The sequence below is a fragment of the Staphylococcus argenteus genome (assembly GCF_000236925.1).
GTDB classification, from domain to species: Bacteria; Bacillota; Bacilli; order Staphylococcales; family Staphylococcaceae; genus Staphylococcus; species Staphylococcus argenteus.
The window spans coordinates 1,730,144-1,787,814 of record NC_016941.1 but is presented as its reverse complement, the minus strand read 5'-3'; the positions used below and the strand labels follow the sequence as shown (position 1 = coordinate 1,787,814).

Here is a 57,671-nt window from a genome sequence, read left to right as displayed (position 1 = left end):
GGTGGACATCCAGTTTACCGTAAACCTATGAAACAGTGGGTGCTAAAAATTACAGAATATGCTGATCAATTGTTAGTAGATTTAGATGACTTGGATTGGCCAGAGTCTCTAAAAGATATGCAACGTAACTGGATTGGTCGTTCTGAAGGTGCTAAAGTATCTTTTGGTGTAAAAGATACTGATGAGAAAGTAGAGGTATTTACGACTAGACCAGACACAATCTATGGTGCTTCTTTCTTAGTTTTAAGTCCTGAACATGCGTTAGTTGATTTAATAACAACTGATGAATATAAAGAAGAAGTAAAAGCATATCAAACAGAAGCGTCTAAAAAGTCAGATTTAGAACGTACAGATTTAGCCAAAGATAAAACAGGCGTGTTTACTGGCGCTTATGCAATCAATCCGTTATCTGGTGAGAAATTGCCGATTTGGATTGCTGATTATGTGTTATCAACATACGGTACGGGTGCAATTATGGCAGTTCCAGCACATGATGAGAGAGATTATGAATTTGCTAAAAAGTATGAATTACCTATTATAGAAGTTATCGAGGGTGGAAACGTTGAAGAAGCGGCTTACACTGGTGAAGGTAAACATATTAACTCAGGTGAACTTAATGGTCTTGAAAATGAAGAAGCAATTTCAAGAGCCATCCAATTGTTAGAGCAAAAAGGTGCAGGAGAAAAGAAAGTGAACTATAAATTAAGAGATTGGTTATTTAGCCGTCAAAGATATTGGGGCGAACCAATTCCAGTCATTCATTGGGAAGATGGTACAATGACTACAGTTCCTGAAGAAGAGTTGCCGTTATTATTACCTGAAACAGATGAAATTAAACCATCTGGTACTGGTGAATCTCCATTAGCTAATATTGATTCATTTGTTAATGTCGTTGATGAAAAAACAGGTATGAAAGGTCGTCGTGAAACTAATACGATGCCACAATGGGCAGGTAGTTGTTGGTATTATTTACGTTATATTGACCCTAAAAATGAAAATATGCTTGCAGATCCTGAAAAATTAAAACACTGGTTACCAGTTGATTTATATATCGGTGGTGTTGAACATGCGGTTCTTCACTTATTATATGCAAGATTCTGGCATAAAGTACTTTATGATTTAGGCGTTGTACCTACTAAAGAACCATTCCAAAAATTATTTAACCAAGGTATGATTTTAGGCGAAGGTAATGAAAAAATGAGTAAATCTAAAGGTAATGTAATCAATCCTGATGATATCGTTCAATCTCATGGTGCAGATACATTACGCTTATATGAAATGTTTATGGGACCTTTAGATGCGGCAATTGCTTGGAGTGAAAATGGATTAGATGGTTCACGTCGTTTCTTAGATCGTGTATGGCGTTTAATGGTTAATGAAGACGGATCATTAAGTTCTAAAATAGTAACAACAAATAACAAATCTTTAGACAAAGTTTATAATCAAACGGTTAAAAAAGTTACAGAAGACTTTGAAACATTAGGATTTAATACTGCTATTAGTCAATTAATGGTATTTATTAACGAATGTTATAAAGTTGATGAGGTTTATAAACCTTATATTGAAGGCTTTGTTAAAATGTTAGCACCAATCGCACCACATATTGGTGAAGAGTTATGGTCAAAATTAGGACATGAAGAATCAATCACATATCAACCATGGCCAACTTATGATGAATCTTTACTCGTAGACGATGAAGTTGAAATAGTTGTTCAAGTTAATGGTAAATTAAGAGCTAAAATTAAAATTGCTAAAGATACATCGAAAGAAGAAATGCAAGAAATTGCATTATCAAATGATAATGTCAAAGCAAGTATAGAAGGTAAAGACATCATGAAAGTCATCGCTGTTCCTCAAAAATTAGTCAATATCGTTGCTAAATAATGATTTAAGGAGGACTTTATAATGAAGTCAATTACAACTGATGAATTAAAAAAGAAACTTTTACAATCTAATCCTGTTCAAATAGTTGATGTGCGAACAGATGAAGAAACTGCAATGGGATATATTCCCAACGCAAAGTTAATACCTATGGATACCATTCCTGAAAATTTAAATTCATTTAACGACAAAGAAACATACTATATTGTATGTGCTGGTGGCGTAAGAAGTGCCAAAGTTGTTGAATATTTAGAAGCAAATGGTATTGAAGCAGTAAATGTTGAAGGTGGCATGCATGCGTGGGGCGATGAAGGATTAGAAAATAGTAATATATAATTAGTTTTACACGAGTTAAATTACAATATTAAATCATTTCAATAAACATCAAGTAACAGTATAGTTGCTTGGTGTTTTTTCTTTGGAGCATTTTTCTCTAATTTAAAATACGGACCATATCTCTGATATAATTTTTTAAGTTATTAATTACAAAACGGAAACTAAATTGTAATAAAATAAAACTTTATTTTATAAAATTATGATGATAAAATTGAGTGAACTTAAAATGTTGTACAAAATAATATGACTATAAACACAATTGGGAGAATTTTACTTTTTAGCATAATTCTAAACAACACAGCAGAGAATAGACAAACAGGAGGAAATTGAAATGAATTTGTTAAAGAAAAATAAATATAGTATTAGAAAGTATAAAGTGGGCATTTTCTCTACATTAATAGGAACGGTATTATTACTATCAAATCCAAATGCTGCTCAAGCTTTAACTACTGATGCAAATGCACAAAATTTATCAAATCAAAATACACCTACAAATAATCAAAATCCGAATATAAATCAAGGTGTTTCAACGAGTGCGCAGAATACAACTAATAATACACAGAATACAACTAGTCAACCTGTCAATACAAATACGTCAACAAATCAAACATTGTCTAATCACAATAACGTTGGTGCTGCAAATCAAGTTGCGCCAACGCCAACGCAACCTAACACGATATCAGCAGGAAATAGTAATAATTCAAACGCTACTTCAACAGCTGATAGAGCAAATAATGTTGACGCGAGCAATGTAGCACCGAATACTAGTACTTTAAATGTATCAAATAATACAACTGAAAATGGTTCAGATCATCATCTAACTTTGAAAGAAATTCAAGATGATGTCCGTCATTCTTCGGATAAACCAGAGCTAGTTGCAGTTACAGAACAACCTTCTAATAGACCAAAAAAGAGAAGCAGACGTGCAGCACCAGCAGATCCAAATGCGGCGCCAGCAGATCCAGCAACTGCTGCGGCTGGAAATGGTACAGCACCAGCAGGAAACACTGCTACATATACACCAACAACTGATCCGAATGCTAATAATGCAGGTCAAAATGCACCTAATGAAGTGTTATCATTTGATGACAATGGTATTACTCCAAGTACTAACCGTTCAGTACCTACAGTAACTGTTGTTGATAATTTACCAGGTTTTACACTAGTTAATGGTGGTAAAGTTGGTGTCCTTAGTCATGCGATGGTGAGAACGAGTATGTTTGATTCTGCAGATGCAAAGAACTATCAAGCGCAAGGAAATGTAATTGCATTAGGGCGAATTAGAGGTAATGATATAAATGACCATGGTGATTTTAATGGTATTGAAAAGACTTTAACAGTAAATCCGAATTCTGAATTGATTTTCGAATTTAATACTATGACTACTAAAAATGCTCAAGGTGCAACAAATGTCATTATTAAAAATGCAGATGATGATTCAGTTTTAGCTGAAAAAATTATTGCAGGAGGACCACTTTGGCGTTTGTTTAAAGTTCCTGATAATGTGAGACATTTAAAAATTCAATTTGCACCTAAAAATGAAGCAATAACTGATGCGCGTGGTATTTATCAATTACGAGATGGTTATAGATATTATGACTTTGTAGATTCAATTGGTCTTCGTTCAGGTTCACATATCTATGTGGAAAGACATACAATGGATCCAACAGCAACAAACAATAAAGAATTCACAGTAACAACATCATTAAAGAATAATGGTAACTTCGGTGCTTCAATGAATACAGATGACTTTGTATATAAAATTCAATTACCTGAAGGTGTTGAATATGTGAATAATTCGTTGACTAAAGATTTTCCAAGTAGTAATTCAGGTGTGGATTTAAATAACTTTAATGTTAATTATGATGCAGCAAATCGCGTTATTACAATCAAAAGTACAGGTGCTTCAGGGAATACGCCTGCACGACTAATGCCAGATAAAATATTGGATTTAAGATATAAGCTAAGAGTAAATAATGTACCGACACCAAGAACAGTTACATTTAACGATACATTAACTTATAAAACATATTCACAAGATTTCATTAATACACCACCTGAAAGTTACACTGTGAGTACTGATCCATATACAATTGATATCATAATGAATAAAGATGCATTACAGGCTGAAGTTGATAGACGAATTCAACAAGCAGATTATACATTTGCCTCATTAGATATTTTTAATAATCTTAAAAGACGTGCCCAATCGATTTTAGATGAAAATCGTAACAATGTTCCTCTAAATCAAAGGGTATCACAAGCAGATATTGACTCATTAACGAATCAAATGCAACATACATTAATTCGAAGTGCTGATGCTGAAAATGCAGTAAATAGAAAAGTTGATCAAATGGAAGATTTAGTTAACCAAAATGATGAACTGACAGATGAAGAAAAACAAGCAGCGATTCAAGTCATCGAGGAACATAAAAATGAAATTATTGGTGACATTGGTGATCAAAAAACAGACGATGGGGTAACTAGAATTAAAGATCAAGGTATTGAAACTTTGAGTAGAGACACGGCAACACCTGTTGTAAAACCAAATGCCAAACAAGCAATTCGTGATAAAGCTACACAACAACGAGCGATTATTAATGCAACACCAGATGCTACTGAAGATGAAATTCAAGATGCATTAAATCAATTAACAACTGATGAAACTGATGCTGTTGATAATGTTACAAATGCTACAACAAATCAAGATGTTGAATCGGCTAAAAATAACGGTGTCAATACAATTGGTGCAGTAGTACCTCAAGTGACCCATAAACAAGCAGCTAGAGATGCCATTAATCAAGCGACAGCAACGAAGCGACAACAAATAAATGAGAATAGAGAAGCAACGCAGGAAGAGAAAAATGCAGCGTTAAATGAATTAACACAAGCAACGAATCATGCTTTAGAGCAAATTAATCAAGCAACTACAAATGCAGATGTCGATAATGCCAAAGCAGATGGTCTTAATGCAATTAACCCTGTTGCACCAGTAACAGTTGTTAAGCAAGCGGCAAGAGATGCAGTTTTTCATGATGCGCAACAAAGAATTGCAGAAATAAACGCCAATCCTGATGCTACGCAAGAAGAAAGACAAGCGGCAATTGATAAAGTGAATCAAGCTGTTGCTGCTGCGAACACACAAATTTTAAATGCCAATACAAATAGCGACGTTGAGCAAGTTAAAAATGCTGCGATTCAAGGTATTCAAGCAATTGAACCATCAACTCAAATTAAAACAGATGCTAAAAATGCAATTGATCAAAGTGCTGAAGCGCAACATAATATAATTTTCAATAATAATGATGCAACATACGAAGAACAACAAGCAGCACAACAATTACTCGACGAAGCTGTTAAAACTGGAAAACAAAATGTTAATGCAGCAGACACGAATCAAGAAGTTAAACAAGCAAAAGATCAAGCTGTACGAGATATTACAGTCATTCAACCAGCAACACAAGTCAAAACGGATGCTCGCAACGCTGTAAATGAAAAAGCAAGAGAAGCAATTACAAATATTAATGCAACACCTGGTGCAACAAGAGAAGAAAAACAAGAAGCAGTTGACCGTGTGAACACAATTTTAAATAGAGCATTAGCTGATATAGGTATTACATCTACAACTGCAATGGTAAATGGTATAAGAGATGATGCTATAAATCAAATTGGTGCAGTTCAACCACATGTTACTAAGAAACAAGAAGCAACTGGAATATTAAATGATTTAGCAACTGCAAAGAAACAACAAATTAATCAAAACACTAATGCGACAACTGAAGAAAAGCAAGTTGCGTTAAACCAAGTAGATCAAGAGTTAGCTAATGCAATTAATAATATTAATCAAGCGGATACGAATGCAGAAGTAGCGCAGGCACAGCAATCAGGATCACAAGCGCTTAATGCAATTCAGCCAAATATCGTTAAAAAACCAGAAGCAATTGCACAAATTAATCAACATTATAATGCAAAATTAGCACAAATAAATCAGACACCAGACGCAACTGATGATGAGAAAAATGAAGCGATTAGTACTCTAAATCAAGAAAAGCAACAAGCATTAGAAAATATTAAACAAGCTAATACACATGCTGAAGTGGATCAAGCAGCTGCGATGGCAGAAAATAACATTGATGCCGTTCAAGTAAATGTAGTTAAAAAACAAGAAGCACGAGATAAAATTAATGCAGAAGCGACTAAACGAATCGAAGTTGTTAACCAAACACCTAATGCAACAGATGAAGAAAAGCAAGCTGCAATGAATAAAATAAATCAACTTAAAGATCAAGCGTTAAATCAAATTAATCAAGATCGCACAAATGATCAAGTGGATGCTACTACAAATCAAATGACAACTTCAATAGATAATGTTCAAGCAGATGTTGTTGCCAAACCAAAAGCAATTGCAGATATTGAAAAAGCTTTTAAAGAAAAACAACAGCAAATTGATAGTAGTGTTGATTCTACAGATAATGAAAAAGAAGTTGCTGCACAAGCACTTGCAAGGGAAAAAGAGAAAGCACTCGCTGCAATTGATCAAGCACAAACGAATAATCAAGTAAATCAAGCAGCAACAAATGGATTATCATCGATTAAAACTATTCAACCTGAAACAAGAGTAAAACCAGCGGCACGTGAACAAATTAATCAAAAAGCCAATGAACTACGTGCGCAAATAAATCAAGATAAAGAAGCTACAGAAGAAGAACGACAATCTGCACTTAACAAAATCAATGAGCTAGTTAACCAAGCTATGTCTGACATTAGCAATGACAGAACAGATCAACAAGTGAATGACACAACTACACAAGCACTTGATAACATAATGCAAGTAAATCCTGAACATATTGTACGAGCTGCAGCTAGAGAAGCGGTTAAACAACAATATGAAGCTAAAAAGCAAGAAATTGAGCAGGCAGAACACGCGACAGATGAAGAAAAACAAGCAGCGTTAAATCAATTGGCCAAAAATGAACAACAAGCATTACGTAATATAGATCAAGCAGTGAATAATAATAATGTAAAAAGTGGCGAATCCAAAGGTATAGCTACATTAAAAGGTGTAGAACCACATATTGTGATTAAACCGGAAGCTAAACAAGCAATTGAAACAAGTGCAGAAAAACAAATTGAATCTATTAAAGACACACCTAACGCAACAGCAGATGAAATAAATGAAGCGAATCAACTTATAAATGATACACTTCTACAAGGTCAACAGCAGATTGATAATACAAATCAAGATGGTGCTGTTACAGATGTTAGAAATCAAACGATTAAAGCGATTGAAGAAATCAAGCCTAAAGTTAGACGTAAGCGTGCAGCACTCGATAATATTGATCAAAATGTAAATAAACAAACTGAGACAATTCAAAACACACTGGACACTACGCAAGATGAGCGTAATGAAGCTATTGATGCATTAAATAAAGTTGCAAATACAATTAAAAATGATATTGCGCAAAATAATACAAATGCAGAAGTAGATCAAACTGAGACTGAAGGACAAGAAAACATTAAAGTGATTTTACCAAAAGTTCAGGTTAAACCAGAAGCACGACAAGCGATTAGTGCGAAAGCAGAAGCACAAAATAAACTTATCGATCAAAGTGATTTATCTACAGAAGAAGAACGTCTTGAGGCAAAGCATTTAGTAGAACAAGCACTTAATCAAGCTATCGATCAAATCAATCATGCTGATCAAACTGTTCAAGTTAATCAACATAATTTAAATGCTCAAAATATAATTTCACAAATTAAACCGGCAACAACAGTTAAAACAAAAGCATTACAACAAATTCAAGATATCGCGACAAATAAGATTAATTTAATCAAATCGAATAACGAAGCGACAGATGAAGAACAAAACGCAGCAATTGCCGAAGTTGAACAGGCGTTAAATAAAGCTAAACAACAGATTGCTAGTGCAGTGACTAATGCTGATGTTGCATATTTGTTGCATGATGGTAAGAATGAGATTCGTGAAATTGAACCTGTTATCAATAGAAAAGCAACTGCTCGCGAACAATTAACGACATTGCTAAACGATAAGAAACAGGCAATCGAATCAAATGTTCAAGCAACAGTGGAAGAAAGAAATAGCGTTTTAGCAGAGTTACAAAAAATTTATGATGCAGCAATATTGCAAATTGACCATGATCGCAGCAATGCCCAAGTTGATAAGTCAACATCTTTAAATCTTCAAACAATCCAAGATATAGATGTTCATCCTGCTAAAAAACCGAATGCTGAAATAACAATCAATCAAGAAGTTGCTCGTGTAACATCATTAGTACAAAATTATCGTAATGTTAGTGATCGTAATAAATCTGATGCTTTAAAAGCAATAGATTCGCTAAAACTACAAATGGAAGAAGCATTAAAATCAGCAAAAACTAATGCTGATGTCGATGCAGTATTAAAACAATTTAATATAAGTTTAGGCAATATTGAAGCTGTTATTACTGAAAAAGAAAATGGCTTAAATAACATTGAAAAGGTTGCACAACAAACTTATGAAAAATTCAAAGCAATCGCTACACCTGATCAACTGGCTAAAGTTAAAATGTTGATTGAGCAATATGTTGCAGATGGTACTCGTATGATTGACGTAGATGCAACATTGAATGATATCAAACAACATACACAATTTATTATTAACGAAATTTTAGCGATTAAATTACCAGCTGAAGCGACAGTGGTATCGTCGAAAGTAAGCAAGTCAGTTCCAAAAGTTAGTGAACTAGGTAAAAAAGAATGTAAACGTGAAGCGCGAAAAGATAAAAAAGAACTTCCAAATACTGGTTCTAATGGAACGGATTTACCAATTAAAGAAATAGCGCTTATTGGTGGCGCTGCATTATTGGCACGAAGACGCAACAAACAAGAAAAACAATCATAATTATAAAAATGACCTTAATATAACGACACAGACTTGTGACTTTGTTATATCAAGGTCATTTTTTGTTTTATTGTGGATAGTTAACACGCATAAATATTAATGTAAATAATGTTATGCCATTTTAACTAAAATAGGTTCGTGACGATTCAGTTTTTATTAGAAGATTGTTTGTATTGTCCTGCATATAATCCAGCGACATGACCAGTTACCAAAGCACTCGTAATATTATAACCACCTGTATAGCCATGAATATCAAGTACTTCTCCACATAAAAATAGCCCAGGGACTATTTTGGACATCATCGTTTTAGGTTGTATTTCTTTTAAAGAGACGCCACCACCTGTGACAAAAGCTTTGTCGATTGGCAAGGTACCATTTACTTTAAATTCAAATCCTTTAAACATGTTTACTAAATCATTTAGTTGCTGATTAGATAAATGATGTGCTGTAGTATTTTCGTTAATACCAGATTTTTCCAAAATAAAAAGTAAATAACGCTCTTCGATTAAACCATGCAAACTATTTTTTATGATTTTATCAGGTGCATCAGCTAATAAATTGCTTATATGTTGCTTTAATTGTTCATGGTTTGATTCAGGAAAAGCATCAATAGCCATAGTAATTTGTTGTGATTTTTGATTTTTTTGTTCTTTATAGACAAATTGACTACATCTTAATGCGGCTGGTCCGCTGATTCCAAAGTGAGTGAACAACATATCCATTTGATGGCTAATACGTTTTTTGCCATTTTTCTTGAGTACTGACAATTCTACATCTTTTAAGCTTAGACCTTTTAAACGATTAGATTTTATAAATGATTCAGTCGATGTAATAGGCACTTCGGTTGGAAATAGTTCAGTAATAGTATGACCAAAATGACGTGCAAAATGATAACCATCTCCTGTTGAACCTGTTTGTGGCACGCTTGTACCACCTGTAGCAATGACAAGTGAACGACATTCATAACTGTTATTATGGGTATGTACAGTGAAAATAGCATCATCACTGATTTCGATTCTACTAACTGCCTCTTCCTCTTTAATTGTCACATGCTGGTTTTTGATAGTTGATATTAAGGTATCTACGACGTCTTGGGCTTTATTGGATACTGGGAACATACGACCGTGATCTTCTTCTTTTAATTTGACACCACGTGATTCAAAAAAATCAATAATGGACTCATTATCAAAAATTGAAAATGGACTATATAAAAATTTTCCATTCCCTGGTATGTTTTTAATTATTTCGGCATAAGGTAGTCGGTTTGTCACATTACATCTACCACCACCAGATATTTTTAGTTTGCGCCCTAATCCTTTCTTTTTTTCTATAAGCAAGACATTTTCATTTTGTTCGCTTGCAGCTACTGCAGCCATTAAGCCACTAGGGCCGCCACCGATAATGATTGTTTGATACATACATGTTTCCTCCAAGTTTTAGTACTGCTACATTCACTTGTTATTTTATAGTACTTTTCTAAAGTTTGCTATCACTGTTGTGTTATGAGATGACAATGAAGTTAATAATATCTATAATATGTGTTTCATAAAAAGTTGAAAATGTATTGTACCGATTAACAATGATTTTCAACAGCTTTACGTAAATCATTGAAATTAGTAGTATAATGTTTATATGAAATTTAGTTATATTAAATTCAATTTTGATTATTCAATGACAATTAGTTGGTAATTTTGTTATGATATTTCATTGAATATACGACTATGAAATAAAGTTTTGTGATATATTCATAATAATGTAAATGATTTTAGACAGAAACAGCCTTTTATTTACAAAACTTTAATAAATATGAGATAGGGAGATACGTAATGAGTGAAAGTAAAGAAATGGTGCGTGGAACCTTTTTAATTACAATAAGTATATTAATTACAAAAGTGTTAGGCGTACTTTTTATCATTCCATTCAACTATTTAATTGGTGGACAAGAAAATATGGCGCCGTTCACATATGCTTACGCACCATATAATATTGCAATTGCAGTTGCTACAGCAGGTGTACCACTTGCAGCTTCCAAATATGTTGCGAAATATAATGCGATTGGTGCATATAAAGTCAGTCAGAAATTTTATAAATCTAGTTTTATTGTAATGAGTATTACCGGTGTCTTAGGGTTTTTAGTACTTTATTTCCTTGCACCATATATTTCTGAATTAACACTTGCTAGAAATGTACATGATAAAAATGGTTGGTCAGTAGATGACATAACTTGGATTATTAGAATTATCAGTATGGTTGTAATCTTTATTCCAGTTTTAGCAACTTGGAGAGGTATATTCCAAGGGTATAAGTCAATGGGACCAACAGCAGTTTCTGAAGTAACTGAGCAAATTGCGCGTGTTATTTTCATATTAATTGGTAGTTATTTAGTACTAAATGTTTTCGATGGATCAATTTTATTAGCGAATGGTATTGCAACATTTGCTGCAGCCGTTGGAGCAATTATAGGTATTTTCACATTATGGTATTACTGGAGAAAACGTAAACATAATATCGATCGAATGGTCGAATCAGATTATACTGACATAGATGTGTCATATGGAAAAATGTATAAAGAAATTATTGCGTACAGTATTCCATTTGTCATTGTAAGTTTAAATTATCCATTATTTAATTTGGTAGACCAATTTACGCATAATGGTGCTTTATCATTAGTAGGTGTACCTTCACAATTACAAGATATTTTCTTTAATATGTTGAATATGTCTACAAACAAAATTGTAATGATTCCAACATCTTTAAGTGCTGGTTTTGCAGTAAGTTTAATCCCTTATATTACAAAAACATTTGCAGAAGGGCGATTACATGAAATGCACCATCAAATTAGAACATCAATTGGTGTATTAATGTTTATAACTGTTCCAGCAAGTATTGGAATTATGGCATTGGCACAACCATTATTTACTGTTTTCTATGGTTATGACCCAATTGTATTAGGCCATGATCCTAACCATGATGGTAGTCGATTACTATTCTATTATGCACCTGTAGCGATTTTAATTTCTTTATTAAGTGTAACGGCATCTATGTTACAAGGAATTGATAAACAAAAATTAACAGTATACGTTATTTTAGCTTCAGTTGTGATTAAACTAGTATTGAACTATCCATTAATTATGATGTTCCATACACCTGGTGCTGTGTTAAGTACAAGCATTGCATTACTATTTGCAATTGGTTGTAATTTCTATATTCTTAAAAAATATGCAAAATTCAAATTCAGTTATAGTTGGATTCATCTTGCAAAAATATTTTTATATTCATTCATCATGATGATTGGTGTAGAAGTGGTATTCTTCCTTGCAAATCTAATCCTTGAACCAACGAAACTAGGTTATTTAATCATTATAATTTTAGGTGTAACAGTTGGTGTGTTAATCTATGGAACGTTAACTATCAAAACGCGACTTGCAGATGAATTTTTAGGTGAAATTCCTGGAAAATTAAGACGTAGAGTTAGGTTTTTACGATGAGAATAGATAAGTTTTTGGCAAACATGGGTGTAGGTACACGAAATGAAGTTAAGCAGTTACTAAAAAAAGGCTTTGTTACGGTGAATGATCAAATCATCAAATCTCCAAAAGTGCATATTGAACCAAATGAAGATAGCATATTAGTTCATGGAGAGATAATTGAATATATTGAGCACGCTTATATCATGCTAAATAAGCCTAAAGGATATGTTTCGGCAACCGAAGATCAACAATCGCAAACAGTTATTGATTTAATTCCTGAATATCAACATTTAAATATTTTTCCGGTCGGTAGATTGGATAAAGATACTGAAGGTTTATTATTGATAACAAATGATGGCAATTTTAATCATGAACTAATGAGTCCTAATAAACATGTTTCCAAAAAATATGAAGTTATCTCAGAACATCCCATCACTGAAGATGATATCAAAGCTTTTAAAGAAGGTATCACACTATCAGATGGCAAGGTTAAGCCCGCAATATTGACTTATATTGATGATCAAACGTCACACGTTACAATTTATGAAGGGAAATATCATCAAGTTAAACGAATGTTTCACAGTATTCAAAATGAGGTAATACATTTAAAACGTATAAAAATTGCTGACTTAGAACTAGATAGCAATTTAGAGTCAGGTAATTATCGTTTATTAACAGAAAATGATTTTCACAAATTAAATTTAAAATAAAGGGAGACGATTGATATGGCAAAAGGAAATTTATTTAAAGCAATTTTAGGTATTGGTGGGGCAGTTGCAGCAGTACTTGTTACACGTAAAGATAGTCGTAATAAATTAAAAGCTGAATATAATAAATATAAGCAAGACCCACAAACATATAAAAATAATGCAAAAGATAAAGCAACACAATTAGGCAACATTGCCAATGAAACAATCCAAGAAGTTAAAAATAACCCTAAAGATTATGCTGCTAGATTGAAAAATGATCCAAAAGCATTTTTTGAAGAAGAAAAATCTAAATTTACAGATTTGGATAATAAAACTGCAGACAGTATTGAAGAAGGTAAATTTGATGATGAAGGCGGCGCAGCACCAAACAATAATTTGCGTGTAGTTACAGAAGAAGATTTAAAAAAGAATAAAAATGCGTTGTCTGATAAAAAATAAAGAGTTAACTTTTTATTAGATTTATGAAAATATTAGATAAAATTTAATAATAATATAGAGGAATGAAGCGGTTATCGTTGATTTTATGTCAAATCAATAACATCGTTTTATTCCTTTTTATTATTTTCTGACATCTTATTGTAGTTTTTACATCATTTCATGTAAAATAGGATTTAACTTATAGAAAAAAGGAAGTCGATTTCGAATGTGGAAAGAAAAAGTTCAACAATACGAAGATCAAATTATAAATGACTTAAAAGGTTTATTAGCTATTGAAAGTGTGAGAGATGACGCGCAAGCATCAGAAGACACACCAGTCGGACCAGGTCCTCGTAAGGCATTAGACTACATGTATGAAATTGCACATAGAGATGGATTTACAACACATGATGTTGACCATATTGCAGGAAGAATTGAGGCTGGTAAAGGCGATGATGTATTAGGTATCTTATGTCATGTTGATGTTGTTCCAGCTGGTGAAGGTTGGGATAGTGATCCATTTGACCCAGTTGTAACGGAAGATGCAATTATAGCAAGAGGAACATTAGATGATAAAGGACCAACGATTGCTGCATATTATGCAATTAAAATACTTGAAGAAATGAATGTAGATTGGAAAAAACGTATTCATATGATTATCGGTACTGATGAAGAATCAGATTGGAAATGTACGGATCGTTATTTTAAAACGGAAGAAATGCCTACTTTAGGATTTGCACCTGATGCTGAGTTCCCATGTATTCATGGTGAAAAAGGTATTACTACATTTGATTTAATTCAAAGTAAACAATCTGAAGACCAGGATGAACCGGATTATGAGTTGATTTCATTTAATTCAGGTGAACGATACAATATGGTACCTGATCATGCAGAAGCTAGAGTACTTGTCAAAGAAAACATGACAGACGTCATTCAAGATTTCGAGTACTTTTTAGAACAAAATCATTTGCAAGGTGACAGCACAGTCGATAGTGGAATCTTAGTTTTAACTGTTGAAGGTAAAGCAGTTCATGGTATGGACCCATCTATTGGCGTAAATGCAGGTCTATACTTATTGAAGTTCTTATCATCATTAAATCTTGACAATAATGCACAGGCGTTTGTAGCTTTTAGTAATCGTTATTTATTTAATTCGGATTTCGGTGAAAAAATGGGTATGAAATTCCATACAGATGTTATGGGAGATGTAACAACAAATATTGGTGTAATTACATATGATAATGAAAATGTCGGTCGTTTTGGTATCAATTTAAGATATCCAGAAGGATTTGACTTTGATAAAGCGATAAACCGTTTTACAAGTGAGATTGAACAATATGGATTCGAAGTGAAACTGGGTAAAGTTCAGCCACCTCACTATGTTGATAAAAATGATCCATTTGTACAAAAATTAGTGACTGCATATAGAAATCAAACAAATGATATGACGGAACCTTATACTATAGGGGGCGGCACATATGCGAGAAACTTAGACAAAGGTGTAGCATTTGGCGCAATGTTTAGTGATTCTGAAGACTTAATGCATCAGAAAAATGAATATATCACTAAGAAACAGTTATTTAACGCAACTAGTATTTATTTAGAAGCAATTTATTCATTATGCGTGGAGGAATAATATATGGAAAAAGTTTTTTTAAATGGTGAGTTTGTAGTTCCAAGTGAAGCAAAGGTTTCATATAATGACAGAGGATATGTATTTGGCGATGGTATTTATGAATACATTCGTGTTTATAATGGAAAGCTATTTACAGTAACTGAACACTATGAAAGATTTTTACGTAGTGCAAACGAAATAGGATTAGATTTAAATTATTCAATTGAAGATTTAATCGAATTATCTCGTAAGTTAGTTGATATGAATCAAATTGAAACTGGCGCAATTTATATTCAAGCAACTCGTGGTGTAGCTGAAAGAAATCATAGTTTTCCAACACCAGAAGTAGAACCAGCAATTGTAGCTTATACGAAAAGTTATGATCGACCATTTGATCATCTAGAAAATGGTGTGAATGGTGTTACTGTAGAAGATATTCGTTGGTTACGCTGTGATATTAAGAGCTTGAATCTATTAGGAAATGTTTTGGCAAAAGAATATGCTGTAAAATATAATGCAGTTGAAGCAATTCAACATCGTGGTGAAACTGTAACTGAAGGTTCATCAAGTAATGCATATGCAATTAAAGATGGGGTAATATATACACATCCAATTAATAATTATATTTTAAACGGTATAACACGTAGAGTGATTAAAAACATTGCAGAAGACTACAATATTCCATTTAAAGAAGAAACTTTTACTGTAGATTTCTTAAAAAATGCAGATGAAGTTATTGTTTCAAGTACATCTGCTGAGGTTACTCCGGTTATTAAATTAGATGGCGAACCAGTTAATGAAGGTAAAGTTGGACCGATTACACGTCAATTACAAGAAGGTTTCGATAAGTATATCGAGACACATAGCATTTAAAATTGTTCATCATATTTTTCAATTAAATTACTTAAATTTATCAACTTTCGTAGGTGAATTATGTTATAATTTAAAACGAAGCTTAAAAGTGTTGTTTAAAAAACACTTATTAGTAAAAAGTGACATTTTGTTTCTCATTTTCAGTTGAAATATAATGATAAAAATTATAAAATTTTCTATGAGTTACAAATATGATGTGCATCATATTTTACTCCGAACGGAATTGTTAGGATTTATAATTATTGTTATCTAAGAGTTAGTAGGGAGAAAATCTTTTTGGAAAATAGATTTTAATTTCTACTTAATCAATAAAACTATATAGTTAAAACACATTAATGTGATAGTTCTTTTTGTTAGCAAATAAAATTAATTGTGTTTATGAATATGACAATATATTTACATTGTTAAATCATAGATAGTTACTAATGGTTACAATAAATATCTGGAATACAAATTTTGTACCAGAATCGTGTTATAAATTAGAATATATGGCTCTTGAAAAACCTATTTCTAGAGCCATTTTCTAATTGAAAGTGAGGTGGACGAGTTGGAGCAGTTTTATCAATTAGGGTGGACACTTGATTCTGCAGGTGGTGCATCTGGTGAAGCATATATGGCTGAACAAGATGGACAAAAGTTATTTTTAAAACGAAATTCAAATCCATTTATTGCGGCATTATCAGCAGAGGGGATTGTGCCGAAATTAGTATGGACAAAACGCATTGAAACAGGCGAAGTGGTTACTGCACAACATTGGAAAAATGGCCGTGAATTAACTTCAAATGAAATGAAGCAAACAAGAGTTGCCCATTTATTAAAGAAGATTCATAGTTCAAGACCGTTATTAAGTATGTTGAAACGTATGGAAATGGAACCTATTACACCTGAAATTATGCTTAATAAAATTAATGCCTCTTTATCAAGAGAAGTATTAACACATCATATTGTACGAAAATCATTAACTTATTTAGAAGAGCATATACCGAGTTTAGATTCACGTTTCTTCACAGTTGTACATGGCGACGTTAATCATAACAATTGGTTATTATCTGATCGTGATGAATTATTTTTAGTTGATTGGGAAGGTGCAATGATTGCAGACCCAGCAATTGATATAGGTATGCTGCTATACAACTATGTTCCACAACATCAATGGTCTCAATGGTTAGAAACATATGGCGTTCAAGAAAGTTTGAATTTAAATAAACGTATGAAATGGTATACGGTTATTCAATCTATTGGACTTGTTCAATGGTATGAAGAACAAAAGAGATATAAAGATATGAACACTTGGTTGAAGTTTTTAAACGAAGTGATGAACAGCAACATGTTTATTTAAGAGGAGAATAAAAATATGAGAGTTCGATACAAACCATGGGCTGAAGACTATTTAAAAGAGCACCCTAACTTGGTTGATATGGATGGTCAGCATGCGGGGAAAATGACAGAATGGTTTGATAAAACGCAACCGATACATATTGAAATTGGTTCGGGAATGGGGCAGTTTATTACTACTTTGGCTGCTCAAAATCCTCATATTAACTATATTTCAATGGAACGTGAAAAAAGTATCGTTTATAAAGTATTAGATAAAGTAAAAGATATGGGTTTAACAAATTTAAAAATAATTTGTAATGACGCTATAGAACTTAATGAATATTTTAAAGACGGTGAAGTGTCACGTATATATTTGAACTTTTCAGATCCTTGGCCAAAAAATCGTCATGCTAAACGTCGTTTAACATATCGTACATTTTTAGCACTGTACCAACAAATCTTGGATGATGAGGGAGATTTACATTTTAAAACTGACAACAGGGGCTTATTTGCTTACAGTTTAGAAAGTATGTCTCAATTTGGAATGTATTTTACAAAAATTAATTTGAATTTACATCAAGAGGACGATGGTAGTAATATATTGACGGAATATGAAAAGAAATTTTCAGATAAAGGATCTCGAATATATCGAATGGAAGCGAAATTTCATACAAAAAAATAATTGAAAGCACGTGTGATAATATGTCGTCATATTATCATGCGTGTTTTTTCGGGTTCTATAATAAATCGGACTGATGGAAAAGTTTTTTTAATTGTCATCTATCCGATTTTTTGATTTTTAATATGAAAAAAGCGCAATTGCCTCTATAATTTAAAGTGACCAAACCTAAACTAAAAGAGATAATGCGCCTATCAATAATGATATAGTAAAATACTTTAAATTTAAAACATAAAGCACAAAAATAAATAAAATTAGCTGTTTGAATTATTGGGATTATTCTGTTTACAAAAATAATGTATTTTTATCCTGTGAAATAAGAGGCTTGAAATGACATTGAACAGAACAAAGAAGTATCTAACTGTCATTACATTGACTTTGTTTAGTGAAATGAATAGTGATACGATATTGTTAAATAATAAATTTTAAGCTTATGAATATAATAAGAATAGGTGATTTTATGAAAATCGGGGATATCTCAATTCAATATTTAAATGGTGGAAATACGAAAATGGATGGAGGTGCAATGTTTGGTGTTGTACCTAAACCGTTATGGTCAAAAAAATATGATGTAAACGAACGAAATCAAATCAATTTACCTACACATCCTATATTAATACAAACGCCACAACATAATTTGATAATTGATGCTGGTATAGGTAATGGCAAACTAAATGAAAAACAATTGCGTAATTTTGGTGTTGATGAAGAAAGTAAAATTATTGAAGATTTAGCAATGTACAATTTGTCACCTAAAGATATTGACTATGTGCTAATGACACATATGCATTTTGATCATGCAGCTGGTCTAACTGATAAAGAGGGACATGCAATTTTTGAAAATGCCACTCACATCATTCAACAAGATGAATGGCATGAATTTATTTCTCCAAATATTCGTAGTAAGTCAACTTATTGGACTAAAAACAATGGTGAATATAGTAATAAATTACTTTTATTCGACAAAACTATTGAGCCTGTTCCAGGGGTTAAAATGCATCATAGTGGTGGACATAGTTTTGGGCATACGATAATTACGATTGAAAGTCAGGGCGACAAGGCAGTACATATGGGAGATATATTTCCAACAACTGCACACAAAAATCCATTATGGGTAACAGCATACGATGATTACCCTATGCAATCAATACGTGAAAAAGAACGGATGATACCTTATTTTATTCATCATCAATATTGGTTCTTGTTTTATCACGATGTAAAATATTTTGCAGTAAAATATCAGCATGATGGAGATATGATTGATTCATTTGTTTTGCGTTAAAATTAAATGTCGTGATGAATAGAATGAAGATACATGAAGCATTCTTATAGGACAAAATATGAGATTGATCTAAGTGCAAATGATTAAAATATAAATAAAAGCCACACCCTAGTGATGTGAATCCTAATAAGTTTAGTTTTCGTTAAACTTTTAGAACACTACTCATAATTTCTAGGGATGTGGCTTTTTCGGGATATATGCCCAAATCAGGTATCAATACGTTTGTCGTTAACATTCTACTATGTTTATGACCTCACCAGTGTATGCATCTGCATAAAAATCATAATGGATATCTTTACCATTTTTTACAGTTGTGATGCCACCTTGATAAACTAAACGATATTTATCAGTTTCAGGATGTACAAATGGCTCATAAACAATATACGAACCTTTAACATCCATAAAATATGATTTCACTTCATTAAGAACTTTAACAGGATTATAACGTTTACGATTTATAAATTGAATAATTGAAATGGTTGATATAATTACAATGGTTACCGCAATTATTGTTGGAATTATATATTTCAGTTTAGTCATCATTTATGCTCCCTTGATTTCAAATTCATATCATTAGTTTACCATATTGAAGATGATATAATAACATATAAGGAGTGAGAACTTTTATGAACATAAATAAAAACGTAACATTACAACGAATTCAAACTTTAACTGAGCTTCATGGTGCACCTGGCTTTGAACAAGAAGTAAAAGATTATATGACTGAACAAATGGAACCATATGTAGATGAGTTTATTGAAAATCGAATGGGTGGTTTTTTCGGCGTCAAAAAATCTAAAAATCCAAACGCAAAACGTGTGATGATAGCAGCACATATGGATGAAATAGGTTTTATGATAACGAATATAACAGATAACGGTATGATACAATTCACAAATTTAGGTGGCGTAGCAAATGATATTTGGCAAGGGCAACGTTTGGCTATCAAAAATAGAAATGGTGACAAAATTATAGGCGTAGTGTCAAATATCCCAAAACATTTTCGTACAGGAAATGAAGGCGCACCAGAAATCAAAGATTTAACTTTAGATATTGGTGCCGAAAATGCAAATGAAGTTCGTTTACGTGGTATAGAGATAGGAGATACAATTGTACCTCACACTTCATTTACACAATTATCTGAACACCGTTATAGTGCTAAAGCTTGGGACAATCGTTATGGATGTGTTCTAGCGATTGAAATTCTTGAGTTATTTAAAGATAAAGAGTTAGATGTCGAACTATATGTAGGAGCAAATGTTCAAGAAGAAGTTGGTTTGAGAGGTGCTAAAGCATCAGTTGAAATGATTGATCCAGATGTTGCATTCGTAGTAGATTGTTCACCGGCAAATGATGTTAAAGGTAAACAGTCACTATCAGGTGAACTTGGAAAAGGAACTTTAATACGAATTAAAGATGGTACAATGATTTTAAAACCTACTTTCAGAGACTATTTATTAAAATTAGTGGACACACATGGGATTGCTCATCAATATTATATGTCTCCAGGTGGAACAGATGGTGGTGAAATACATAAAGCGAATATTGGTGTTCCAACTGCTGTTATAGGTGTATGTGCACGTTATATTCATAGTACAGACTCGGTATTCGATATTAGAGATTATTTTGCTGCTAGACATTTATTGTTTGAGGCAATTAGTAATTTAGATGACAACCAAATAGACACATTACAATATAAATAAGCCATATTGATCATATTGGAACTTAATAATGCTCACTAAAATTTTATGACTTAAGGAGAATTTAAAAATGAAACAACTTGAATCAGAACAACAATTTGAAACTTTAAAACAAGGTGCAACCGTATTTGAATTTACAGCAGGATGGTGTCCAGACTGTAGAATTATCGAACCAGATTTACCACAATTAGAAGAAAAATATCCAATGTTTGAATTTGTATCTATTGATCGTGACCAATTTATGGATATTTGTATTGAAAATGGTATTATGGGTATTCCAAGTTTTTTAGTTTATAAAAATGGGGAATTGCTCGGAAGCTATATTGGAAAAGAACGTAAATCAATTGAACAAATAGATGCATTTTTAGCTCAATACGTGTAATTTAGACTAGAGAAAAACGGGGTAAAACTCGTTTTTCTCTGTTACTACGTGTTGATTTATTGTAAACTGTTATAAGGTGCGAAATTAGGAGTGTTATACATGAATACCTTTCAAATGAGAGATAAATTAAAGGAACGTTTAAGTCATTTAGACGTCGATTTTAAATTTAATCGTGAAGAAGAAACTTTGCGTATTTATCGAACAGATAATAACAAAGGTATCACGATTAAACTTAACGCTATAGTCGCAAAATATGAAGATAAAAAAGAAAAAATTGTTGATGAAATTGTTTACTATGTTAATGAAGCTATTGCACAAATGGCAGATAAAACTTTACAGGATATAACACCTAGTCAAATTATGCCTGTAATAAGAGCGACAAGTTTCGATAAGAAAACAAAAAAAGGTATACCTTTTATATATGAAAAACATACTGCAGAAACAGCTGTTTATTATGCAGTAGATTTAGGAAAATCATATCGTCTTATTGATGAAAGTATGTTAGACGAATTGAATTTAACTGAACAACAAATAAAGGAAATGTCATTGTTTAATGTTAGGAAATTGTCAAATTCTTATACCACAGATGAAGTAAAAGGTAATATATTTTATTTTATAAATACAAATGACGGGTATGATGCAAGTAGAGTTTTAAATACGGCTTTTTTAAATGACATAGAAGCGCAATGTCAGGGTGAGATGTTGGTAGCAGTGCCACATCAGGATGTATTGATTATTGCAGATATTCGTAATAAAACAGGTTATGATGTTATGGCTCATTTAACAATGGAATTTTTCACAAAAGGATTAGTTCCGATTACATCATTATCATTTGGTTATAAACAAGGACATCTTGAACCCATTTTTATTTTGGGTAAAAATAATAAACAAAAAAGAGATCCAAACGTCATTCAACGTTTAGAAGCAAATCGACGTAAATTTAACAAAGATAAATAGAAATAAGTGGATAAGGAGTTTTGTCATAATGAATTTATTTTACAATCCTAAATATGTAGGGGATGTCGCATTCTTACAAATAGAACCTGTTGAAGGTGAATTAAATTATAATAAGAAAGCTGACGTTGTCGAAATTACAAATGAAGGAAAAGTTGTAGGCTTTAATATTTTTGGTATTTCAAATGATATATCAATTGAGGAAACAGGGCATATTAAATTAACTGATGAACTTGTAATTGCTTTCCAACAACGTATCAATGAAGCTGGTTTTGATTATAAATTAGATGTCGATTTGTCACCTAAATTTGTAGTTGGCTATGTTGAAACGAAAGATAAGCATCCTGACGCTGATAAATTAAGCGTATTAAATGTAAATATCGGAAATGATACATTACAAATCGTTTGTGGTGCGCCAAATGTTGAAGCAGGGCAAAAGGTTGTAGTTGCAAAAGTAGGCGCAGTAATGCCAAGCGGTATGGTTATTAAAGATGCTGAATTACGTGGTGTTGCATCAAGTGGAATGATTTGTTCGATGAAAGAATTGAATTTACCGAATGCACCAGAAGAAAAAGGTATTATGGTGTTAAATGACAGCTACGAAATTGGACAAGCATTTTTTGAATAATTAAGGAAGGTAGTGAAAATATGAGCTGGTTTGATAAATTATTCGGCGAAGATAATGATTCAAATGATAACCTGATTCATAGAAAGAAAAAAAGACGTCAAGAATCACAAAATATAGAAAACGATCATGACTCATTACTGCCTCAAAATAATGATATTTATAGTCGTCCGAGGGGGAAATTCCGTTTTCCTATGAATGTAACTTTTGAGGGTGAAGAAGCATCACAATCAAAAGATTTTGTTTCAGAAGAAAATGAACATTACCGTCGAGACTATCGTAAACAAGACTACGATTCACGTTCACAAAAAAGACATCGCCGTAGACGTAACCAAACAACTGAAGAACAAAATCAAGGTGGACATCGTGGTAATCAAAATGATTCACAACAAAGTATAAAATATAAAAACCACACACAATATCGTACAAGTAAACCTGGTACATATGTTTCTGCAATAAATGGCATTGAGCATGAAAATAAAAAGCCCAAGTCGCATACGTCATTTTCTAATACAGCGACAGAACACATTAAAGAAACTAAACCTGATTACCATAAGGAAAGTTTCAAGACTTCAGAAGTACCATCAGCCATTTTTGGAACAATGAAGCCAAAAAAATTAGAAAACGGACGTATTCCAGTTAGTAAAACATCAGAAAAAGTAGAAACTAACAAGCAAAACGTTGAGAAGGAGATATCTTCAACACAATCAATGCAAACGCAAGGTGTGCAAGAAGATAAGCAAAATAATTCTGATACTCAACAGAAAAAAATATCACAATCTACTGAACAAAGTAAGCCAAATACTAAGAAATCAACTCCAAATTTCTCAAAAGTAGATAACACAATTAAAATTGAGAATATATACGCTTCACAAATTGTTGAAGAAATTAGGCGTGAAAGAGAGCGCAAAGTACTTCAGAAACGTCGATTTAAAAAAGCGCTACAGCAAAAACGAGAAGAGCATAAAAATGAAAATCAAGATACGATACAACGTGCTATTGATGAAATGTATGCAAAGCAAGCAGAACGGTATATAGGTGAGAGCTCATTAAATGATGAAAATCATGATGAAAATATCAATGATGAGACAAATTATAATGACAAACAGAATTTAAAAAATAATTCTAGTAATACAGACATTGATAACTATGAGACAGATAATCATGATGAAATTAGTAGTCAAGAAAGTCCTTATAATTATGAAGAAGTAAATTTAAATCAAGTTTCAACTACAAAACAACTTTCTGATGATGATGTAACAGTTACAGATGTGACAACACAACAAACACAAGAATCCATTCATGATGATACTGATGGTAATCAAGAAAAATTGGTATCACATGTAGATGTAAACGACTCATTAAATAATAAACAAGAAGAAACACAGGTTACTGATGCTAATTTTTATGAAGTAAATAACGCAGATGCTCGTCAAATTGATGAAACAGAAATCGAGGAAATGAGCACTGAAGAATCAGAAGCTCATACAAATTCAAATGAGATTCAAGAAACTGGAAAAACAGAAATACCAGTTAATAATATCGATAAAACAGTTGATAATGAAATTGAGATTGCACCACGTCATAAAAAGGTGAGTGACAATGCTCATGATATTAACAATAATAAACTTGTCGATGATTCTCATAACAGTTCTCATATTAATAATAATGATGATGCTGAGACAGATGAAAAGGATTCAAACCGCAATATTGAATCTTCTGTATCATCTAATCAGAGTCATTCAAATATGGAGCAACAGCATTCAGAACAAGAAGTTCAAGCTAATAAAAAGACAGAAAATAATTCGTCATTTAGTAAACGACCTTTTAATGTAGTTATGACACCTTCTGATAAAAAGCGTATGATGGATCGTAAAAAGCAATCAAAAGTTAGTGTACCTGAATTAAAACCTGTGACAAATAAGCAAAATCAGAATAAACCAACATCAGAAAATGTTCGTACAACTACATTGCGTCAAGAAACACAAGAAGTGAAAACAAATGATTGTAATATTATAGATAAAGAATCGACAAATAATGTTGAGCACAATCAACAAATAACTCAAAAAGATTTCTCTAACATGAATGTGACAAGTGATTCTGAAAATGATAATGCAAATATAAATTCAACTAAGACAGAAGAACATTTGAAACAAGCTGATACATCACATGAAGAATCTGATATCATTGATGACGCGAACCAAAGATTAGAAGTTTCTTCACCATCAAGTAACAGTAACATAACTGAAGAAAACGACAATAGTCATTTAAATGATTCGCAGGAAGATATATATAAACAAGATGCGGATATAGAACCGTCAACAGATAACGATATACAACTTGAAAATCAAAAAGAGGTATCACAATCTATTGATATAAACGAACAAGAAGTTCAACCACAACAAAATAATGACACAAATAAAGCGGACCAAAACGCAAACAACAGCGCGTCTGATTCAAATCAACAACAAGAATCATCAAATGAATCTGCTCAAGTTGTGAAGCCTATGATTCGCAAAGGTCCGAATATCAAACTACCTAGTGTTTCATTATTAGAGCAACCACAAGTAATTGAGCCAAATGAAGATTGGATTGCAGATAAAAAGCAAGAACTTAACGATGCATTATATTACTTTAATGTACCTGCTGAAGTTCAAGATGTAACTGAAGGACCAAGTGTTACTAGATTTGAATTGTCAGTTGAAAAAGGCGTTAAAGTTTCAAGAATTACTGCATTACAAGATGACATTAAAATGGCATTGGCCGCTAAAGATATTCGTATAGAAGCGCCAATTCCGGGAACAAGTCGTGTTGGTATTGAAGTTCCAAATCAAAATCCAACTACTGTGAATTTACGTTCAATTATTGAATCGTCTAGCTTTAAAAACGCCGAATCAAAATTAACGGTTGCTATGGGTTATCGTATTAATAATGAGCCATTACTTATGGATATTGCTAAAACGCCACATGCTTTAATTGCAGGTGCAACAGGTTCAGGTAAATCAGTTTGTATCAATAGTATATTGATGTCTTTACTATATAAAAATCATCCTGAAGAATTGCGTTTATTACTAATAGATCCAAAAATGGTTGAATTGGCACCATATAATGGATTACCACATTTAGTAGCACCAGTAATTACAGATGTAAAAGCAGCAACGCAAAGTTTAAAATGGGCTGTAGAAGAAATGGAAAGACGTTATAAATTATTTGCTCATTACCATGTTCGAAATATTACAGCATTTAATAAAAAGGCACCTTATGATGAAAGAATGCCTAAAATTGTTATTGTCATTGATGAGTTAGCAGATTTAATGATGATGGCACCTCAAGAAGTCGAACAGTCTATTGCTCGAATTGCTCAAAAAGCTAGAGCATGTGGTATTCATATGCTTGTTGCGACGCAAAGACCATCTGTGAATGTTATAACTGGTTTAATTAAAGCCAATATACCAACAAGAATCGCATTTATGGTATCATCAAGTGTAGATTCAAGAACGATTTTAGACAGTGGTGGAGCAGAACGCTTGTTAGGATATGGCGATATGTTATATCTTGGTAGCGGTATGAATAAACCTATCAGGGTACAAGGTACATTTGTTTCTGATGACGAAATCGATGATGTTGTAGAGTTTATTAAACAGCAGAGAGAACCTGATTATCTATTTGAAGAAAAAGAATTGTTGAAAAAAACACAAACACAATCGCAAGATGATTTGTTTGATGATGTCTGTGAATTTATGATTAGAGAAGGACATATTTCAACATCATTAATCCAACGACATTTCCAAATTGGATACAACAGAGCAGCACGAATTATCGATCAATTGGAACAACTCGGTTATGTTTCGAGCGCTAATGGATCAAAACCTAGGGATGTTTATGTTACAGAAGCAGATTTAAATAAAGAATAATTATGAGTAAGGAGTTTTATATAATGACACACTATCATTTTGTCGGAATTAAAGGTTCTGGCATGAGTTCATTAGCACAAATCATGCATGATTTAGGTCATGAAGTTCAAGGATCAGACATTGAGAACTACGTTTTTACTGAAGTTGCTCTTAAAAATAAGGGGATTAAAATATTACCATTTGATGCTAATAACATAAAAGAAGATATGGTAGTTATACAAGGTAATGCATTTGCAAATAACCATGAAGAAATTGTACGTGCACATCAACTAAAATTAGATGTGGTAAGTTACAATGACTTTTTAGGGCAAATTATCGACCAATATACTTCAGTAGCTGTAACTGGTGCACATGGTAAAACTTCAACAACAGGTTTATTGTCACATGTTATGAATGGTGATAAAAAAACATCATTTTTAATTGGTGATGGTACAGGAATGGGTCTACCTGAAAGTGACTATTTTGCTTTTGAAGCATGTGAATATAGACGTCACTTTTTAAGTTATAAACCTGATTACGCAATTATGACAAATATTGATTTCGATCATCCTGATTATTTTAAAGATATCGACGATGTATTTGATGCATTCCAAGAAATGGCACATAATGTTAAAAAAGGAATTATTGCTTGGGGTGATGACGAGCATCTTCGTAAGATTGAAGCAGATGTTCCAATTTATTATTATGGTTTTAAAGATACAGATGACATCTATGCTCAAAATATTCAAATTACAGATAAAGGTACTGCATTTGATGTATATGTAAATGGAGAATTTTATGATCATTTCTTATCTCCACAATTTGGAGATCACACAGTTTTAAATGCATTAGCGGTTATTGCGATTAGTTATTTAGAAAAGCTAGATGTTGAAAATATTAAAGAAGCACTTGAAACATTTGATGGTGTAAAACGTCGTTTCAATGAAACACCAATTGCAAATCAAGTTATTGTTGATGATTATGCACACCATCCTAGAGAAATTAGTGCTACAATTGAAACAGCTCGAAAAAAATATCCACATAAAGAAGTTGTTGCCGTATTTCAACCACATACATTCTCTAGAACGCAAGCATTTTTAAATGAATTTGCTGAAAGCTTGAGCAAAGCTGATCGCGTTTTCTTATGTGAAATATTTGGTTCGATTAGAGAAAATACTGGTTCATTAACGATACAAGATTTAATTGATAAAATTGAAGGTGCATCGTTGATTACTGAAGATTCTATAAATGTATTAGAGCAATTTGATAATGCTGTCATTTTATTTATGGGTGCTGGTGATATACAAAAATTACAAAATGCATATTTAGATAAATTAGGCATGAAAAATGCGTTTTAATATGTTTATAATAGAGTAGTATGGGTATTTATTATTAATAACATTATTACATGTTAATTAGGAGGCGTTTTTAATGGATTGGATTTTACCAATTGCTGGAATTATCGCTGCGATTGCATTCTTAATTTTATGTATCGGTATCGTAGCTGTGTTAAATTCTGTTAAGAAAAACTTAGATTATGTTGCTAAAACACTTGACGGAGTAGAAGGTCAAGTTCAAGGTATTACTCGTGAAACAACGGACTTACTTCACAAAGTAAACCGTTTAACTGAGGATATCCAAGGTAAAGTAGATCGTTTAAACTCAGTTGTAGATGCAGTTAAAGGTATCGGTGACTCAGTTCAAACGTTAAACAGCTCTGTGGATCGTGTAACAAATTCAATTACACATAATATTTCTCAAAATGAAGATAAAATCTCACAAGTTGTTCAATGGTCAAATGTAGCAATGGAAATTGCTGACAAATGGCAAAATAGACACTACCGTCGTGGAAGTGCAAATTACAAAGCTAATAATGTAGCAGATGATGCAAATCACAGCTATACTTCTCGTGTAGATAAATAATTAATAATTAAACAAATGCACTTAAATGAGGTTGTTACTTATTTAAGTGCATTTGTTATAGGAGGATATAATTATGACGCAACAACAAAATAATAAAAGAACATTAAAAAATAAACATACGTATCAAAATGAAACCTTACCTAACCGTAAAGATTTTGTTGTTAGTTTTATAACAGGTGCGCTTGTAGGTTCGGCGCTAGGTTTGTATTTTAAAAATAAAGTTTACCAAAAGGCTGACGATTTAAAAGTTAAAGAACAAGAAATTTCAAAAATGGTTAAAGAAAGAAAAGTACAACTAGAAGAAACTGTTGAGTATACAAAAGAACGCGTTGAAGGCTTTTTAAATAAATCTAAAGATGAAAAGGCAACATTAAAAGCACAGCAAGCTGCAATAAAAGAAGAAGCAAGTGCAAATAATTTAAGTGACACATCACAAGAAGCGCAAGTAATTCAAGAAGCGAAGAAAGAAGCACAAGAGCAAACTAAAGCGAGCGCAGAAGTAAAAACAAAAGAAGCAAATGCGTCAACATTAAAAGCACAGCAAGCCGCAATAAAAGAAGAAGCAAGTGCAAATAATTTAAGCGACACATCACAAGAAGCGCAAGAAAATCAAGAAGCAAAGAAAGAAGCACAAGAGCAAACTAAAGCGAGCGCAGAAGTAAAAACAAAAGAAGCAAATGCGTCAACATTAAAAGCACAGCAAGCTGCAATAAAAGAAGAAGCAAGTGCAAATAATTTAAGCGACACATCACAAGAAGCACAAGAAAATCAAGAAGCAAAGAAAGAAGCACAAGAGCAAACTAAAGCGAGCGCAAAAGTAAAAACAAAAGAAGCAAATGCGTCAACATTAAAAGCACAGCAAGCTGCAATAAAAGAAGAAGCAAGTGCAAATAATTTAAGCGACACATCACAAGAAGCGCAAGAAAATCAAGAAGCAAAGAAAGAAGCTAACAAAGCAGATGAAGTGGAAACACAAGCGGAAAGATTAGCAAACGCTGCAAAGAAAAAGCAAGCTAAATTAACGCAAGGTTCAAAAGAGAGTCAATTAACCGAAGCTTTATTTGCTGAAAAACCAGTTGCTAAAAATGACTTAAAAGAAATTCCACAATTAGTGACTAAAAAGAAAGGTGAAAAAGCTGATACTTCAGTTAAATCATCTACAGCATCAGATGATAAAGATGCGATTAAACAAAAAGATGCGAAATTTGAAAATGGTGTTATTACGCGTCATGCTGATAATCAAATAGCTAGCACTTCAACTGTTGATAAGCAACCAGCTAAGAAATCTAAAACTAAAAATACAACTGTTGGTGAGAAAAAAACTAAAAAAACAACACCTTCAAATAAACGAAATGCATCAAAAGCTTCTACAAATAAAACCTCAGGTCAGAAAAAGCAAAATAATAAGAAGACGACACAAGGTGCTAAGAAGCAAAATAATACAAGCAAACCAGCTAAGCAATCAAGTAATAATAATTCAAAAGCATCAAAGTCACCAAAAGCAAAAGTTGAACCTGCTAAAAGTAAAATAGAAAAGCGCACTTTTAACGACTAAATAAAATGAAGTCGCATAAGAAAACATCTTAGTTAAAGTTAATATAATATAAAATTTAAAAATAACAAAAGTGATCAGGTAGGCATTCAGATGCTTACCTGTTTTTGGGTGTAATATATCAATTAAGCATATAGTTAATTTTAAGAAGTAATAAGTGTGACTTGCCACATTAAGAATTTGATTAAAAATTATCCATAAGTTATATAGAAATCATTTAAATAATAAGAGATAATAGTGTGAATTTAATCATGAAATTATTTTGAAATGGCAACTCGAACATTCCGAGCAATTATGTCGTTTGTAACATCATTAATTAAAAATAGTGGTATTATAGATATTTATTTTTAAGCTGAAAATGAAAAAGATACTACAGTAGCAAAACAAATTATCGATGTGTTAGGTTGAATGTATGAGATTTTTAGATTTATAATAGAAACTAGAGACTAATAATTTTCTTAAAATCATCAATATTAATTCAAAATAAGATATAATGGTAACACTTATTTAATTAATCAACGTAAGCTATTAGGTAACAATATAGAATATAACTTTTCAACAAAGACTGAGAAATTAAAAATATCGGTCACTTGTCATGTAATTAGAAAATTAAATATTTTCTGTCAATTTAGGGTTGAACTATACATATGATATGTTAGAATATTTTTTAACATTATATTTTATCGCTTTAAAGTGGAATATACTTAAAAAATTCGTAGAGGTGAGTAAGGATGAGTAATAAATTAGAATCATACAGAAGTGAAATAGTTTCACTGAACCATCAAATTTTAGATTTATTATCTAAACGCGGTGAGTTAGCACAAAAAATTGGTGAAGAAAAATTAAAACAAGGCACACGCATTTATGATCCACAACGTGAAAAAGAAATGCTTAATGACTTAATTGATAGCAACAAAGGACCATTCAACGATAATACAATTAAGCAATTGTTTAAAGAAATTTTTAAAGCCTCTACAGATTTACAAAAATCTGAAAATGAAAAACATTTGTACGTATCTCGTAAATTGAAACCAGAAGATACGATTGTGACGTTCGATAATGGGGGTATTATTGGGGATGGCAACAAATCATTTGTGTTTGGACCATGTTCAGTTGAATCGTTTGAGCAAGTTGAAGCAGTTGCTAAAAATTTACATGCTAAAGGTGAAAAATTTATTCGTGGTGGTGCGTTTAAACCGCGTACATCACCATATGATTTCCAAGGTTTAGGTGTTGAAGGTTTAAAAATACTTAAGCAAATTAAAGACAAATATGACTTAAATGTAGTTAGTGAAATTGTAAATCCAAATGATTTTGAAATTGCAGATGACTATTTAGATGTATTCCAAATTGGTGCACGTAATATGCAAAACTTCGAATTGTTAAAAGAAGCTGGTCGTACAAATAAACCAATTCTATTAAAACGTGGTTTATCGGCGACAATTGAGGAGTTTGTTTATGCAGCTGAATACATTGCTTCACAAGGCAACCAAAACATTATTTTATGTGAACGTGGTATCCGTACATACGAAAAAGCAACACGTAATACATTAGATATTTCTGCAGTTCCTATTTTAAAACAAGGTACGCATTTACCTGTGATGGTTGACGTTACACATAGTACAGGACGTAAAGATATAATGCTTCCAACAGCGAAAGCTGCTTTAGCAGTCGGTGCTGATGGTGTAATGGCAGAAGTACATCCTGACCCGTCAGTAGCTTTAAGTGATGCTGGTCAACAAATGGATTTAGATGAATTCCAAGCATTTTATAATGAATTAAAGCCATTAGCTGACTTATATAATGCTAAAAAGTTAAAATAACATTTAACTTCATTTTAAAATTAATAGTCATTCTAAGAGAAGTATATCTTAGGGTGGCTATTGTTTTTTTATTCAGGCTTAGGGCATTTGAATTTTATTAGCGGTGTAGCAATTTTACCAAAGTTTATGAACATTATAATATTATAATCATGATTGGTATCATAATTCAGCGCATAATGAAACGCGTTGAATTGTTTCTAAAATGTGAACATTTTTTAACAAATGTAAATGGCGTTTGAAAAGGCTTTCTCGAAATATTACAATTAAAAATGAAAAAAGTTTATATAAAATTAAAATATATCGACTATTATCATTTGAACATTGCTTTTATATCAAGATTTCTGTAGGATTTTTCAAACAAAAATATGTTACTGTAATTTAAAATATGGTAAACTATGAAAATGGTATGAAAGCATGTTATTATAATGAATAAAACGTTTACAAGGAGGAAATTATGACAGTTACTATATACGATGTAGCAAGAGAAGCACGTGTTTCAATGGCCACTGTGTCACGTGTTGTAAATGGGAACCAAAATGTTAAAGCAGAAACTAAAAATAAAGTTAATGAAGTCATTAAACGATTAAATTATCGTCCTAATGCTGTTGCTAGAGGTTTAGCAAGCAAAAAGACTACAACTGTAGGGGTTATTATCCCAGATATTTCTAATATCTACTATTCACAATTAGCGCGTGGTTTAGAAGATATCGCAACAATGTACAAATATCACTCAATTATTTCTAATTCGGATAATGATCCTGAAAAAGAAAAGGAGATTTTCAACAACTTATTAAGTAAACAGGTTGATGGTATTATTTTCCTTGGTGGTACAATAACTGAAGAAATGAAGGAATTGATTAATCAATCATCTGTGCCGGTTGTAGTATCAGGAACAAATGGAAAAGAAGCACATATTGCATCAGTAAATATTGACTTTACTGAAGCTGCTAAAGAAATTACAAAGCATTTAATTGATAAAGGTGCAAAATCATTTGCTTTAGTTGGTGGCGAGCATTCTAAAAAAGCTCAAGAAGATGTGTTAGTAGGTCTAACTGAAGTACTAGATAAAAACGGTTTACAATTAGGTGATGCATTAAATTGCACTGGTGCTGAAAGTTATAAAGAAGGCGTAAAAGCATTCGCTAAAATGAAAGGCAATCTACCAGATGCTATTTTATGTATTAGTGATGAAGAAGCTATTGGAATTATGCATAGTGCAATGGATGCGGGTATTAAAGTTCCTGAAGAGTTACAAATCATTAGCTTTAATAATACTCGTTTAGTTGAGATGGTAAGACCACAACTTTCTAGTGTAATTCAACCGTTATATGATATTGGTGCAGTAGGGATGCGCTTATTGACTAAATATATGAACGATGAAAAAATAGAAGAACCAAATGTTGTTTTACCACATAGAATTGAATATCGTGGTACCACTAAATAATTTAACGTGAATTAGGCATTCATCTAATAAGCATATTGGCTTTTGGATGAATGCTCTTTATTTTACATTTTAAAATTGTGTATCATGTTTGTGTTGAGTCATACCAACTAGCGATATGCATGGCTAATTTTTTATTTTTCTCACTGATTTCTTTAGTTCTAGGTATATAAGTATAGTCATTTAGACGATCTTCCCATCTTTTTGGTAATAATTCAGATGAATAATGTTTCCATTTATTAATCCACTCTAAAGGAAGGTAACCAGTCTGAATAGGGTGATCAATCAAACTAAGAAAAACATGACTCCAAGCACGTGGAACTACACGCCAAATATTATAGCCACCGCCACCGAACATGATAACTTTCCCATTTGTATATTGATCAGCTAATTTTTTTACGAAATATGGTATTTCATACAATGACTTTAGCGTACAATTTAAATGTGTTAGTGGATCACGATAATGTATATCCACACCATTGACACCTAAAATAATATCTGGTTTGAATGCTTTAACTACAGGTTCAACTGTCATTTTAAAGCATTCTATAAATGAAGCGTCTTCAGTATATGGTTCGAGAGGAACATTAATTGAATGTCCAAAGCCAATATCCTCACCACGTTCAGTATAATGACCTGAACCAGGAAATAAAAATTTACCAGTTTCATGTATAGAATAAGTTGCAATATGATTATCTGCGTAAAAACTCCATTGTGTTCCATCACCATGATGGGCATCGGTATCAACAACTAAGACTCGTTGTTGATATTTAGTGGCAAGATATTTTGCTGTGACTGCTATATCATTATAGATACAAAATCCACTTGCACGACCAGGTTGTGCATGATGCAACCCACCGCCTAAGTGACAACCGTTTAGTACTTCTCCTGACATGATAAGGTCTGCAAGCGTTAAAGCTCCTCCAACAATAGTTGCGCTATGTCGATGCATATGTTTAAATTGACCATTTTCTTCGTCGTTTAGACCATATTTTTTGGCTTCATCATCACTTATAATTCCATGAGATGCATGTTTAATAGCCTCGACGTAATCGTATTTGTGCACCAACATTAGTTCATCATCAGTTGCAATTCTAGGTTGTACAATCTGTTCTGGGTCTAATAAATTCGCATCCAATAGTAATTCGGTCGTTAATTTTAAACGCATTTGATTGAAGGGATGTTGATCATGAAAGCGATATTGTAATAATTTATCTGAATAAACATATGCAGTTTTAGTTAATTTTTTTGGCATATAATCCCTCCCCGATATTCCAAAAATTAAAAGAAAAACCGATTCATATAACGAATATCATCAAACGCTTGTTGTTGTTCTATAGAAATGTGTTTGCCAATTCTTGCCATTAGACAATTAGCTGGATGACTAGTAATTTCTGGGTCGTCCGTAGCAAAAATTTCTAGACCACCCGTTGCCATTAAACGTTGCATAATTTTTTTATATTCAAAAACATCTAATTTCGAATTTTTCAAATCCCAATGCCAATAGTATTCTGTAGTAATAACAATATAATCTTCAAACTCAGGGGCAGAAAGGCTAAGTTGGATAAGTTTTTCTGCTAATTGTAATTGTCTGAAGTTAATACTTACTTCAATTGCTCCCAGTTCAATTAAATATGGGAGATTTCCTGTAGACCATCTTTCAATTTCATCAGGATAATGATAGGTGACATAACCAACAATCAATTGATCTAGACGTACAATATAAATTCTACCTTCTTTTAAAGTCGTTATTTCAAGCAATGCTTCAAATTGATCTTCTGGATCTCTAAAAGATGATAAATGTTCATCAAAAGTAAGCGCTTTCAAATCATCGTAAGACATAGGACCTTCAATTACAAATTCTTTGTCATTAATACGATATCGTTCAACTTGGTACGTCTTTACATGATTCATATTTTCAACTCCTCACTAGGGCATCATAGTTGTATTAAATTCATTATAAAGAAAATTTACAATAATTAACACTAGTAAAAGTATAAAAGTAAAAATTTTGAATAATTAGAAATATTATGTATAATATTGAGAAAGAAAGCGTTTTCACAAAACAAAGGGGGAGTTTCAAATGAAAGTAGAAGTATACAAAGGAAATCAAGGAACTCATAATCTTAAAGATTATGAAGAAACATACAACAACTTTAACTGGCAAGACGTGGAACGTGCATTTTCTTGGAATAAAACTGGAAAAATGAATATGGCATATGAGTGCATTGATCGTCACGTTGATCAAGGATTAGGGGATAAAATTGCGTTAAATTATAAAGATGAATATAGAAAAGAATCTTATTCATATAAGGAGATGCAGCGTTTATCAAATAAAGCTGCCAATGTTTTATCTAAACATGCGAGTGTTGAAAAAGGTGACAGAGTATTTATATTTATGTCACGTACACCTGAACTATATTTTGCATTATTAGGTGTTTTAAAAATCGGTGCCATTGTTGGTCCATTATTTGAAGCTTTTATGGAGAAAGCAGTTGTAGATAGATTAGAAAATAGTGAAGCAAAAGTATTAATAACGAACAAATCATTATTATCACGAGTGCCACAAGAAAAATTACCACACCTAGAAAAGATTGTTGTTGTTGACGATGATGTCGAAGAAGATTACATAGACTTTAATACATTAATGAAAAATGAAAGTGATGACTTTGATATAGAGTGGTTGAAACATGATGATGGTTTAATTTTACATTATACATCTGGTTCAACTGGGCAACCTAAAGGTGTTTTACATGTACAACAAGCGATGTTGTTACATTATATTTCAGGTAAATATGTATTGGATTTACAAGAAGACGATGTATATTGGTGTACTGCTGACCCTGGATGGGTTACAGGGACGTCATATGGTATTTTTGCGCCATGGTTAAATGGTGCCACGAATTGTATTGCAGGTGGCCGTTTTTCACCAGAACAATGGTATAGTATGATTGAAGAGTTTAAAGTGACAATTTGGTATACTGCTCCAACAGCATTAAGAATGTTAATGAGTGCAGGTGATGATATTGTTAATAAATACGACTTGTCATCTTTACGTGCTATTTTATCTGTTGGAGAACCATTGAACCCTGAAGTTATTAAATGGGCTAAAAAGGTTTATGGCTTAACAGTACTAGATACTTGGTGGATGACAGAGACAGGTGGACACATGATTGTAAATTATCAAACAATGGACGTCAAACTTGGATCAATGGGCAAACCATTACCGGGTATTGAGGCAGCTATAATTGATGATGCAGGCAATGAATTGCCACCTAATCGAATGGGTAATCTTGCTATAAAAAAAGGATGGCCATCTATGATGCATCGTATTTGGAAAAATCCTGAAAAGTACAATTCATATTTTATTGGAGATTGGTATGTGTCTGGAGATTCAGCATATAGAGACGAAGATGGGTATTTTTGGTTCCAAGGCCGTGTTGACGATGTGATCATGACTGCAGGTGAACGTGTTGGGCCATTTGAAGTAGAATCAAAATTAGTTGAGCATGAAGCTGTTGCAGAAGCGGGTATCATTGGTAAGCCAGACCCTGTGCGTGGTGAAATAATTAAGGCATTTGTAGCGCTTAGAAAAGGTTATGAACCAACAGATGAATTAAAAGAGGAAATTCGATTATTTGTCAAAGAAGGTTTGTCTGCACATGCAGCACCACGGGAGATTGAATTTAAAGATAAATTACCAAAAACACGTTCAGGTAAAATTATGAGACGCGTTTTAAAAGCATGGGAATTAGATTTAGATGCAGGTGATTTAAGTACTATGGAATAATGTCATATAGGTAAACGATGACATCTTTCAAAGGGTTTAGAGTGACAACATATTGTATGTCAATGTTGAAATACTAGATTAATTTACGACGAGCAATATAAAGAGCTGTTAACTTGTGTCATATCATTTCGTGGAAACATTTGATAATGATGACATAACAATAATGGCATATCTTTATATTGCTTTTTATTTTTAATATAAACTTGTGAAGAAGGCTTTTTGAAGAATGGAAAAATGTAGTTATCAATAGTATCAAGTGCTAAAAGTTGTATAATACAAAACTTTAATAAGTGAATTTATTGCAAAAATGAAAGCGCTAACCCAATATAGTCGACAAGTTTTTAACAGTTCGTTATTATATGAATGTAAGTAAAATTTCTTAGCTACAACTTACATATTTATATTGCATTTAATAAACAAACAAAAAGGGGCGAAAAAAGTTGACTCATTTATCAGATTTAGATATTGCGAATCAATCAACACTACAACCAATTAAGGATATTGCTGCTTCTGTAGGCATTTCAGAAGATGCATTAGAGCCTTATGGTCATTACAAAGCTAAAATCGACATTAATAAAATTACACCAAACGAAAACAAAGGGAAAGTTGTTTTAGTAACTGCAATGAGCCCGACTCCAGCAGGTGAAGGTAAATCAACGGTTACAGTCGGTTTAGCTGATGCATTTCATGAGTTGAAGAAAAACGTTATGGTGGCATTACGTGAACCTGCATTAGGACCAACGTTTGGTATTAAAGGTGGAGCTACAGGTGGTGGTTATGCGCAAGTCTTGCCTATGGAAGATATCAACTTACATTTTAATGGAGATTTCCACGCAATAACAACTGCTAATAACGCCTTGTCTGCGTTTATTGACAATCATATTCATCAAGGTAATGAATTAGGTATTGATCAAAGACGCATTGAATGGAAACGTGTGCTTGATATGAACGATCGTGCATTAAGACATGTTAATGTTGGATTAGGCGGACCAACGAATGGTGTACCACGTGAAGATGGCTTTAACATCACAGTTGCTTCAGAGATTATGGCAATTTTATGTTTAAGTAGAAACATTAAAGACTTAAAAGATAAAATTAGTCGTATCACTATCGGATACACTAGAGATCGTAAACCAGTTACAGTAGCAGATTTAAAAGTACAAGGTGCACTTGCGATGATTTTAAAAGATGCAATTAAACCAAATTTAGTACAAACAATTGAAGGAACACCAGCTTTAGTTCATGGTGGTCCATTCGCAAATATTGCACATGGCTGCAATTCAATCTTAGCTACTGAAACAGCTCGTGATTTAGCTGATATCGTTGTAACAGAAGCGGGATTCGGTTCAGATTTAGGCGCAGAGAAATTTATGGACATTAAAGCGCGTGAGGCAGGATTTGATCCAGCAGCAGTAGTAGTCGTTGCTACAATTCGTGCATTAAAAATGCATGGTGGCGTTGCAAAAGATAACTTAAAAGAAGAAAATGTAAACGCAGTTAAGGCAGGCATTGTTAACTTAGAACGTCATGTTAACAATATTAAAAAATTCGGTGTTGAACCGGTTGTTGCAATTAATGCGTTTATCCATGATACAGATGCAGAAGTTGAATATGTAAAAGCTTGGGCTAAAGAAAACAACGTACGTATTGCATTAACAGAGGTTTGGGAAAAAGGCGGTAAAGGTGGCATAGACTTAGCTAATGAAGTTTTAGAAGTCATTGATCAACCTAATTCATTTAAACCATTATATGAATTAGAAATGCCATTAGAACAAAAAATCGAAAAAATTGTAACTGAGATTTACGGTGGATCTAAAGTTACGTTTAGTAGCAAAGCACAAAAACAATTAAAACAATTTAAAGAAAATGGTTGGGATAATTATCCAATATGTATGGCTAAAACTCAATATTCATTCTCTGATGATCAAACATTATTAGGTGCACCATCTGATTTTGAAATTACTATTCGCGAATTAGAAGCTAAAACGGGTGCAGGATTTATCGTAGCATTAACAGGTGCAATCATGACAATGCCTGGTCTACCTAAAAAACCGGCAGCATTAAATATGGATGTTACTGATGATGGTCATGCAATAGGTTTATTCTAATAACTAAAACCATTAAGTGATGTAATAAAGGTAGCCATGTAATAGAATAAAAGCGATTATATATTAAATCGGACTGATGGAAATTTATATTTTTCAGCAGTCCGATTTTTACATGCTCAAAAATGAATTATATTTAATGAATCTTTTGAATTAAAGAAGATAAGTCATTGATTACACAGCTTAATTGGGTTATTTGGGAATTAGAATTTATGATAGCTTTAGATATATTAATATTTTTTTATAAAATAGGTTGCAATATTTAGTTGGAATAAGCTACAATAAACACTAATAATTGATATTGATAATTATTATCAATTAAAAGGTTATAGGAGTTGCTAACAACATGAACAAACATCAACCAAAATTAAGGTCTTTTTACTCAATTAGAAAATCAACTCTAGGCGTTGCATCGGTAATTGTTAGTACACTATTTTTAATTACTTCACACAATCATGCACAAGCTGCAGAAAATACAACTACTGAAAATAAAGTTTCAGAGAATCAAAATACTGCCACTACGACACCATCACAACCGCAAGATAATTCAAATCAAACACAAACTGCTGGACAAACATCAAATTCTGCAAAAACATATCCAGCACCAGATGTATCACTTAAAGATGCAATTAAAGACCCTGCATTAGTAGATAAAGAACACGATATAGGTCCAAAAGAACAAGTTGATTTCCAATTATTAAAGAAAAATAACGAAACGCAATATTATCATTTTTTCAGTATTAAAAATCCAGCAGATGTTTATTACACTAAAAAGAAAGCTGAGGTTGAATTAGATATTAACACAGCTTCAACTTGGAAGAAGTTTGAAGTATATGAAAATGATAAAAAACTGCCTGTTACACTAGTGTCTTATAGTCCTGAGCCTGAAGATCATGCTTATATTCGTTTTCCAGTTACAGATGGAACGCAAGAGCTTAAAATAGTATCGTCGACACAAATTGATGGTGAAAAAGAAGTGAATTATGACTATACAAAACTATTATTTGCTAAACCTATATATAATGATCCGTCACTAGTATTATCAGATACAGATAATACTACTCCAACGAATAATCAAACAAATTCAGATGCGAATAATCAAGCAAACGCTAATAGCTCGGGTCAAAACAATACATCCATTAACAATACACAAAATCAACCGCAGGCATCGGCGGATACTAGCCAACCTGTTCAACCTGAGTCATCAATTCATAATGATCAAACAACAAATAATCAAGATAATGAAACAAATCAAAATGCTAATACAACGGATTCAACAAATAATTCAAGTCATCAAGCAAATGACTCAAATAATCAATCAAGCAATGATCAACAATATCCACCTGCAGATGAATCACTGCAAGACGCAATTAAAAATCCAGCTATAATTGATAAAGAACTTACATATGATAATTGGCGTCCAATTGATTTTCAAATGAAAAATAAAAAAGGTGAGAGACAGTTTTATCATTATGCAAGTACAGTTGAACCAGCAAAAGTCATATTTACTAAAACACAACCTGAAATTGAATTAGGTTTAAAAACAGCTTCAACTTGGAAAAAATTTGAAGTTTATGAAGGTGATAAAAAGTTGCCGGTTGAATTGGTGTCGTATGACTCTGATAAAGATTATGCATATATTCGTTTCCCAGTTTCTAATGGCACAAAAGAAGTGAAAATTGTATCATCAATTGAATATGGCGAAAATACACATGAAGATTTTGATTATACTTTAATGGTTTTTGAACATCCTATTACAAATAATCCAGATGACTATTTAGATGAAGAAACATATAATGTACAAAAACTATTGGAGCCATATCATAAAGCTAAAACTTTAGAAAGACAGGTATATGAGCTAGAGAAACTACAAGATAAATTGCCAGAAAAATATAAACAGGAGTATAAAGAGAAATTAGATCAAACTAAAGTAGAATTAGATAAACAGGTTAAATCAGCAATTATTGAATTTGAAAAAGTAACACCTACAAATGATCAATTAACAGACATTCAAGAAGCAAATTTCATCGTTTTTGAGAGCGAAGAAAATAGTGAATCAGTGATGGATGGATTTGTTGAGCATCCGTTCTATACTGCAATGTTAAATGGACAAAAATATGTTGTAATGAAAACTAAAGATGATAGTTATTGGAAAGATTTAATTGTAGAAGGAAAGCGTGTAATCACAGTTTCTAAAGATCCAGCTAAAAATTCTAGAACGTTAATTTTCCCATATGTACCTGACAAGTCAGTTTACAATGCTATCGTAAAAGTAGTCGTACCGAATATCGGTTATGAAGGTCAATATCATGTAAGAATTATCAATCAAGATATTAAGACAAAAGATGACGTCAATTCTCAAAATAATCAGGTTGATTCACCAACCGACCAAGTGGTAAAAGATGACATGAGTACTGCAACAAAACCAGCAATTAACAACAAGGTTGCTGAGAGTCAAAGTGATGCTACTGTTAAAGAGGATAATAAAGAAGAAAATATACATACAGTCAAAGTCATGGATAGTAGCATTGATAAAGATTCTAATCATAATGATAATAGTTCGTTAAATATAGTGAATAACAATAAATTTGATAAATATGATCTTAAAGAAATGGAAACTAAAATTGATAAAGATGTTGATATTAGTGAAAATAAAAATGCTCTTAATAGCACAGGAAAAGAACCAATGGGCGATAAAGATAAATTAGCTGATAAAAATGAACTTAAAGCTATACATGTGAATCATTTTACTGAAAAAGTTGAACATAATAACGCTGGAACTGGCACAGGTTTAATGAATGCAGTTAAAAATGGTACTAGCAAACACAGTCAAAACGATGTTCAAAATGTTACTGATAAAATGACAAATGTACATAAAGTTTCTAATGCATCAGCAAAAGACAATAATCATATTAAATCTAAAATGCTTCCGAAAACGGGGAGAACAGCATCAAGTCAATCTTTATGGGGTATATATATGCTATTAGGTATGTTAGCTTTATTCATTCCTAAAAGTAGAAAAGAAACTAAATAACTTGTTTGATATAAATTTGTATTACTAAATTTAAGATATTGTGAATTAACCATCATCAGGCATTGTTAATTTCTATCTGAGCATGGTTATTAAAAGACAGCAGTGAGAAGTTTTCTATTTGAAAATCATCTGACTGCTGTTCTTTATAGTTTAATATTGAGGATGAATGGTATTTGTACTGTGATAAATCGTTAATCATTTAACGCTTTTTACGACTCAATAAATGCGACTTAATGTCATATTTTAATGCATCATCATATTCTTTTTTAGAAATTTGATCTTCGATTAGCATACGCTTTAATACATAATGTTGTCTCTGGATGCTATATTTTAAGTCTTCATCTGACTTTAAAGCCCCATCTTTTTCATATGGTGTGTAGCTATATGGACTTTGTAATAGTCCAATAAGATAAGCGGATTGTGCAGTCGATAAATCTTTTGGTGGAATACCAAATAAACTATACGATGCAGATGCAATACCCGTTATATTAGCACCATTATAATCTCGTCCAAATGGAACGATATTTAAGTAGGTATAAATAATTTCATCTTTTGATAATAGGTGCTCGAGTCTAATTGATAACCTAAGCTCATTTGCTTTACGACTATAAGTCTTTTCATTAGAAAGCACTTGGTTTTTTATAAGCTGTTGGGTAATTGTGCTACCACCTGAACTTTGATCAGTTTTGAAAATATCTTGAATCATTGCTCTAATTATTGCTTTAGGTAGAATACCATCGTGCTTATAAAATAAAGTATCTTCTGATGATGTTAATGCTTTAATAACATTCGGACTTGATGTCTTAGGTCCAATAATTAATGAGTTTTGAGAATGGTTATACTCAGATAATAAATTTTTATTTGTGTGATCTAATAATTCATCACCAGGAATTTTTCGTACTTTTTTGATTAAATCCTCATCTGAGATAGAATCAGACATTTTAGTTAAATGATGAAAATAGAAAGACATCGCAATCACAGCAACAGCCAGGATGGCAATGATAATCATAAATATAATAACGATGATATGTTTAATCGTTTTATATATCTTTTCAAATTGATACATTCGATGATTCATTTGATGATTGTTGTCTTGATTAGTCATCTTTAACCTCCTAAATTACGTATAGTATACCATATTTAAGCAATTTGACTTTTATTTTAACGTTAATTATAATTAGGGAAAATGCATAAAGAATAGGATTAAAGGACAAGTAATATTATTTAAAATCATCAGAGAGCTAGTGGTTGCTGTGAACTAGTGTTTTTTATAATATGAATACACCTTGATAAATGAGACATCCTACGTTTGTTAATGAACGTATCATTAATAGAGTGGATATTTTTCTTATGAAAAGAAGAATGTTTAAGTTTGGTGGTAACGTGCAAAAGCGCCCTTACATATTAATAGTGTAAGGGTGTTTTTTTATTTAGAAAATTTTTAAGCATTTTAAAAAGAAATCAAAATTTCACAATAAAATAGGAGGAAATATAATGGCAAATGCGTTAATTGAAGATTTAAAATGGAGAGGGCTTATTTATCAACAAACAGATGAAAAAGGTATCGAAGATTTATTAAATAAAGAACAAGTAACATTGTACTGTGGTGCAGATCCAACTGCAGATAGTTTACATATCGGTCATTTATTACCATTTTTAACTTTACGACGTTTCCAAGAACATGGTCATCGTCCAATTGTTTTAATTGGTGGTGGTACAGGTATGATTGGTGATCCTTCTGGTAAATCAGAGGAACGTGTATTACAAACAGAAGATCAAGTTGATAAAAATATCGAAGGCATTAGTAAGCAAATGCACAATATTTTTGAATTTGGTACAGAACAAGGCGCAGTTCTTGTTAATAATAGGGACTGGTTAGGTCAAATTTCATTAATTAGTTTTTTACGTGATTACGGGAAACATGTTGGTGTTAACTATATGCTTGGTAAAGATTCTATTCAAAGTCGTTTAGAACATGGTATCTCTTATACAGAATTCACATATACAATTTTACAAGCAATCGATTTTGGTCATTTAAATAGAGAGTTGAATTGTAAGATTCAAGTTGGTGGATCGGATCAATGGGGTAACATAACGAGTGGTATTGAATTAATGCGTCGTATGTATGGTCAAACAGAGGCATTTGGTTTAACAATTCCGCTCGTAACTAAATCAGATGGTAAGAAATTCGGTAAATCAGAGTCAGGTGCCGTTTGGTTAGATGCTGAAAAAACAAGTCCATACGAATTTTATCAATTCTGGATTAATCAGTCAGACGAAGATGTTATTAAGTTCTTAAAATACTTTACATTTTTAGGAAAAGAAGAAATTGATCGTTTAGAACAATCTAAAAATGAAGCACCTCATTTACGCGAAGCTCAAAAAACATTAGCTGAAGAAGTAACTAAATTTATTCATGGAGAAGATGCATTAAATGATGCGATTCGTATTTCTCAAGCATTATTTAGTGGTGATTTGAAATCTCTATCAGCTAAAGAATTAAAAGATGGTTTTAAAGATGTACCTCAAGTGACATTATCCAATGACACAACTAATATTGTTGAAGTTCTTATTGAAACAGGTATTTCTCCATCTAAACGTCAAGCACGCGAAGATGTTAACAATGGTGCGATTTATATTAATGGTGAAAGACAGCAAGATGTTAATTATGATTTGACATCAGAAGACAAAATCGAAGATGAATTTACAATTATTCGCCGTGGTAAGAAGAAATACTTCATGGTCAACCATAAATAGATTGAACATCCGGTAAAATACGAAAGATTTAAGACATTAAGTGATTTAAGCGATTATATAACATTTGATGAGAAGACAATAAGAGCCCACTCAATTTATTCAAGTGAATATTGAGTGGGCTCAAAATTTTAATTTTATAGTTTATTTAAAGAAATCGCTATCGCCTTGGCCAGGTAATTGACGTTCAGTACGACTTTGACGTTTTGGTTGTTCTTTTTGTTGTTTTAATTTTACTTTAACTTCTTTAGACTTACCGTCTCTGATAACAGTTACTGTTACTGACTCACCAGGCTTTTTATTTTCATATAAATAGCTTCTTAAATCAACGTCGTCTTTAATTTTTTTACCATCAATTTCTGTAATAATATCTCCTTTTTTAAGGTCAATATCACTATCTGCTTTTGCGACGTAAATACCATCTTCTCTATCTGTATGAAGTTTTTCACGTTCTTCTTCAGGAATATCTTTTAAGTTAATTAACCCAATGCCAATAGAAGGTCGGTCAATTTTACCATGCTTTACAAGTTGTTCTATTGTTACTTTAACTTCGTTACTTGGAATAGCAAATCCGATACCTTCTACTTGAGTAGCAGCAATTTTCATGGAATTAATACCAACTAAATTACCATTTATATCAACTAAGGCACCGCCAGAGTTACCAGGGTTGATGGCAGCGTCTGTTTGTAAAACACTAACTTTCGTGTTTCCACCAGTTGTTTCAGCGTCTATTGTACGTTCATTAGCAGAAATAATACCTGATGTTACTGAGTTAGCAAATTGTAATCCAAGTGGGTTACCCATTGCGAACACGCTGTCACCAGTTTGTACTTTTGACGAATTAGCAAACTGAATCGCTTTAATACCTTTTGTATTTTCAATTTTAAGCACAGCAATATCAGTAACGGCATCTTTACCAACTAATTTCGCTTTAACTTGTTTTTTATTATGTAATTGAACTTTAATTTCACTTGCGCCATCGATAACATGATTATTTGTCACAATATAAGCTGAATTGTTATTTATTTGATAAATAACACCTGAACCGACACCCGCTTCAGACGGCTTTGATGATTTTCCTTTTAATAAGTCATCGACACTTGAAGCTTTCTGCATATTTATAACACCAACAATTGCAGGAGAGACAGATTTTATCATTTCGTGAACGGAACCGAATTTTTTGCTTTGACTGTCTAATTGATTACCTCCTTTAGTGTTGGTAGTCTGTACTGTTGAACCATCTTTATTTAAAATAGTACTGCTTAAAACTTTTCCTATACCAAGAACAAGAAGTGCACCAATAATTCCGGCGATTAATGCTACGATTACAGTTTTAAACCATGGGAATTTTGGTTTTCTGTATCTAGGTGATTGATTATGATTTGATGTACTATAATCTGATTGATTAAATTCTGACATACTTAACCTCCATTATATAATTTATATATAGTTTAATTATGTCTGTTTTTTACAATTAAAGCTAGTAATTCACTATACAACTTTAGATGTATTTTCAGACTGTCTTGTTCTAGTAAAAATATAGTGATAAAATCTAGTTGTTATAAACAAATAAGTTAAGTAGGTGGCACAATGTATTCAGTGATTAGTAAGATTTTGAATTTTATTTTAGTGAAAATGTCAAAATCATTATACGTAATCGGTAAGGATAATATTCCAAAAGATAGTAAGTACGTCGTAACATGTACACATGAAAGTTACAATGAAGTAATTATGCTTGGAATGGCGTTATATCCAAATCAAATCCATTATATGGCTAAAAAGGAATTATTTAAAAATAAATGGATAGGTAAATTTTTAACTTCTTTAAATGCTTTTCCTGTTGATCGTGAAAATCCAGGGCCGAGTACTTTGAAACGACCAATCAATTTATTGAAAGAACACAAAACTGTTGGTATTTTCCCAACAGGTTCTCGTACTTCACAAGAAGGCGCACCTCTTAAACGTGGTGCATCGACAATTGCGATGTTAAGTAAATCACCAATATTACCGGTTGCTTATGTTGGACCGACAAAAATTCATGGTCTTTTAACGGGACAAGCATACATAAATATTGGTAAACCGATTGATATTAACGATTTACCGAAAGATCTTAAGAGAAATGAGCGTATTGATTACATTACAAAAGAAATTGAAGCACAAACTGCAAAATTACAACAAGAATTGCATGAAATTGTAAAAAGTTTATAAAATAACTTGAGGTAGGAATATAGCTGGTTAGTATATCTAGATAACTGAGCATTGATTTAGTTATTCTCAGTAGATTAGTAATCTATATATTTCTACCTTATTTAAAAGGAATGACATTCAATGTATAAATTTTTCCAAAATTTAGGGCGTTCGTTAATGTTACCAGTTGCCATTTTACCAGCTGCTGCAATTATTGCTGGGGTTGGTAATACATTAAATGCACTACATGTGACGCCCAAAATAGCTATGTTTTTTACAACTGTAGGTACTACAATTTTAGAGCAACTAGGTATTTTGTTTGCTATTGGTGTAGCCATTGGAATGGCGAAGAAAAATGATGGTGCCGTGGCACTTGCGGCTACTCTAGGTTATTTTTTAGTGACAGTTGTATTATCACCAATGAAATTAGCCCCATTATTAGGAATGAAGGCATCGGAAATAAATTCAGCATTTGAAAAAATGAATAACGGTAATGTGTTTGTTGGTATTGTGATTGGTTTAATAGCAGCATATACATACAACAAGTTTAGTGAAACAGAATTACCATTAGCACTTTCATTTTTTAGTGGTAAACGCTTAGTACCAATTATGACAGCTTTTTACTGTACATTTTTAGTTGTCATATTATTATTTTTATGGCCAATATTATACACATGGATTGTGAAGTTTGGTGAGTCAATCGTTGGTTTAGGATCATTTGGTGCTTTTATTTATGGTGTGGCGAACCGATTATTAATACCAACAGGATTGCATCATGCGCTCAATAGTGTGTTTTGGTTCGATACAATTGGTATTAATGATATTGGTAAATTTCAAAGTGGTAAAGATGCTGTAAAAGGTATTACTGGACGTTATCAAGCAGGTTTCTTTCCAATAATGATGTTTGGTATTCCTGCAGCAGCCTTAGCAATGTATCATACAGCTAAATCAACACAGAAAAAACAAGTTTATGGATGGTTCCTTGCTAGTTCGGTTGCGGCATTCTTCGTTGGTGTGACAGAACCGATTGAGTTTGCATTTATGTTTGTTGCGCCAATTCTATATGTTGTACATGCATTATTAACTGGCTTATCACTATTTATTGCAGCAAGTTTCCATTGGACAGCTGGCTTTTCATTTAGTGCAGGACTCATTGATTATGTATTATCTTTGATTAATCCTGTATCCAATCATCCTCTAATGTTACTCGTTCAAGGGGTTGTATTCTTTATTTTATACTATGTTATTTTCCGTGTAGTAATCCAAGTATTCAATTTAAATACAATAGGTAGAGGCGAAAATGAATTAATTGATCCAACTGTTGGGAAAGAAAATATTGCGCCAGGTGAAAATGATGTGAATAGAAGTAAATATTATCATCATGCTGTTCAAATACTTGAAGGTTTAGGTGGCAAAGAAAATATCATTAGTTTAACGAACTGTGCAACAAGGTTACGATTAGAGTTAAATGATACTTCAATAGTTGATCAGCAGAAGATTAAAAATGCTGGAGCAGTTGGTGTGACATTGAATGGACAACATTCAACACAAGTAATTATAGGTACACATGTGCAACAAATTGCTGATGAAATTGAAAAACAATTATAAATTTAATTTAAGCGCAGATCCTGTTTCAAAAGGGGTTTGCGCTTTTTTAAGCCAAATAGTAGAATGATTTATATCTGAATTTTCAGAAATGGAGTGGGATTATGAAAAAGATTTTATTTGATGTAGATGGTGTCTTTTTAAGTGAAGAACGTTGCTTTGATGTCTCTGCATTAACTGTTTATGAACTATTAATGGATAAACAATTTTTGGGACTTCATTCACATATAGATTGGGAGACTATAAATGACAATAACATTCAAGAAATTAGAAAAAAAGTTTTTCAGGATGATAAAGTTTTAAATAAGTTAAAATCACTAGGTTTGAACTCGAATTGGGATATGTTATTTATTGTTTTTAGTTTACACTTAATAGATGTTTTAAAAAAATTATCACATGAAGATGTAATATCATTTCTGTATTTTAATGAATCGGTAGAGTTAAAATTATCAAGAATTAAAGAGCAGTTAAAAGAACCATTTATTTTAAATGAGGAATTACCTTTAAACTTCTTAAACCATGTTAAAGATGGTAAAAACAATATTTATGCAGCTTTGGAAAATTTTGCAAAATCACAATTACAAATTTCTGATGCATCATTATTCAATTTAAAGGGTGCATTGTGGACGTTAGCTCAAGAAGTGTATCAAGAGTGGTATTTAGGCTCGAAATTATTTGAAGAAGTTGAAAAGAAAACCGCTCGAACAACATTTAAATCAGGTTATATTTATCAAGAGATTATATTGAGACCAGTAGAAGAGATAAAATCACTGTTAAATGATTTAAGAGAAGCTGGATATGAATTAGGTATTGCTACTGGTCGTCCATATACTGAAACTGTTGTTCCATTTGAAAGTTTAGGATTGTTAAAGTATTTTAAAGCAAATCATATTGCAACAGCAAGTGATGTGTTAGAAGCGGAAAACATGTTTGTTCATGCGCAACCATTAGGTAAGCCGAATCCTTTCAGTTATATTGCAGCTTTATATGGTAATGAACAAGATAAATATGAGTCATATATCAATAATCAAGACAACATTGTAAATAAATCCGATGTGTTTATTGTAGGGGATTCATTAGCCGATTTATTAAGTGCTCAAAAAATAGGCGCAACATTTATTGGTACATTAACTGGTTTGAAAGGAAAAGATGCAGCCGAAGAGTTGAAATCACATCATGCAGACTATATCATTGATTATTTAGGAGAAATAAAAAACGTACTTAAAGATATGTAACATTTTCGACATTGAAAATGGATGTATCGACTCATTTGTAAGGGGAAATTTATAAATAAAAAGATGCCAAGAAGCTATGGATGGTGTTGTACTGGACTCCAAAAGTTGGACTAAAAATCTGACTTTTAGATTAGCACAGCAGTTCCATATATTCTTGGCATTTTAATTTGTGTCAAAGGTTTATATTTGTACTGTTAGTTCAGTTGTAAAGATTTGATTATAATCTCCAACTTGTTTAAGTTCTTTTATAATTTCATTTGATACAGGTTGGTCAACAGATAAAATCATGAGTGCGTCTCCACCAGCTTCCGTTCGACCAAGAGTCATAGAAGCAATATTAATATTATATTCACCTAATAATGCACCAGTTTTTCCAACCATACCAGGTGTATCATTATGATAAGACACGATTTGATATTGATTAGGTTTTAAATCAACAGAGAAATTATTAATACGAACGATTCTTGGACCGAAACCAGTAAAGACAGAAGCACCTACCTTAACAGAATCTGTGTCATTTGAAAGTTCCACTTCTAAGTAATTGCTAAAACCAGTTTCAGATTTGTTGTTTTCAATATTTAATGTTACTTGTTGTTGGTTTAATAGCATTAAAGCATTGATAATATTGACTTCAGGACCTAAATCATCTTTTAAAATATGTGTAACAATCGTACGCGTTAATAAACTACTGTCGATGGAAGCTAAATCGCCGCCGTATGTAATTTTAATTGAACTAGGTGCATTGTGCATAAGTTGAATAGCTAATTCACCAACTGTTTGGCTTAAATTAATAAACGACTTAACAGTATCATCTATACTACTTAAATCCATTTTTGGTGCATTTACAGCATGTGTGACAGTTCCATCAACTAATATTTCTATAATTTCATTTGAAACAGAAATCGCTACTTTTTCTTGGGCTTCTACCGTTGATGCTCCTAAGTGTGGTGTGACAATGATTTTCTCATGTTCAACAAGTGGAGAGTCTGTTGCAGGCTCATGTTCGAAGACATCGATAGCTGCACGGCTAATTTGACCTTCATCTAAAGCAGTGATTAATGCTTTTTCATCAATAATTCCTCCACGTGCTACATTGATAATTTGTAAATTTGGTTTTGCTTTTGCAAAGAATTCAGCATTAATTAAGCCTTTTGTTTTAGGAGTTAATGGTGTATGCAAAGTAATGAAATCAGACTGATGTGCGATTTCGTCAACTGTTGCCTTAGTAATATTTAAGGATTTAGCTTTTTCATCGGTTAAATATGGATCAAATGCTAAAATTTTCATGCCAAAACTTTGTGCGCGTTTGGCTACACCTAAACCAATTCGACCAGCTCCAATCACTCCTAATGTTTTATGATACAGTTCAGTACCTTTAAAAGCATTACGATTCCATTCTTTATTTGTTAACGATTGGTGTGCTTGTGGGATATTACGAGCCATAGCTAATAACATAGCTAAGGAATGTTCAGTTGCGGATATCGTATTACCATCAGGCGCATTAATAACTAATATACCTTTTAATGTCGCTGCATCAATATTAATATTATCTACACCAACACCAGCACGAGCGATTACTTTTAAAGAGTCGGCCGCTTGTATAATACTTTCTGTAACATTAGTCTGACTGCGAACGATTAAAGCATGATAATTTGGTATAATTTCAATCAATGCTTCTTCAGATAATCCAGTTTTAATATCTACATTAAATTGTTCGTGATCTAACAATGATTTTATACCATCATTAGAAATTGGATCTGCGACGAGTACGTTAAATTGCTTCATGAATGACCTCCATATATTTTGTAATGCCTTTGCCGATATAATTAACTTTACGATATTCTGTTAAGATAATTTCTAAAGCAGATACAACGGTTAAAATATCAAAAGGACTAATTTTACCCATATGACCAATTCTTAAAATTTCTCCTTTGAGATGTCCTTGTCCGCCTGCGATTGTGATTTTAAAACGATTTTTAAGTTCATCTTTTATAACTTTTACTTCATCATTTGTATTTGGCCTAAAAGCAGTTACTGTAGGTGAAGCATTTTCATCATTAACAAGTAAAGTTAAATCTAGTGATTTTAAGGCGCTTCTTAGAGCATTTCTTATTGCGTAATGACGAGCAATGACATGATTAAATCCTTCTGACTTTACAGTTTCCACATATGCATTAATGCCTCTAAATAATGAAACGTTTGGTGTGAATGGTGTAGAATTATCTGCTTGTGATGAAATATATTTATTTAAATCTAAGTAAAATCTTGGTGTTGTTACTTCTTTAAATCTTTCTTTTGCACGATGACTATATGCGACAAAAGCTAAACCAGGAGGTAACATAATCGCTTTTTGGCTTCCTGAAACCAGTACATCGATTTTATCTTTAGTAATGTCAACATCGACGGCACCAATGCAGCTCACACCATCAACGACAAAATAAATATTTTTATTGAATGCGTGTATTGCATTACCTAATTCGTTAATAGGATGTAGTACTGTCGTAGAAGTCTCGCAATATTGAGAAAAAATAGCTTTAATATCAACACTTAATGTAGACAAGTAGTTAATAAAATCTTTGACATTAACAGCTTCTCCCCAAGTGACGTCGTAAATATGTACATTTTTAAAGTAAGTTTGTGCAATTTGTTTGAAACGATTACCAAATGCACCAGATACAATTACTACGAAATGCTCATCAGGATTTACAATATTTAACATACTTGCTTCCAATACGCTTGTACCACTTGATGTTAATACAAGTACATCGTTTTGACTTCCAAAAATAGGTTTTAATCCTTGATATGCTTGTTGTGCAATGTCTTCAAAATCTTTTGAACGATGACCAACCATAGGTGCTTGAATTTCTTTCATAATGGCATCCGGAACAGGAGTAGGGCCAGGTGTTAATAACAACGGTTGATGATAATACATTTATATGCCTCCTATAAATAAGATTTCACTATTTTAGCAAATTTTCTGAAAATTTAAAAGCCTAAAAAGAAGACGAACATGAAAGAGAAATCGAAGTCCTAGCATCTACAATGTTATATAGGCAGAAGCTGACAAAAAGAAAAAGCAAACATAACAAGCTATATTGAATTCAAAGCGGGGGCCCAACATAGAAGCTGACAAAAAGTCAGCTTACAATAATGTGCAAGTTGGGGGTTGCCCACAACATAGAGAATTTCAAGAAGAAATACTGCAGATGAGGCTGGGACATAAGTCCCTATAAAAACAGCAGTAAGATAATTTTCAATTAGAAAATATCTTACTGCTGTTCTCTATTTATACAATACTTCGTATTGAATGGCTTCGCTTTCCTAGGGTGCCGTCTCAGCCTCGGTCTTCGACTGGCACTGCTCCCTCAGGAGTCTCGCCATTAATACTACGTATTAACATGTAATTTTACTTTGAAATACTTTAAAAAAATAAGACACTTTGTCCAACATGCACATAAATGTAAAATTCAATAACATGAATTTTCTGTGTTGGGTCCCTTCGTATAATTTAATAAATACCACTAAACTAAATTAACGAGGTGCCTTATGTATAAAAATTACAACATGACTCAACTTACACTACCAATAGAAACTTTTGTTAGAATTCCTCAAAATGATATTTCGCGATATGTTAATAAAATTGTTGAAACGATACCTTATAGCGAATTCGATGAATTCAGACACCATCGTGGTGCAACATCCTTGATGTTAAAAATCATCTTATATGCATATACTCAATCTGTATTTTCTGGTCGTAGAATAGAGAAATTACTTCATGACAGTATTCGAATGATGTGGTTAGCTCAAGATCAAACACCTTCTTATAAAACTATTAATCGTTTTAGAGTGAATCCTAATACTGATGCGTTAATTGAATCTTTATTTATTCAGTTCCATAGTCAATGTTTAAAGCAAAATCTTATTGATGATAATTCAATTTTTATTGATGGTACAAAAGTAGAAGCTAGTGCCAATATATATATACATTTGTGTGGAAGAAAAGTATTCAAAATCACGAATCGAAATTGAACGAAAATTCTAAAGCGATTATATCGCATGAGTTTTACTCATGCTTGAAGTACACATTATCTGTGACGAATGTGTAAGAACCACTACATAATAAATCATTATTGGTTCTTTATCATTTCCATTCCACTTTAGCTTCTGCTTCTGAATTTTTAAGGGGTTAATATGTCAGGTTGAATTTCGATTTCAATATTGTTTCTTATTGCATTTGAAATCATACAGTTGTTATCGGCAATTTCCAACAACTTTGGTAATCTTTTTTGTAATTGGTCTTTTTGATCATTTGAAATATATATTTGGGGATAGTGGACAATCTTAACCATACTGAATTTCCCATTTTCCAAACAAGCTGTACCTACTGACTGTTGTTCTATCATTACATTAGTAAATTTTGCACGTTCGAGGACAGCAGCTAATGAAATAATGTAACATGATGAAGCTGCCGAAACTAACATTTCATCGGGGTTAGTACCGATACCTATACCACCTAATGAAGCTGGAATGGAAATTTTTTCAGTAAGAACATCACCTTTAACTGTTCCAGCGTTGTTACGTCCACCTTGCCAAGATGTTTGAACTTTAAAATCATGATAAATCAAATGCTTTTACCTCCTAAAATAATATGATAGTTTAAGTTTAGATTAGATTGATACAGTTTTACAGAAAGGTGACTTATATATGACTTTGAATTATCAAAAAGATACCTTGCAAATTGTTTCGCATCGTGGATTGCCGAATGCATTTCCTGAAAATACAATGGCTGGTTATCGAAAAGTAATGGAACTTAATGTTGATATGTTAGAAATTGATGTTCACTTAACGAAAGATCAACAGCTTGTTGTCATTCATGATGAAACAATTGATCGTACATCAAATGGAAAAGGCCGTATAGCCAACTATACTTTACCAGAACTAAAAACATTTGATTTTGGTAGTTATAAAGACATTAAGTTTAAAGGGGAACAAATACCAACTTTAGATGAAGTGATTGAATTATGCTTAAAGTTTCAGAAAAAGTTGTTGATTGAAATAAAAAAGCCGAATTTATATCCAGGAATAGAGCGTAAATTGTTAGCAATTTTAAAAAATTGGGGAATTGATTCATCACAAGTGATTATCCAATCTTTTGACATAAGTTGTATTGAACGATTATTTGAATTAAGTTGTGAATATGAATTAGGTGTACTTTGCAGTAAACGTAAATATTGGTATAAAAAGCCAAACTATTCAAAGATTTCTCAAATTGCAAGCTATGTTAATCCTAATTATGCTTTAGTGACTAGAAAATTCGTTGAGGAAGCACACCGTTATCATTTGAAAGTCATGCCTTACACTGTAAATAAATCTAGCATTGCTAAAAAATTATTAAAGTATGGGGTAGATGGTTTGATTACAGATGAACCTGAAAAGATTTTGAAGTGATTAACTTATAGGATGGTATATCAGTTTCCACATGTGAAACTAACTCGATTTATTTTTTAAGTAAGCATAGATAAGTAAATACATGAAAGGGCGGTATTTAATACACAAACATAGAGATAAGATAATTCCGATTGAAGTAAATGATTAAAATAAAGTACAAAAAAAACATCCACAAAAGTGGATGTTTGAAATGAACGATATTATCTTGAGTAGTACTCAACGATTAATTGTTCGTTAATTTCAGCAGGTAATTCGCTACGTTCTGGTAAACGTACGAAAGTACCAGTTAAGCTATCTGCATCAAAGTTTAAGTATTCAGGTACGAAATTATTAATTTCAACTGATTCAACGATGATGTTTAATTTTTGAGATTTTTCACGAACTGAAATTGTTTGACCAGGTTTAACAGAATAAGATGGGATATCAACACGTTTACCATCTACTAAGATATGACCGTGGTTAACTAATTGACGTGCTTGACGACGAGTACGAGCTAAACCTAATGCATATACAACAGCGTCTAAACGACTTGCTAATAAGATCATGAAGTTTTCACCGTGTACACCGAATTTTTTACCAGCGATGTCAAATGTGTTACGGAATTGTCTTTCAGTCATTCCATATAAGTAACGTAATTTTTGTTTTTCACGTAATTGTAAACCATATTCTGATAATTTTTTACGTTGGTTTGGACCATGTTGTCCTGGTGCGTAAGGACGTTTTTCTAATTCTTTACCAGTACCACTTAAAGAGATACCTAAACGACGAGATTTTTTCCAGTTTGAACCTCTGAATCGAGCCATAATAAGACTCCTCCTTTAAATTCTTTTTTGTTGTTATGAATAAACAAAAAAGAGTGTTGCATGCTTACTAAGATATATTGTTTTATGTGTCTTCACCTTATAGCGACAGTTACGTGACACGTCCGCATTGGGAACAACATAGCGCTCAATAATATACAACTGCTACTTTCGTTAATTCACACAAAGATTATTGTAACATTTTCCTAGAAAGTGTCAATACTTTATTATGAATCTTGTCTTTATTTAAACCAATTGTCGTTCGATTATTTTAACAATTGCTTCAAGATGTTCTTGATCATTTTCGTCAAAGCGATTTGTAATTGGTGCATCGATATCTAATACGCCAATAATTTCATCACCTTTGAAAATCGGGATAACGATTTCTGATTTACTATTGGCATCACAAGCGATATGACCTTCAAATTGATGGACGTCAGCAACAACTTGTGTGCGACGTTCAGAAACTGCTGTTCCACATACACCTTTACCAATTGGTATATGAACACAAGCAGGGTGTCCTTGGAAAGGACCGAGTATAAGTTCATCTTGTTCTTTTAAATAAAATCCGACCCAATTAATTTGATCTAAATTGTCGTTTAACAATGCAGACATATTACTCAAAATAGCAATGATATGATGTTCATCTTCAATTAAACTTGCAGTTTGTTTCTTTAATAATGCGTAATTTGTTGGCTTAATTGTTGTCATATTTAAAACCTCTTATTTTCATGGATTTTATAATAGTATAGAATTTCGAAAATATTATGGCAATAAATTCATTTTATAATTTATCCTTAAGCAAAATTACGTTATAATAGTAATGATAAATTAGGAGGAGAAGCATATGGTGTTATATATCATTTTGGCAATAATTGTGATTATATTGATTGCTGTAGGTGTATTGTTCTATTTACGTTCTAATAAAAGACAGATCAT

General features: G+C 32.3%; 41 protein-coding genes and 1 pseudogene (2 of these 42 running past the window's edge). 31 read left to right on the top strand and 11 right to left on the bottom strand.

Features of this window, described 5'->3' with window-relative positions:
• The 3 genes from leuS to sasC all read left to right on the top strand — a co-directional run.
• Positions 1-1,884, top strand: partial view of a leucine--tRNA ligase gene (gene leuS / locus SAMSHR1132_RS08395; protein ID WP_096001315.1) — the 3' portion only. It extends 534 nt beyond the left edge of the window; the window shows 1,884 of its 2,418 coding nt (coding positions 535-2,418); the start codon falls outside the window, past its left edge; the stop codon is at positions 1,882-1,884.
• A 21-nt stretch (positions 1,885-1,905) separates the two neighbouring features.
• Complete coding sequence (locus tag SAMSHR1132_RS08390) at positions 1,906-2,217, top strand: rhodanese-like domain-containing protein (protein ID WP_000836460.1); 312 nt, start codon at positions 1,906-1,908, stop codon at positions 2,215-2,217.
• 331 nt (positions 2,218-2,548) lie between these two features.
• On the top strand, positions 2,549-9,118 hold the full coding sequence (sasC, locus tag SAMSHR1132_RS08385) for an LPXTG-anchored aggregation protein SasC (protein ID WP_001050512.1): 6,570 nt from the start codon (positions 2,549-2,551) through the stop codon (positions 9,116-9,118).
• A gap of 146 nt (positions 9,119-9,264) precedes the next feature.
• On the opposite strand, the gene SAMSHR1132_RS08380 is transcribed toward sasC, so the two are convergent.
• On the bottom strand, positions 9,265-10,536 hold the full coding sequence (locus SAMSHR1132_RS08380) for a BaiN/RdsA family NAD(P)/FAD-dependent oxidoreductase (RefSeq protein ID WP_000284994.1): 1,272 nt from the start codon (positions 10,534-10,536) through the stop codon (positions 9,265-9,267).
• Positions 10,537-10,944: 408 nt separating this feature from the next.
• Between SAMSHR1132_RS08380 and SAMSHR1132_RS08375 the strand changes: the two genes are divergently transcribed.
• The 8 genes from SAMSHR1132_RS08375 to SAMSHR1132_RS08340 all read left to right on the top strand — a co-directional run bounded on the left by SAMSHR1132_RS08375 (position 10,945) and on the right by SAMSHR1132_RS08340 (position 19,481).
• Positions 10,945-12,606 carry a putative polysaccharide biosynthesis protein gene (locus SAMSHR1132_RS08375; RefSeq protein WP_000004345.1) on the top strand — a complete coding sequence of 554 codons (1,662 nt, stop codon included), beginning with the start codon at positions 10,945-10,947 and terminating at the stop codon, positions 12,604-12,606.
• Positions 12,603-13,298, top strand: coding sequence for a pseudouridine synthase (locus SAMSHR1132_RS08370; RefSeq protein ID WP_001217113.1), 696 nt, complete (start codon positions 12,603-12,605; stop codon positions 13,296-13,298). Before SAMSHR1132_RS08375 ends, SAMSHR1132_RS08370 begins: the two co-directional genes overlap by 4 nt.
• Positions 13,299-13,313: 15 nt before the next feature.
• Positions 13,314-13,736 (top strand): YtxH domain-containing protein, encoded by a 423-nt coding sequence (locus SAMSHR1132_RS08365; RefSeq protein WP_001051866.1) that lies wholly within the window; start codon positions 13,314-13,316, stop codon positions 13,734-13,736.
• A gap of 205 nt (positions 13,737-13,941) precedes the next feature.
• A complete protein-coding gene (sapep, locus tag SAMSHR1132_RS08360) occupies positions 13,942-15,351 on the top strand; it encodes an Mn(2+)-dependent dipeptidase Sapep (RefSeq protein ID WP_000265425.1) in 1,410 nt (469 codons plus the stop codon).
• A 3-nt stretch (positions 15,352-15,354) separates the two neighbouring features.
• On the top strand, positions 15,355-16,203 hold the full coding sequence (dat, locus tag SAMSHR1132_RS08355) for a D-amino-acid transaminase (RefSeq protein ID WP_000416562.1): 849 nt from the start codon (positions 15,355-15,357) through the stop codon (positions 16,201-16,203).
• A 547-nt stretch (positions 16,204-16,750) separates the two neighbouring features.
• Positions 16,751-17,542: a phosphotransferase family protein gene (locus SAMSHR1132_RS08350; protein ID WP_000434771.1), complete on the top strand. Its 792-nt coding sequence runs from the start codon at positions 16,751-16,753 to the stop codon at positions 17,540-17,542.
• A gap of 15 nt (positions 17,543-17,557) precedes the next feature.
• Positions 17,558-18,202: a tRNA (guanosine(46)-N7)-methyltransferase TrmB gene (gene trmB, locus SAMSHR1132_RS08345; RefSeq protein ID WP_001266164.1), complete on the top strand. Its 645-nt coding sequence runs from the start codon at positions 17,558-17,560 to the stop codon at positions 18,200-18,202.
• A gap of 457 nt (positions 18,203-18,659) precedes the next feature.
• Positions 18,660-19,481, top strand: a complete 822-nt coding sequence (locus SAMSHR1132_RS08340; RefSeq protein ID WP_000689587.1) for a YtnP family quorum-quenching lactonase — start codon at positions 18,660-18,662, stop codon at positions 19,479-19,481.
• A gap of 228 nt (positions 19,482-19,709) precedes the next feature.
• Here the strand turns inward: SAMSHR1132_RS08340 and SAMSHR1132_RS08335 are convergent, their stop codons facing one another.
• The gene (locus SAMSHR1132_RS08335; protein WP_000163830.1) at positions 19,710-20,021 is read right to left on the bottom strand and encodes a PepSY domain-containing protein; all 312 of its coding nucleotides are present in this window, start codon (positions 20,019-20,021) and stop codon (positions 19,710-19,712) included.
• An 86-nt stretch (positions 20,022-20,107) separates the two neighbouring features.
• Between SAMSHR1132_RS08335 and SAMSHR1132_RS08330 the strand changes: the two genes are divergently transcribed.
• The 10 genes from SAMSHR1132_RS08330 (at position 20,108) to ccpA (ending at position 33,777) form a co-directional block, all read left to right on the top strand.
• A complete protein-coding gene (locus tag SAMSHR1132_RS08330; RefSeq protein WP_001024583.1) occupies positions 20,108-21,184 on the top strand; it encodes a M42 family metallopeptidase in 1,077 nt (358 codons plus the stop codon).
• Between the two features lie 67 nt (positions 21,185-21,251).
• Entirely contained in the window at positions 21,252-21,563 is a 312-nt protein-coding gene (locus SAMSHR1132_RS08325) for a thioredoxin family protein (protein ID WP_000811166.1), read from the top strand.
• A 99-nt stretch (positions 21,564-21,662) separates the two neighbouring features.
• Positions 21,663-22,520 (top strand): DUF1444 domain-containing protein, encoded by an 858-nt coding sequence (locus SAMSHR1132_RS08320; RefSeq protein WP_001091391.1) that lies wholly within the window; start codon positions 21,663-21,665, stop codon positions 22,518-22,520.
• 28 nt (positions 22,521-22,548) lie between these two features.
• The gene (gene ytpR, locus SAMSHR1132_RS08315) at positions 22,549-23,145 is read left to right on the top strand and encodes a YtpR family tRNA-binding protein (RefSeq protein WP_001048364.1); all 597 of its coding nucleotides are present in this window, start codon (positions 22,549-22,551) and stop codon (positions 23,143-23,145) included.
• A 20-nt stretch (positions 23,146-23,165) separates the two neighbouring features.
• Positions 23,166-27,056 carry a DNA translocase FtsK gene (locus SAMSHR1132_RS08310; RefSeq protein WP_000118331.1) on the top strand — a complete coding sequence of 1,297 codons (3,891 nt, stop codon included), beginning with the start codon at positions 23,166-23,168 and terminating at the stop codon, positions 27,054-27,056.
• A gap of 23 nt (positions 27,057-27,079) precedes the next feature.
• The gene (gene murC, locus SAMSHR1132_RS08305; protein ID WP_000150159.1) at positions 27,080-28,393 is read left to right on the top strand and encodes a UDP-N-acetylmuramate--L-alanine ligase; all 1,314 of its coding nucleotides are present in this window, start codon (positions 27,080-27,082) and stop codon (positions 28,391-28,393) included.
• Between the two features lie 73 nt (positions 28,394-28,466).
• Positions 28,467-28,958, top strand: a complete 492-nt coding sequence (locus SAMSHR1132_RS08300) for a DUF948 domain-containing protein (RefSeq protein WP_000383812.1) — start codon at positions 28,467-28,469, stop codon at positions 28,956-28,958.
• Positions 28,959-29,031: 73 nt separating this feature from the next.
• On the top strand, positions 29,032-30,513 hold the full coding sequence (locus SAMSHR1132_RS08295) for a coiled-coil domain-containing protein (RefSeq protein WP_000193968.1): 1,482 nt from the start codon (positions 29,032-29,034) through the stop codon (positions 30,511-30,513).
• A 728-nt stretch (positions 30,514-31,241) separates the two neighbouring features.
• Positions 31,242-32,333, top strand: coding sequence for a bifunctional 3-deoxy-7-phosphoheptulonate synthase/chorismate mutase (locus tag SAMSHR1132_RS08290; RefSeq protein ID WP_000066377.1), 1,092 nt, complete (start codon positions 31,242-31,244; stop codon positions 32,331-32,333).
• A 454-nt stretch (positions 32,334-32,787) separates the two neighbouring features.
• Positions 32,788-33,777, top strand: a complete 990-nt coding sequence (gene ccpA, locus SAMSHR1132_RS08280) for a catabolite control protein A (protein ID WP_000219069.1) — start codon at positions 32,788-32,790, stop codon at positions 33,775-33,777.
• An 82-nt stretch (positions 33,778-33,859) separates the two neighbouring features.
• Here the strand turns inward: ccpA and SAMSHR1132_RS08275 are convergent, their stop codons facing one another.
• Both SAMSHR1132_RS08275 and SAMSHR1132_RS08270 read right to left on the bottom strand, forming a co-directional pair.
• Positions 33,860-35,029, bottom strand: a complete 1,170-nt coding sequence (locus tag SAMSHR1132_RS08275) for an acetoin utilization protein AcuC (protein WP_001124872.1) — start codon at positions 35,027-35,029, stop codon at positions 33,860-33,862.
• Positions 35,030-35,055: 26 nt separating this feature from the next.
• Positions 35,056-35,688, bottom strand: a complete 633-nt coding sequence (locus tag SAMSHR1132_RS08270) for a hypothetical protein (RefSeq protein ID WP_001017042.1) — start codon at positions 35,686-35,688, stop codon at positions 35,056-35,058.
• A 169-nt stretch (positions 35,689-35,857) separates the two neighbouring features.
• On the opposite strand from SAMSHR1132_RS08270, the gene acsA reads away from it, so the two are divergent.
• From acsA to harA, 3 genes are all read left to right on the top strand, one after another.
• The gene (acsA, locus tag SAMSHR1132_RS08265) at positions 35,858-37,564 is read left to right on the top strand and encodes an acetate--CoA ligase (protein ID WP_000862106.1); all 1,707 of its coding nucleotides are present in this window, start codon (positions 35,858-35,860) and stop codon (positions 37,562-37,564) included.
• Positions 37,565-38,004: 440 nt separating this feature from the next.
• On the top strand, positions 38,005-39,672 hold the full coding sequence (locus SAMSHR1132_RS08260) for a formate--tetrahydrofolate ligase (protein WP_000149393.1): 1,668 nt from the start codon (positions 38,005-38,007) through the stop codon (positions 39,670-39,672).
• 343 nt (positions 39,673-40,015) lie between these two features.
• Positions 40,016-42,703 (top strand): haptoglobin-binding heme uptake protein HarA, encoded by a 2,688-nt coding sequence (gene harA / locus SAMSHR1132_RS08250; protein WP_001032900.1) that lies wholly within the window; start codon positions 40,016-40,018, stop codon positions 42,701-42,703.
• A 199-nt stretch (positions 42,704-42,902) separates the two neighbouring features.
• Here the strand turns inward: harA and SAMSHR1132_RS08245 are convergent, their stop codons facing one another.
• Positions 42,903-43,808, bottom strand: a complete 906-nt coding sequence (locus tag SAMSHR1132_RS08245; RefSeq protein ID WP_000184378.1) for a transglycosylase domain-containing protein — start codon at positions 43,806-43,808, stop codon at positions 42,903-42,905.
• A gap of 389 nt (positions 43,809-44,197) precedes the next feature.
• On the opposite strand from SAMSHR1132_RS08245, the gene tyrS reads away from it, so the two are divergent.
• Positions 44,198-45,460, top strand: a complete 1,263-nt coding sequence (gene tyrS / locus SAMSHR1132_RS08240) for a tyrosine--tRNA ligase (RefSeq protein ID WP_001262261.1) — start codon at positions 44,198-44,200, stop codon at positions 45,458-45,460.
• Between the two features lie 141 nt (positions 45,461-45,601).
• Here the strand turns inward: tyrS and SAMSHR1132_RS08235 are convergent, their stop codons facing one another.
• Entirely contained in the window at positions 45,602-46,876 is a 1,275-nt protein-coding gene (locus SAMSHR1132_RS08235; RefSeq protein WP_001288767.1) for a S1C family serine protease, read from the bottom strand.
• 171 nt (positions 46,877-47,047) lie between these two features.
• Here SAMSHR1132_RS08235 and SAMSHR1132_RS08230 point away from each other — a divergent pair, with 171 nt between their 5' ends.
• From SAMSHR1132_RS08230 to SAMSHR1132_RS08220, 3 genes are all read left to right on the top strand, one after another.
• Entirely contained in the window at positions 47,048-47,665 is a 618-nt protein-coding gene (locus SAMSHR1132_RS08230) for a lysophospholipid acyltransferase family protein (protein ID WP_000287591.1), read from the top strand.
• Between the two features lie 120 nt (positions 47,666-47,785).
• Positions 47,786-49,252: an N-acetylglucosamine-specific PTS transporter subunit IIBC gene (nagE, locus tag SAMSHR1132_RS08225; RefSeq protein ID WP_000276376.1), complete on the top strand. Its 1,467-nt coding sequence runs from the start codon at positions 47,786-47,788 to the stop codon at positions 49,250-49,252.
• A 101-nt stretch (positions 49,253-49,353) separates the two neighbouring features.
• Positions 49,354-50,484, top strand: a complete 1,131-nt coding sequence (locus tag SAMSHR1132_RS08220) for an HAD family hydrolase (RefSeq protein ID WP_000721729.1) — start codon at positions 49,354-49,356, stop codon at positions 50,482-50,484.
• A gap of 180 nt (positions 50,485-50,664) precedes the next feature.
• On the opposite strand, the gene serA is transcribed toward SAMSHR1132_RS08220, so the two are convergent.
• A complete protein-coding gene (gene serA / locus SAMSHR1132_RS08215) occupies positions 50,665-52,269 on the bottom strand; it encodes a phosphoglycerate dehydrogenase (RefSeq protein WP_000808854.1) in 1,605 nt (534 codons plus the stop codon).
• Complete coding sequence (locus SAMSHR1132_RS08210) at positions 52,256-53,416, bottom strand: pyridoxal-phosphate-dependent aminotransferase family protein (RefSeq protein ID WP_000291410.1); 1,161 nt, start codon at positions 53,414-53,416, stop codon at positions 52,256-52,258. Before SAMSHR1132_RS08210 ends, serA begins: the two co-directional genes overlap by 14 nt.
• 614 nt (positions 53,417-54,030) lie before the next feature.
• Between SAMSHR1132_RS08210 and SAMSHR1132_RS08205 the strand changes: the two are divergent.
• Positions 54,031-54,533, top strand: a pseudogene (locus SAMSHR1132_RS08205) (transposase); the annotation flags it as partial.
• A gap of 129 nt (positions 54,534-54,662) precedes the next feature.
• Here SAMSHR1132_RS08205 and SAMSHR1132_RS08200 read toward each other — a convergent pair.
• On the bottom strand, positions 54,663-55,109 hold the full coding sequence (locus SAMSHR1132_RS08200; protein ID WP_000639150.1) for an OsmC family protein: 447 nt from the start codon (positions 55,107-55,109) through the stop codon (positions 54,663-54,665).
• 79 nt (positions 55,110-55,188) lie between these two features.
• Between SAMSHR1132_RS08200 and SAMSHR1132_RS08195 the strand changes: the two genes are divergently transcribed.
• Entirely contained in the window at positions 55,189-55,932 is a 744-nt protein-coding gene (locus SAMSHR1132_RS08195; RefSeq protein WP_000174462.1) for a glycerophosphodiester phosphodiesterase, read from the top strand.
• 200 nt (positions 55,933-56,132) lie between these two features.
• Here SAMSHR1132_RS08195 and rpsD read toward each other — a convergent pair whose 3' ends face one another.
• Positions 56,133-56,735 carry a 30S ribosomal protein S4 gene (gene rpsD / locus SAMSHR1132_RS08190; RefSeq protein ID WP_000090508.1) on the bottom strand — a complete coding sequence of 201 codons (603 nt, stop codon included), beginning with the start codon at positions 56,733-56,735 and terminating at the stop codon, positions 56,133-56,135.
• 243 nt (positions 56,736-56,978) lie between these two features.
• On the bottom strand, positions 56,979-57,443 hold the full coding sequence (locus SAMSHR1132_RS08185) for a GAF domain-containing protein (RefSeq protein ID WP_000207594.1): 465 nt from the start codon (positions 57,441-57,443) through the stop codon (positions 56,979-56,981).
• 136 nt (positions 57,444-57,579) lie between these two features.
• On the opposite strand from SAMSHR1132_RS08185, the gene ezrA reads away from it, so the two are divergent.
• Positions 57,580-57,671 carry the 5' portion of a septation ring formation regulator EzrA gene (gene ezrA, locus SAMSHR1132_RS08180; protein ID WP_000244874.1) on the top strand. Its footprint extends 1,603 nt past the window's final position, so 92 of the gene's 1,695 nt are visible here — the first part of the coding sequence; its start codon is at positions 57,580-57,582; its stop codon lies off the right edge, out of view.

Excerpts from the sequence above, each read along its gene's own strand:
- SAMSHR1132_RS08365 (WP_001051866.1), top strand. The coding sequence starts at position 13,314 with ATGGCAAAAGGAAATTTATTTAAAGCAATTTTAGGTATTGGTGGGGCA.
- nagE (WP_000276376.1), top strand. The coding sequence starts at position 47,786 with ATGTATAAATTTTTCCAAAATTTAGGGCGTTCGTTAATGTTACCAGTT.
- SAMSHR1132_RS08340 (WP_000689587.1), top strand. The coding sequence starts at position 18,660 with ATGAAAATCGGGGATATCTCAATTCAATATTTAAATGGTGGAAATACG.
- SAMSHR1132_RS08290 (WP_000066377.1), top strand. The coding sequence starts at position 31,242 with ATGAGTAATAAATTAGAATCATACAGAAGTGAAATAGTTTCACTGAAC.
- SAMSHR1132_RS08185 (WP_000207594.1), bottom strand. The coding sequence starts at position 57,443 with ATGACAACAATTAAGCCAACAAATTACGCATTATTAAAGAAACAAACT.
- ytpR (WP_001048364.1), top strand. The coding sequence starts at position 22,549 with ATGAATTTATTTTACAATCCTAAATATGTAGGGGATGTCGCATTCTTA.
- SAMSHR1132_RS08370 (WP_001217113.1), top strand. The coding sequence starts at position 12,603 with ATGAGAATAGATAAGTTTTTGGCAAACATGGGTGTAGGTACACGAAAT.
- tyrS (WP_001262261.1), top strand. The coding sequence starts at position 44,198 with ATGGCAAATGCGTTAATTGAAGATTTAAAATGGAGAGGGCTTATTTAT.
- SAMSHR1132_RS08320 (WP_001091391.1), top strand. The coding sequence starts at position 21,663 with ATGAATACCTTTCAAATGAGAGATAAATTAAAGGAACGTTTAAGTCAT.
- SAMSHR1132_RS08375 (WP_000004345.1), top strand. The coding sequence starts at position 10,945 with ATGAGTGAAAGTAAAGAAATGGTGCGTGGAACCTTTTTAATTACAATA.
- sasC (WP_001050512.1), top strand. The coding sequence starts at position 2,549 with ATGAATTTGTTAAAGAAAAATAAATATAGTATTAGAAAGTATAAAGTG.
- SAMSHR1132_RS08380 (WP_000284994.1), bottom strand. The coding sequence starts at position 10,536 with ATGTATCAAACAATCATTATCGGTGGCGGCCCTAGTGGCTTAATGGCT.
- SAMSHR1132_RS08230 (WP_000287591.1), top strand. The coding sequence starts at position 47,048 with ATGTATTCAGTGATTAGTAAGATTTTGAATTTTATTTTAGTGAAAATG.
- rpsD (WP_000090508.1), bottom strand. The coding sequence starts at position 56,735 with ATGGCTCGATTCAGAGGTTCAAACTGGAAAAAATCTCGTCGTTTAGGT.
- SAMSHR1132_RS08220 (WP_000721729.1), top strand. The coding sequence starts at position 49,354 with ATGAAAAAGATTTTATTTGATGTAGATGGTGTCTTTTTAAGTGAAGAA.
- harA (WP_001032900.1), top strand. The coding sequence starts at position 40,016 with ATGAACAAACATCAACCAAAATTAAGGTCTTTTTACTCAATTAGAAAA.
- SAMSHR1132_RS08330 (WP_001024583.1), top strand. The coding sequence starts at position 20,108 with ATGAACATAAATAAAAACGTAACATTACAACGAATTCAAACTTTAACT.
- ccpA (WP_000219069.1), top strand. The coding sequence starts at position 32,788 with ATGACAGTTACTATATACGATGTAGCAAGAGAAGCACGTGTTTCAATG.
- dat (WP_000416562.1), top strand. The coding sequence starts at position 15,355 with ATGGAAAAAGTTTTTTTAAATGGTGAGTTTGTAGTTCCAAGTGAAGCA.
- SAMSHR1132_RS08245 (WP_000184378.1), bottom strand. The coding sequence starts at position 43,808 with ATGACTAATCAAGACAACAATCATCAAATGAATCATCGAATGTATCAA.
- murC (WP_000150159.1), top strand. The coding sequence starts at position 27,080 with ATGACACACTATCATTTTGTCGGAATTAAAGGTTCTGGCATGAGTTCA.
- serA (WP_000808854.1), bottom strand. The coding sequence starts at position 52,269 with ATGAAGCAATTTAACGTACTCGTCGCAGATCCAATTTCTAATGATGGT.
- SAMSHR1132_RS08310 (WP_000118331.1), top strand. The coding sequence starts at position 23,166 with ATGAGCTGGTTTGATAAATTATTCGGCGAAGATAATGATTCAAATGAT.
- SAMSHR1132_RS08195 (WP_000174462.1), top strand. The coding sequence starts at position 55,189 with ATGACTTTGAATTATCAAAAAGATACCTTGCAAATTGTTTCGCATCGT.
- SAMSHR1132_RS08335 (WP_000163830.1), bottom strand. The coding sequence starts at position 20,021 with ATGACTAAACTGAAATATATAATTCCAACAATAATTGCGGTAACCATT.
- SAMSHR1132_RS08390 (WP_000836460.1), top strand. The coding sequence starts at position 1,906 with ATGAAGTCAATTACAACTGATGAATTAAAAAAGAAACTTTTACAATCT.
- trmB (WP_001266164.1), top strand. The coding sequence starts at position 17,558 with ATGAGAGTTCGATACAAACCATGGGCTGAAGACTATTTAAAAGAGCAC.
- SAMSHR1132_RS08295 (WP_000193968.1), top strand. The coding sequence starts at position 29,032 with ATGACGCAACAACAAAATAATAAAAGAACATTAAAAAATAAACATACG.
- SAMSHR1132_RS08300 (WP_000383812.1), top strand. The coding sequence starts at position 28,467 with ATGGATTGGATTTTACCAATTGCTGGAATTATCGCTGCGATTGCATTC.
- sapep (WP_000265425.1), top strand. The coding sequence starts at position 13,942 with ATGTGGAAAGAAAAAGTTCAACAATACGAAGATCAAATTATAAATGAC.
- SAMSHR1132_RS08325 (WP_000811166.1), top strand. The coding sequence starts at position 21,252 with ATGAAACAACTTGAATCAGAACAACAATTTGAAACTTTAAAACAAGGT.
- SAMSHR1132_RS08235 (WP_001288767.1), bottom strand. The coding sequence starts at position 46,876 with ATGTCAGAATTTAATCAATCAGATTATAGTACATCAAATCATAATCAA.
- acsA (WP_000862106.1), top strand. The coding sequence starts at position 35,858 with ATGAAAGTAGAAGTATACAAAGGAAATCAAGGAACTCATAATCTTAAA.
- SAMSHR1132_RS08210 (WP_000291410.1), bottom strand. The coding sequence starts at position 53,416 with ATGTATTATCATCAACCGTTGTTATTAACACCTGGCCCTACTCCTGTT.
- SAMSHR1132_RS08270 (WP_001017042.1), bottom strand. The coding sequence starts at position 35,688 with ATGAATCATGTAAAGACGTACCAAGTTGAACGATATCGTATTAATGAC.
- SAMSHR1132_RS08275 (WP_001124872.1), bottom strand. The coding sequence starts at position 35,029 with ATGCCAAAAAAATTAACTAAAACTGCATATGTTTATTCAGATAAATTA.